General features: G+C 70.0%; 55 protein-coding genes (1 of these 55 cut by a window edge). 19 read left to right on the top strand and 36 right to left on the bottom strand.

Annotation, left to right across the window (positions count from 1 at the left end; genetic code table 11):
- Both ABD250_RS05605 and dmpG read left to right on the top strand, forming a co-directional pair.
- A protein-coding gene (locus ABD250_RS05605; RefSeq protein ID WP_179524536.1) for an acetaldehyde dehydrogenase (acetylating) crosses the window boundary here: on the top strand, positions 1-306 show its final stretch. 642 nt of this gene lie to the left of the window's left edge; 306 of the gene's 948 nt are visible here — the last part of the coding sequence; the start codon falls outside the window, past its left edge; it ends in the stop codon at positions 304-306.
- A gap of 5 nt (positions 307-311) precedes the next feature.
- A complete protein-coding gene (dmpG, locus tag ABD250_RS05600) occupies positions 312-1376 on the top strand; it encodes a 4-hydroxy-2-oxovalerate aldolase (RefSeq protein WP_182611030.1) in 1065 nt (354 codons plus the stop codon).
- 41 nt (positions 1377-1417) lie between these two features.
- Here dmpG and ABD250_RS05595 read toward each other — a convergent pair whose 3' ends face one another.
- The 4 genes from ABD250_RS05595 to ABD250_RS05580 all read right to left on the bottom strand — a co-directional run bounded on the left by ABD250_RS05595 (position 1418) and on the right by ABD250_RS05580 (position 4703).
- On the bottom strand, positions 1418-1939 hold the full coding sequence (locus tag ABD250_RS05595; protein ID WP_182659549.1) for a flavodoxin domain-containing protein: 522 nt from the start codon (positions 1937-1939) through the stop codon (positions 1418-1420).
- A gap of 13 nt (positions 1940-1952) precedes the next feature.
- Positions 1953-3014, bottom strand: a complete 1062-nt coding sequence (locus ABD250_RS05590) for a ferredoxin--NADP reductase (RefSeq protein ID WP_182641501.1) — start codon at positions 3012-3014, stop codon at positions 1953-1955.
- Positions 3015-3084: 70 nt separating this feature from the next.
- Positions 3085-3480 (bottom strand): hypothetical protein, encoded by a 396-nt coding sequence (locus tag ABD250_RS05585; protein ID WP_182611033.1) that lies wholly within the window; start codon positions 3478-3480, stop codon positions 3085-3087.
- On the bottom strand, positions 3480-4703 hold the full coding sequence (locus ABD250_RS05580) for a 3-ketosteroid-9-alpha-monooxygenase, oxygenase component (RefSeq protein ID WP_182641502.1): 1224 nt from the start codon (positions 4701-4703) through the stop codon (positions 3480-3482). The genes ABD250_RS05585 and ABD250_RS05580 overlap by 1 nt, the downstream gene beginning before the upstream one ends.
- Before the next feature lie 188 nt (positions 4704-4891).
- On the opposite strand from ABD250_RS05580, the gene hsaA reads away from it, so the two are divergent.
- From hsaA to ABD250_RS05555, 5 genes are all read left to right on the top strand, one after another.
- Positions 4892-6067, top strand: coding sequence for a 3-hydroxy-9,10-secoandrosta-1,3,5(10)-triene-9,17-dione monooxygenase oxygenase subunit (gene hsaA, locus ABD250_RS05575; protein WP_182611035.1), 1176 nt, complete (start codon positions 4892-4894; stop codon positions 6065-6067).
- Between the two features lie 33 nt (positions 6068-6100).
- Positions 6101-7000, top strand: a complete 900-nt coding sequence (gene hsaC, locus ABD250_RS05570) for an iron-dependent extradiol dioxygenase HsaC (protein ID WP_179524543.1) — start codon at positions 6101-6103, stop codon at positions 6998-7000.
- A 102-nt stretch (positions 7001-7102) separates the two neighbouring features.
- Positions 7103-7687: a 3-hydroxy-9,10-secoandrosta-1,3,5(10)-triene-9,17-dione monooxygenase reductase subunit gene (gene hsaB, locus ABD250_RS05565; protein ID WP_241730852.1), complete on the top strand. Its 585-nt coding sequence runs from the start codon at positions 7103-7105 to the stop codon at positions 7685-7687.
- Between the two features lie 68 nt (positions 7688-7755).
- Complete coding sequence (locus ABD250_RS05560) at positions 7756-8946, top strand: hypothetical protein (protein WP_182615291.1); 1191 nt, start codon at positions 7756-7758, stop codon at positions 8944-8946.
- The gene (locus ABD250_RS05555; protein ID WP_182659550.1) at positions 8943-10139 is read left to right on the top strand and encodes a sulfotransferase family protein; all 1197 of its coding nucleotides are present in this window, start codon (positions 8943-8945) and stop codon (positions 10137-10139) included. The genes ABD250_RS05560 and ABD250_RS05555 overlap by 4 nt, the downstream gene beginning before the upstream one ends.
- Positions 10140-10164: 25 nt before the next feature.
- On the opposite strand, the gene ABD250_RS05550 is transcribed toward ABD250_RS05555, so the two are convergent.
- The 8 genes from ABD250_RS05550 to ABD250_RS05515 form a co-directional block, all read right to left on the bottom strand.
- Positions 10165-10986, bottom strand: a complete 822-nt coding sequence (locus ABD250_RS05550; RefSeq protein WP_182659551.1) for an inositol monophosphatase family protein — start codon at positions 10984-10986, stop codon at positions 10165-10167.
- Positions 10987-10996: 10 nt separating this feature from the next.
- Positions 10997-12178 carry an acyl-CoA dehydrogenase family protein gene (locus ABD250_RS05545; protein ID WP_344391143.1) on the bottom strand — a complete coding sequence of 394 codons (1182 nt, stop codon included), beginning with the start codon at positions 12176-12178 and terminating at the stop codon, positions 10997-10999.
- Complete coding sequence (locus tag ABD250_RS05540) at positions 12175-13161, bottom strand: acyl-CoA dehydrogenase family protein (protein ID WP_179524547.1); 987 nt, start codon at positions 13159-13161, stop codon at positions 12175-12177. Before ABD250_RS05540 ends, ABD250_RS05545 begins: the two co-directional genes overlap by 4 nt.
- A gap of 16 nt (positions 13162-13177) precedes the next feature.
- On the bottom strand, positions 13178-14347 hold the full coding sequence (locus ABD250_RS05535) for an acyl-CoA dehydrogenase family protein (RefSeq protein ID WP_182659262.1): 1170 nt from the start codon (positions 14345-14347) through the stop codon (positions 13178-13180).
- A 4-nt stretch (positions 14348-14351) separates the two neighbouring features.
- Entirely contained in the window at positions 14352-15299 is a 948-nt protein-coding gene (locus ABD250_RS05530) for an enoyl-CoA hydratase (RefSeq protein ID WP_182659263.1), read from the bottom strand.
- A 115-nt stretch (positions 15300-15414) separates the two neighbouring features.
- Positions 15415-16245: an SDR family NAD(P)-dependent oxidoreductase gene (locus ABD250_RS05525; RefSeq protein ID WP_344391139.1), complete on the bottom strand. Its 831-nt coding sequence runs from the start codon at positions 16243-16245 to the stop codon at positions 15415-15417.
- On the bottom strand, positions 16242-17852 hold the full coding sequence (locus ABD250_RS05520; RefSeq protein WP_344391137.1) for a FadD3 family acyl-CoA ligase: 1611 nt from the start codon (positions 17850-17852) through the stop codon (positions 16242-16244). Before ABD250_RS05520 ends, ABD250_RS05525 begins: the two co-directional genes overlap by 4 nt.
- Before the next feature lie 71 nt (positions 17853-17923).
- Positions 17924-18778: a mycofactocin-coupled SDR family oxidoreductase gene (locus tag ABD250_RS05515; protein WP_146166370.1), complete on the bottom strand. Its 855-nt coding sequence runs from the start codon at positions 18776-18778 to the stop codon at positions 17924-17926.
- 78 nt (positions 18779-18856) lie between these two features.
- On the opposite strand from ABD250_RS05515, the gene ABD250_RS05510 reads away from it, so the two are divergent.
- On the top strand, positions 18857-20089 hold the full coding sequence (locus tag ABD250_RS05510) for an acyl-CoA dehydrogenase family protein (RefSeq protein WP_182610490.1): 1233 nt from the start codon (positions 18857-18859) through the stop codon (positions 20087-20089).
- Entirely contained in the window at positions 20086-20907 is an 822-nt protein-coding gene (locus tag ABD250_RS05505; RefSeq protein WP_182617006.1) for an SDR family oxidoreductase, read from the top strand. The genes ABD250_RS05510 and ABD250_RS05505 overlap by 4 nt, the downstream gene beginning before the upstream one ends.
- A 24-nt stretch (positions 20908-20931) precedes the next feature.
- Here the strand turns inward: ABD250_RS05505 and ABD250_RS05500 are convergent, their stop codons facing one another.
- Complete coding sequence (locus ABD250_RS05500; RefSeq protein ID WP_179524555.1) at positions 20932-21720, bottom strand: hypothetical protein; 789 nt, start codon at positions 21718-21720, stop codon at positions 20932-20934.
- Between the two features lie 112 nt (positions 21721-21832).
- On the opposite strand from ABD250_RS05500, the gene ABD250_RS05495 reads away from it, so the two are divergent.
- Together ABD250_RS05495 and ABD250_RS05490 are read left to right on the top strand one after the other, a co-directional pair.
- On the top strand, positions 21833-22414 hold the full coding sequence (locus ABD250_RS05495; RefSeq protein ID WP_182659238.1) for a TetR/AcrR family transcriptional regulator: 582 nt from the start codon (positions 21833-21835) through the stop codon (positions 22412-22414).
- Positions 22415-22458: 44 nt separating this feature from the next.
- On the top strand, positions 22459-23628 hold the full coding sequence (locus ABD250_RS05490) for an acetyl-CoA C-acetyltransferase (protein WP_344391126.1): 1170 nt from the start codon (positions 22459-22461) through the stop codon (positions 23626-23628).
- Positions 23629-23713: 85 nt separating this feature from the next.
- On the opposite strand, the gene ABD250_RS05485 is transcribed toward ABD250_RS05490, so the two are convergent.
- The 6 genes from ABD250_RS05485 to ABD250_RS05460 all read right to left on the bottom strand — a co-directional run bounded on the left by ABD250_RS05485 (position 23714) and on the right by ABD250_RS05460 (position 28710).
- Positions 23714-24199 carry a hypothetical protein gene (locus ABD250_RS05485; protein WP_182659236.1) on the bottom strand — a complete coding sequence of 162 codons (486 nt, stop codon included), beginning with the start codon at positions 24197-24199 and terminating at the stop codon, positions 23714-23716.
- 152 nt (positions 24200-24351) lie between these two features.
- Positions 24352-24963 (bottom strand): hypothetical protein, encoded by a 612-nt coding sequence (locus tag ABD250_RS05480; protein ID WP_182659235.1) that lies wholly within the window; start codon positions 24961-24963, stop codon positions 24352-24354.
- A gap of 168 nt (positions 24964-25131) precedes the next feature.
- Positions 25132-26214 carry a nitronate monooxygenase gene (locus tag ABD250_RS05475; protein ID WP_182659233.1) on the bottom strand — a complete coding sequence of 361 codons (1083 nt, stop codon included), beginning with the start codon at positions 26212-26214 and terminating at the stop codon, positions 25132-25134.
- Positions 26211-26981, bottom strand: coding sequence for a CoA-transferase subunit beta (locus ABD250_RS05470; protein ID WP_182659232.1), 771 nt, complete (start codon positions 26979-26981; stop codon positions 26211-26213). The genes ABD250_RS05475 and ABD250_RS05470 overlap by 4 nt, the downstream gene beginning before the upstream one ends.
- A complete protein-coding gene (locus ABD250_RS05465; protein ID WP_182659231.1) occupies positions 26981-27919 on the bottom strand; it encodes a CoA transferase subunit A in 939 nt (312 codons plus the stop codon). Before ABD250_RS05465 ends, ABD250_RS05470 begins: the two co-directional genes overlap by 1 nt.
- Complete coding sequence (locus ABD250_RS05460) at positions 27916-28710, bottom strand: enoyl-CoA hydratase family protein (protein WP_182659230.1); 795 nt, start codon at positions 28708-28710, stop codon at positions 27916-27918. Before ABD250_RS05460 ends, ABD250_RS05465 begins: the two co-directional genes overlap by 4 nt.
- Before the next feature lie 78 nt (positions 28711-28788).
- Between ABD250_RS05460 and ABD250_RS05455 the strand changes: the two genes are divergently transcribed.
- Together ABD250_RS05455 and ABD250_RS05450 are read left to right on the top strand one after the other, a co-directional pair.
- A complete protein-coding gene (locus ABD250_RS05455) occupies positions 28789-29562 on the top strand; it encodes an SDR family oxidoreductase (protein WP_182659229.1) in 774 nt (257 codons plus the stop codon).
- A gap of 29 nt (positions 29563-29591) precedes the next feature.
- A complete protein-coding gene (locus ABD250_RS05450; RefSeq protein ID WP_182659228.1) occupies positions 29592-30509 on the top strand; it encodes an SDR family oxidoreductase in 918 nt (305 codons plus the stop codon).
- Between the two features lie 109 nt (positions 30510-30618).
- Here ABD250_RS05450 and ABD250_RS05445 read toward each other — a convergent pair whose 3' ends face one another.
- The 4 genes from ABD250_RS05445 to ABD250_RS05430 form a co-directional block, all read right to left on the bottom strand.
- Entirely contained in the window at positions 30619-32238 is a 1620-nt protein-coding gene (locus tag ABD250_RS05445) for a hypothetical protein (protein WP_344391119.1), read from the bottom strand.
- A gap of 225 nt (positions 32239-32463) precedes the next feature.
- Positions 32464-32883, bottom strand: a complete 420-nt coding sequence (locus tag ABD250_RS05440) for a nitroreductase family deazaflavin-dependent oxidoreductase (protein WP_182635238.1) — start codon at positions 32881-32883, stop codon at positions 32464-32466.
- A gap of 80 nt (positions 32884-32963) precedes the next feature.
- Positions 32964-33548 (bottom strand): GNAT family N-acetyltransferase, encoded by a 585-nt coding sequence (locus tag ABD250_RS05435; RefSeq protein WP_182659226.1) that lies wholly within the window; start codon positions 33546-33548, stop codon positions 32964-32966.
- Position 33549: 1 nt separating this feature from the next.
- Positions 33550-34716 carry a steroid 3-ketoacyl-CoA thiolase gene (locus ABD250_RS05430; RefSeq protein ID WP_182659225.1) on the bottom strand — a complete coding sequence of 389 codons (1167 nt, stop codon included), beginning with the start codon at positions 34714-34716 and terminating at the stop codon, positions 33550-33552.
- A gap of 171 nt (positions 34717-34887) precedes the next feature.
- On the opposite strand from ABD250_RS05430, the gene ABD250_RS05425 reads away from it, so the two are divergent.
- Positions 34888-36132, top strand: a complete 1245-nt coding sequence (locus tag ABD250_RS05425; protein WP_182641185.1) for a cytochrome P450 — start codon at positions 34888-34890, stop codon at positions 36130-36132.
- 169 nt (positions 36133-36301) lie between these two features.
- Complete coding sequence (locus tag ABD250_RS05420) at positions 36302-37327, top strand: alpha/beta hydrolase (protein ID WP_182659234.1); 1026 nt, start codon at positions 36302-36304, stop codon at positions 37325-37327.
- A gap of 285 nt (positions 37328-37612) precedes the next feature.
- Here the strand turns inward: ABD250_RS05420 and ABD250_RS05415 are convergent, their stop codons facing one another.
- From ABD250_RS05415 to ABD250_RS05390, 6 genes are all read right to left on the bottom strand, one after another.
- Positions 37613-38452, bottom strand: a complete 840-nt coding sequence (locus ABD250_RS05415) for a type IV toxin-antitoxin system AbiEi family antitoxin (RefSeq protein ID WP_179524567.1) — start codon at positions 38450-38452, stop codon at positions 37613-37615.
- A gap of 485 nt (positions 38453-38937) precedes the next feature.
- Positions 38938-39843, bottom strand: a complete 906-nt coding sequence (locus tag ABD250_RS05410) for a TIGR03619 family F420-dependent LLM class oxidoreductase (RefSeq protein ID WP_182659224.1) — start codon at positions 39841-39843, stop codon at positions 38938-38940.
- A 2-nt stretch (positions 39844-39845) separates the two neighbouring features.
- Entirely contained in the window at positions 39846-40364 is a 519-nt protein-coding gene (locus ABD250_RS05405; RefSeq protein WP_182640034.1) for a nuclear transport factor 2 family protein, read from the bottom strand.
- Positions 40361-41554: a thiolase domain-containing protein gene (locus ABD250_RS05400; protein ID WP_182653773.1), complete on the bottom strand. Its 1194-nt coding sequence runs from the start codon at positions 41552-41554 to the stop codon at positions 40361-40363. The genes ABD250_RS05405 and ABD250_RS05400 overlap by 4 nt, the downstream gene beginning before the upstream one ends.
- Positions 41551-42612 (bottom strand): thiolase domain-containing protein, encoded by a 1062-nt coding sequence (locus ABD250_RS05395; protein WP_344391111.1) that lies wholly within the window; start codon positions 42610-42612, stop codon positions 41551-41553. Before ABD250_RS05395 ends, ABD250_RS05400 begins: the two co-directional genes overlap by 4 nt.
- 12 nt (positions 42613-42624) lie before the next feature.
- On the bottom strand, positions 42625-43644 hold the full coding sequence (locus tag ABD250_RS05390; protein WP_338404205.1) for a Zn-ribbon domain-containing OB-fold protein: 1020 nt from the start codon (positions 43642-43644) through the stop codon (positions 42625-42627).
- 90 nt (positions 43645-43734) lie between these two features.
- On the opposite strand from ABD250_RS05390, the gene ABD250_RS05385 reads away from it, so the two are divergent.
- Positions 43735-44769: an LLM class F420-dependent oxidoreductase gene (locus ABD250_RS05385; RefSeq protein ID WP_182658978.1), complete on the top strand. Its 1035-nt coding sequence runs from the start codon at positions 43735-43737 to the stop codon at positions 44767-44769.
- A 19-nt stretch (positions 44770-44788) separates the two neighbouring features.
- On the opposite strand, the gene ABD250_RS05380 is transcribed toward ABD250_RS05385, so the two are convergent.
- Positions 44789-45724 carry a DUF1707 SHOCT-like domain-containing protein gene (locus ABD250_RS05380; RefSeq protein WP_159148068.1) on the bottom strand — a complete coding sequence of 312 codons (936 nt, stop codon included), beginning with the start codon at positions 45722-45724 and terminating at the stop codon, positions 44789-44791.
- Positions 45721-46524 (bottom strand): DUF1707 SHOCT-like domain-containing protein, encoded by an 804-nt coding sequence (locus ABD250_RS05375; protein WP_182658977.1) that lies wholly within the window; start codon positions 46522-46524, stop codon positions 45721-45723. Before ABD250_RS05375 ends, ABD250_RS05380 begins: the two co-directional genes overlap by 4 nt.
- 94 nt (positions 46525-46618) lie before the next feature.
- Here ABD250_RS05375 and ABD250_RS05370 point away from each other — a divergent pair, with 94 nt between their 5' ends.
- Together ABD250_RS05370 and ABD250_RS05365 are read left to right on the top strand one after the other, a co-directional pair.
- Positions 46619-48223, top strand: a complete 1605-nt coding sequence (locus ABD250_RS05370; protein WP_182658976.1) for an acyl-CoA synthetase — start codon at positions 46619-46621, stop codon at positions 48221-48223.
- A 73-nt stretch (positions 48224-48296) separates the two neighbouring features.
- Positions 48297-49757 (top strand): aldehyde dehydrogenase family protein, encoded by a 1461-nt coding sequence (locus ABD250_RS05365; protein WP_182658975.1) that lies wholly within the window; start codon positions 48297-48299, stop codon positions 49755-49757.
- Here ABD250_RS05365 and ABD250_RS05360 read toward each other — a convergent pair.
- From ABD250_RS05360 to ABD250_RS05340, 5 genes are all read right to left on the bottom strand, one after another.
- Positions 49747-51336: an ATP-binding protein gene (locus ABD250_RS05360; RefSeq protein WP_182658974.1), complete on the bottom strand. Its 1590-nt coding sequence runs from the start codon at positions 51334-51336 to the stop codon at positions 49747-49749. The genes ABD250_RS05365 and ABD250_RS05360 overlap by 11 nt on opposite strands.
- A complete protein-coding gene (locus ABD250_RS05355; RefSeq protein WP_154828893.1) occupies positions 51333-52775 on the bottom strand; it encodes a glycosyltransferase family 2 protein in 1443 nt (480 codons plus the stop codon). The genes ABD250_RS05360 and ABD250_RS05355 overlap by 4 nt, the downstream gene beginning before the upstream one ends.
- Positions 52772-54028, bottom strand: a complete 1257-nt coding sequence (locus ABD250_RS05350) for a HEAT repeat domain-containing protein (protein WP_344391104.1) — start codon at positions 54026-54028, stop codon at positions 52772-52774. The genes ABD250_RS05355 and ABD250_RS05350 overlap by 4 nt, the downstream gene beginning before the upstream one ends.
- Before the next feature lie 16 nt (positions 54029-54044).
- Complete coding sequence (locus tag ABD250_RS05345) at positions 54045-54422, bottom strand: response regulator transcription factor (RefSeq protein WP_154828887.1); 378 nt, start codon at positions 54420-54422, stop codon at positions 54045-54047.
- 68 nt (positions 54423-54490) lie between these two features.
- Positions 54491-55297, bottom strand: a complete 807-nt coding sequence (locus ABD250_RS05340) for a crotonase/enoyl-CoA hydratase family protein (RefSeq protein ID WP_120284528.1) — start codon at positions 55295-55297, stop codon at positions 54491-54493.
- Between the two features lie 82 nt (positions 55298-55379).
- Between ABD250_RS05340 and ABD250_RS05335 the strand changes: the two genes are divergently transcribed.
- Positions 55380-56063: AMP-binding protein (locus tag ABD250_RS05335; protein ID WP_344391100.1), on the top strand; the 684-nt coding region annotated here is incomplete at its 3' end.

Below are 56063 nucleotides of genomic sequence, written 5' to 3'. Positions count from 1 at the left end.
GCGATCCCCTCCGGCGCCGACCAGGACCTCATCACCACCGCCATCCGCAAGCGCGAGAAGGAGATCCAGGAGTACGTGCCGGGGTACCGGCTGCTCCAGGAACCACAGTTCGATCCGCCCACCGAGATCACCGGGGGGATGGCGCGTGTCGCCATCTTCGTCGAGGTCGAGGGGGCCGGGGACTTCCTGCCGCCGTATGCCGGGAACCTCGACATCATGACCGCCGCCGCCACCAAGGTCGGCGAGGACATCGCCCGGACCAGGCTCGGCAGGACCGAGCTCACCACCACCACGCTCGGAGTGTGAGGACCATGGACAGGACCAACCCGTACAACGCAGACGCCCGCGCGTACAGCCCTGAACTCGACATCCGCATCACCGATTCGTCGCTGCGTGACGGCTCGCACCACAAGCGGCACCAGTTCTCCGTCGACGACGTCCGCGAGGTCGTCGCGGCGCTCGACGGGGCCGGGGTCCCCGTCATCGAGGTCACCCACGGCGACGGCCTCGGCGGTGCGTCCTTCAACTACGGCTTCGCCAAGTCCTACGACCAGGACCTCATCAAGGTGGCGGCCGAGACCGCCACGCAGGCCAAGATCGCGTTCCTCACCTTGCCGGGACTGGGGATCAAGGACGATATCCTGGCCGCGCGGGACAACGGCGGGTCGATCTGCCGGGTCGCCACCCACTGCACCGAGGCCGACGTCTCGATCCAGCATTTCGGATACGCCCGTGAGCTCGGGTTGGAGACCGTCGGGTTCCTCATGATGAGCCACACCCAACCCCCGGAGGTGCTCGCGAAGCAGGCCCGCATCATGGCCGATGCGGGGTGTCAGTGCGTGTACATCGTCGACTCGGCGGGCGCGCTCGTCATGGACCAGGTGTCAGACCGGGTCGCCGCGCTGGTCGCGGAGCTCGGCGACGACGCGCAGGTCGGCTTCCACGGGCACGAGAACCTCGACGTGGGCGTCGGGAACTCGATCATGGCCATCCGCGCCGGCGCGCAGCAGATCGACGGTTCGACCCGCCGCTTCGGCGCCGGCGCCGGCAACACACCCGTCGAGGCGCTGGTGGGCGTGTGCGACAAGCTCGGCATCACCACCGGCGTGGACTTCTTCAAGATCGCCGACGCGGCCGAGGACGTGGTGCGGCCGCTCATGCCGACCGAGTGCGTGGTCGACCGGTCGGCGTTGATGCTCGGATACGCGGGCTGTTACTCGTCCTTCCTCAAGCACGCCGAGGGGCACGCGAACCGGTACGGCGTGCCGTCATCGGAGATCCTCATCCGCGCGGGCGAGCGCCGCCTGGTGGGCGGACAGGAGGACCAGCTGATCGACATCGCGCTGGAGATCCAGAAGGAGCAGGCGGGCGTCTAGGCCGCATCAGTACAGAACGCGGCAGTTCGTCGACGGTCCCGTCAGGTGCCGGTCGTGGTGTGCCCCTGCGCCCAGTCCACGATCGGTCCGAGGGTGGACTCGTCGACGAACTCCACCCGCTCGCGATTGAGCAGGAGGCGGGCCATCGGTTCGTCCGGTGTCTTGCGCAGTTCCCTGCGCAGCGCGGCCATGAGCACGCGGTCCACCCACCGCAGCCGGTCCGGGTCCAGGTCGCCGCGCAACTGGAAGACGGTGACCTCGCGACCGGAGGCCGCCACGAGTTTCTGTGCGAGGGTGCCGCGACCGGGGTCGTCGGCGGGGGACAGGGCGACGACGACGAGGGCCGCGGGGCCCGGAGCCGAGCGGATCGCCCGGATGATGCGTCGCCGACCGAGGATCGTCGTGACGTATTGAGGTGCGAGGACGATCAACGGGTCGGCGGCGGCCGCGTCCCCGATCGAGGCGAGATCCACGGCGCGCGTCCCGATCTTCTGGGCGAGAGCGTCCGCGTACCTCTGAGTGGAGCCGTATCGGGAGGTGAAGGCGACGACAGGGTGGTTCACACCCTGGAGTCTGTCACTCGGAGTACGAGACCTCGACGCGATCGGTCTTGGGCAGGAGCTGGCAGCTCAGGACGTACCCCTCCTCGACCTCCTCCGGGTCGAGGATCCCGTTGTGGATCATCTCGACCTCGCCGGACTTGAGGATGCAGGCGCAGGCCGAGCACTCGCCCTTGCGGCAGGAGAACGGCGCCTTGATCCCCTTCGACAGCAGGACGTCGAGCAGCGGGGTGTTGCGGGGCCATGAGATCTCGTGGGTCTCGTCGTCGAGCTCCACGATCGCCGTGGCCGGCCCGGCGCCGTCGTCTCCAGGCGAGTCGTCGATCACGATCTCGGCGAACGGATCGCCCTCGATCGAGGAGAACGCCTCGGTGTGGATGAGGTGCATGTCGGCACCCGAGCGGCGGAGCCCGTCCTTGACGGTCTCCATGAACGGCGCCGGGCCGCAGATGTACGACTGGCGCTTGGCCGCCACCGGGTGCAGGAGATTGCCAATCATCTCGGGGGAGGGGATGCCCGACACCGACTCGAGCCAGTGGAGCACGGTGAGCCGATCGGGGTTCTCCCGCTGCAGGGCCTGCAGTTCGTCCTTGAAGATCACCGACTTCTCGTCACGGTTGGCGTACACCATGGCGATGTGACCGGTGCCCTGGGCGAGCGCCGACTTGAGGATCGACATGACCGGGGTGACCCCGGAGCCGGCGGCCAGGAGGATGAAGTCCTGGTCGAGGTTCTTGGGCGTGAAGATGCCCGACGGGGCCAGCACGTGCATGGTCATGCCGACCTCGGCGTTGTCACACAGCCAGTTGGATCCGTACCCGTCGACCGTTCGCTTGACGGTCACCTTGAGTCGGGAGTCCTCGGTGGGGGAGCTCGAGAGCGAGTAACAGCGCGCCACGGACCCGGTCTTGTCGCTGGGGATCCGCAGGGTGAGGAACTGTCCGGGGGTGTACCGGAAGTCCTCCTCGGCACCGGCGGGGATCTCGAAGACGATCGACTTGGCGTCGGCGGTCTCCTCGATCACCTCGGCGATCGAGAGTTCGCGCACGAAAGAGCCGAGTTGTGGGGTGGCGGTCATGGATTGGGAGCCTATCGCTTGAATGCGGCGGGGCGGGAGATCACTCCCGGACGTCTTACTCTGGGACGTCTCACTCCGGGACGTACAGGGGGTTGACCATGTGATCGGCGTCAGCAGGATCCACGCCGTCGGCGAGGGTGATCAGACCCTCCGCGTAGGCGTACCGGATGCTCGCGAGCATCCGGGGGCAGGTGTCCTCGCCCTGCGGCCGCTCGCCGCCGTCCCGCCATTCGGCGAGGACGGGGCACGCGCGGTCACTGCTCGCGGTCCACTGGATGGAGGTGTGCTTCTCGCTGTTCTTCCGGACGGACACACAGGTGCCGCACGCACGGCACTCGACGGGGTGGAAACCCGCTCGGGTGTAGGTCTCGCGGTCCAGATCGGTGTCACCGTGCAGTCGCGCGGCGCGCGCCGGGTCGGTCTCGTCCCAGGTGGGCGCGCGCCGCGAGTCGTGTTGCTTGAACATCACTTCTCCGCGCGGGAGGCGCTCGCTTCCCCGGCGACCTCGGCCATGCCGGTGTACTGGGTCTGCTCGTCCGAGATCTCGGCCTCACCGGCCTCCTGCTTGCGCATGTTCTCGGCGACCTCGCCCTCCCAGTACTGGTTGGCGGCGGTGGTGTCGACCTCGAACTCGAACCGCTCCTGCATCTCGGGCTCGACCTTGTCGCGGTCCACGTAGAACTGCTCGTACCACCGGCGGAGCTGGTAGACGGGACCGTCCTCCTCGCACAGGAGCGGGTTGGCGATCTGCGACTTGCGCTGCCAGATGCGGACGTCCTGGAGGAAGCCCTCGCCGAAGAAGGTGGCGATCTTCGCGGCCATCTTGGCGGCCGTCGCGTCGTCGAAGCCCGCCGGCTTCTTCACCGACAGCCCGTACATCAGCACGAACGAGTTCTGGTCGATCGGGTAGTGGCAGTTGATGAGGATCGCTTCGGTCTCGAAGTCCCCGTACATCTGCTTGAGGGGGTTGATCATGTACGCCGGACCGAAGTAGGACGCCTCGGACTCGAGCAGGGTGTCGCCGTACTTGCCGCCCGTCGGGTCGTGGTCCGGCCGGCCCTTGGTGTTGAGGTACTGGGTGGCGGTCTGACCCTCGAAGACGTTCTTGAAGTACGTGGGGAACGCGAAGTGGATGTAGTAGAAGTGGGCCATGTCGACCACGTTGTCGACGATCTCCATGCAGTTGGAGCCCTCGATCACGAGGCGGTTCCACTCCCAGTCGGTCCATTCGCCGGTGCCGTACTCCGCGATGACCGGGATCGCGTCCTCGTCGAGGGGCGGGTTGCCCTCGTGGTCGTGCCAGACGAAGACCTGGCCGGACTGGATGTTGGTGATCCAGGCGCGGGTCCTGGCGCGCAGCGGGACGCGCTTGGCGTAGGGGATGCCCTTGCACTTGCCGTCACCGCCCCACCGCCAGTCGTGGAACGGGCACGCGATGTTGCCGTCCTTGACCTCGCCGTCGGAGAGGTCGCCGCCGAGGTGCCGGCAGTAGGCGTCGAGGACGTTGATCTCACCCTCGTCGTTCGCCCAGACGACCAGCTTGGTGCCGAAGGCCTGGATGGAGTGGGGGGCGCCGTCGCTGAACTCCTTGACGGTGCCGATGCAGTGCCAGCCGCGCGCGTAACGATCCCGGGTCTCGCCCGTGTCGATCTCGCGGACAGCTCCGGGGGCCGAGCCGTGTGCGGTCATGATGATCCTCCTGAGGGCGTGAGCCGGATGAGAACAGGTTATAGAATCGGGATGCCGGTCACAACCAATCCCTGTCGGCGCTGGCACGGGGTGCCATAGCCTGAGTTCCGGGCGGTTCAGTCTGGTGGAAAACTGTAACGTGTTCTAGTCTAAGGCCAAGCGGCCCACAAAAGCCAGAGAGGGATCACATGAGCGAGCACGCCAACCACGAGGTCATCGACCGGATCAAAGCACTGCTGCCCGGTTTCGCCGAGCGTGCGCAGGAGACCGAGGACCTGCGCAGGGTCCATCCGCAGAACATCGCGGAGCTCGACGAGGCCGGCTTCTTCAAGCTCTGTCAGCCCGCCCAGTGGGGCGGGTACGAGGCGGACATGGAGGCCTTTTACACCGCCGCCATGACCATCGCGACGGCCTGCCCGTCCACCGGGTGGTGCGCCAGCATCCTGGGAATCCACAACTGGCACCTGGCCCTGTTCCCGCAGCAGGCGCAGGAGGACGTGTGGGGCTCGGACACCACCGTCCGCATCTCGTCGTCGTACGCCCCGATGGGCGCGGCCACGAAGACCGACGACGGGTTCCTCCTCAACGGCAAGTGGTCCTGGTCCTCGGGCTGCGACCACGCCGACTGGGTGTTCGTGGGCGGTCCCGTGCTGGACGGCAACGGCAAGATGATCGACTTCTGCACCTTCCTGGTGGAGAAGTCCCAGTACGAGATCCTCGACGTCTGGCACGTCGCCGGACTCAAGGGCACCGGGTCGAACGACATCCTGATCAAGGACGCCCTCATCCCCGCGCACCGCGTGCTGTCCTTCGGTGACATGGCCAACACGACCAGCCCGGGGCTGGAGGTCAACACCAACCCGATCTACCGCATGCCGTGGGGCACCATCCACCCCACCACCATCTCCACCCCGATCGTCGGCATGGCGTTCGGGTGCTACGAGGTGCACCGCGAGCACCAGCGCGCGCGGGTCCGTGCCGCATTCGGCACCAAGGTGAAGGACGACCCGTTCGCGAAGGTCCGGCTCGCCGAGGCCGCGGGTGACATCGACGCGGCGTGGCTGCAGCTCATGCGCAACGTCCGCGAGGAGATGGACCTGATCAAGGCCGGCGACGTCCCGGGTATGGACATCCGCACCCGCGCCCGTCGGGACCAGGTCCGCGCCACCCAGCGCTCGATCGACGCGATCGGGCTGCTGTTCCAGAACTCCGGCGCCCGCGCGCTCGAGGACACCTCGCCGATCCAGCGCTTCTGGCGCGATGCCAACGCCGGTCGGGTGCACGCGGCCAACGAGGCGACCAAGGCGTACATCATGTACGGACAGAACGAGTTCGGCGAAAAGGTCGCGGACTCGATGGTCTGATCCGCCCTAGCGGATCGAGAGGACTGACTTGGCATGGCAATAAGCAACTTCGGATATGTCCGGATCTACGCCACCGACATGGACGCCTGGCGCGAGTACGGCACCAAGGTGCTCGGGTTCGTCGAGGGCAAGGGCGACGACCCGGATGCGCTCTACTTCCGTATGGACGAGAACCCGCACCGGTGGATCATCGTCCCCGGGCCGGAGGACACGCTCGCCGCGGTGGGCTGGGAGTGCGCGAACGAGGCGGAGCTCGACGACGTCAGGCGACGTCTCGACGAGGCCGGGGTGGCCTGGCAGGACGCCCCGGACGAGGTGAAGCGGGACCGGAAGGTGCGGGGGCTGATCACCTGTCAGGACCCGGCCGGGTTCACGCTGGAGATCTACCACACCATCGCTCTGCAGCACCGCCGCATCCCGACCCCCTACGGGCACGAGTTCGTCACCGGCGACCAGGGGGCGGGCCACATCGTGCTCTCCACCCCGGACGAGGCGGCGGCGCTGGAGTTCTACCGGGACGTCCTCGGGTTCGCCCTCCGTGACTCGATGAGCCTGCCGCCGGAGATCGTCGGTCGACCGGCCGACGGGGAGCCCGCGTGGCTGCGTTTCCTCGGCTGCAACCCCCGCCATCACTCGCTGGCGTTCACCCCGTTCCCCAACCCCACGGGGATCATCCACCTGATGGTCGAGGTCGCGTCGGCCGACGACGTGGGACTCGGGCTGGACCGGGCACTGCGCAAGAAGGTCAGGATGTCGGCCTCACTCGGCCGGCACGTCAACGACAAGATGCTGAGCTTCTACATGAAGACGCCCGGTGGATTCGACTGCGAGTACGGCTGCGAGGGCGTGCAGGTCGACGATTCGGACTGGGTGGCACGGGAGTCCACCGCCGTGAGCCTGTGGGGCCACGACTTCTCCGTCGGCTTCAAGTAGACGCCTAGGCTGGTTTCCCGGGCAGCAGGGTTGTCGACCAGCTGAGCCCGGGACGCCCGATGACGCCCGCGCACGACCGAGTCCAGGGAGGACCGACTTCAGATGAGCAGCACCGACCACCCCCCGGAGGGGCAGAGCTTCTCCAACCGGGAACTGCGCGACGCGCTCGGCCAGTTCTGTACCGGGATCACCGTCATCACGGCGGTCAGGGACGACGCGCCGGTCGGGTTCGCCTGCCAGTCCTTCTCCGCGCTCTCCCTCGAGCCGCCCCTGGTCCTGTTCTGCCCGATGAAGACGTCGGGGTCGTGGAAGGGGATCGAGGCGGCCGGCAGGTTCTGCGTCAACATCCTGTCCGAGGAGCAGGAGGACGTGTCCTCCACGTTCGGCCGTCGCGGCGACGACAAGTTCGCCTCGATCGACTGGTCGCCGAGCCCGCTCGGCTCGCCGGTCATCGACGGCGTGATGGCGTGGCTGGACTGCGAGATCGACCAGGTCCTCGACGGCGGCGATCACTGGATCGTCCTGGGGCGGGTCGCCCACCTCGGACCGACTGAGCGGGATGTCCGGCCGCTGTTGTTCTACCGCGGCGCCTATCTGAGTATTGAGGAGGACGTCGTGGATCCGACGCCCGAGCAGGAAGAGCTCGAGAACTTCATCACCTCCGCCGACTCCTACACGTGGCTGTGAGCGGCACGGTGGGGGAGAGCGCTGTGGGGGAGAGCACGGTGGGGGAGAGCACGGTGGAGGAGGACCCGGTGGAGGGGGCCGGGGCGACCGGCCCGCTGGCCCGCGCCCTGGCCGAGGCCGAGGAGATCATCCGGTCGGCGCCGCACGTGCGGACCGAGGCGGACGTCGCGGAGGGGCTCGACTACCTGCTCGGGACGATCCGCGGCGCCATCGAGACCGGCCAACACCGCGGGCGCAGTCACCCGCAGCTGTTCCAGGCCACGGGGCCGTACACCAAGATGGGCCTGGACAACCCGGACACGCTGTACTTCTACGCCAACCTCACCGACGGCGCCGAGTACGTCATCGAGGGCCGGCGCGGCACCACAGCGGACCTGTCGTTCCAGGTGATGGCCGGGACGTATTCGGCCGACGAGCGCGCCGCGTCGCACGCGGCGTTCGACGACCGCGCGCTGGAGATCGACGCCGACGGACGGTATCGCTTCCGACTGGGGCCGGCGAGGTACGACGACGACGAGGGCGACGCCGGATACGTGGTGCTCCACCCGGGGACCTCGATGATCGCCGTCCGCGAGGTCTACTCCGACTGGAGCCGTGAGGTCGCCGGGTCGGCGATCCTGCGCAGGGTCGACACGGTGGGCACCGCGCCGGAGCCGGTGACACTCGCCGGTCAGGAGAAGTTCTACGCCAAACTCGCCGAGGCTCTCGTCGGGCGGCTGCGGACGTGGCTGGCGTTCCCGGAGTGGTTCTTCGGCGACCAGGTCCGCAACACGCTCAACGAACCGCGACAGACCCCCGGTGGGCTCACCACGCAGTTCTCCTCCGCGGGCGTCTTCGAGCTCGGTCCGGACGAGGCCATGGTGATCTCGGTGCCCGTCGCCGGGGCGCCCTACCAGGGCTTCCAGCTGGGCAGCATGTGGTACGCCTCGCTCGAGTACGTGCACCACCAGACCAGCCTCACCGCCGACCAGGCGCACGTCGGCGCGGACGGGATGATCCACCTCGTCGTGGCCGACCGCGATCCCGGTCTGGCCAACTGGATCGAGACCCTGGGCCACCGCGAGGGCATCATGCAGTTCCGCTGGCAGCGGGTGAGCGAGCCCGTCACGCCGGAGCTCGGCCCCTCGGTGAAGGTGGTGCCGTTCGACCGGCTCGCCGACGAGGTACCCGGGTACGACGACCAGCGGGTGACCGCCGAGCAGTGGCGCGAGCGGATCGCCGCGCGGCAGGACGCGTTCGCGCGGAGGGGGCTGTCATGACCGGGTCGGCCGTGAGCGACACGGAGCGGGTGCACGTCGGCACCGTCGAGGACCTGCACGCAAGCGCCTCGCGGGCGATCGGGTTGGAGGACTTCGGCGACGGCGAGGACCGCCACCGCGAGGCGCTGGGCGTGCTGCTGGACTCCCTGCACTCCGACGCGGGCCTCACCCCGGCGGGGAGCAAGTACTGGCGCTCCGTGCTCAAGGGCGCGATGGTGGCGCGGCTCGTCTCACAGGCGGGCTTCTCCGCGGACCCGGCCCAGGCGGACGTCGAGATCGAGCGGCCCGTCGTCGTCACCGGGCTTCCCCGCACCGGGACCACGGCGCTGCACCGGCTCCTCGGAGCCGACCCCGCCAACCAGGGGCTGGAACTGTGGCTCACGGAGGTGCCCAAGCCGCGGCCGCCGAGGGAGCAGTGGGAGGACGACCCCACCTACCGCGGCCTGCGCGACCTGTACGCGGGGTTCATGTCGGAGAACCCCGACTACGGAGGGGTGCACTACATCTCCGCCGACGACCTGGAGGAGTGCTGGCAGCTGCTCCGGCAATCTGCGACGGCCGCCTCGTACGAGTGCCTGGCCAGGCTCGACGGATACTCGCGCTGGCTCGAGGGTGTGGACTGGGTGCCCGCGTACCGGCGGCACAAGCGCAACCTCCAGCTGATCGGGGCGGACGCCCCCGGGCGGCGGTGGGTCCTCAAGAACCCCAGCCACCTGTTCGCGCTCGACGCGCTGCTCGAGGTGTACCCCGACGCCGTGGTGGTGCAGACGCACCGCGATCCGCGGAAGTCGATGGCGTCCATGTTCTCGCTGGCGCACCGGACCGCCGCGGACTGGTCGACCCGGTTCACCCCGGAGTACATCGGGTCCTCGCAGCTCGACCTGTGGGCGCGGGGCGTGTCCGAGTTCGACGCGGTCCGCGCCCGGCACGAGGCCGACCCGGGCTCGCGGGCGACGTTCGTGGACGTCAACCACCGGGAGCTCATCGAGGACCCGGCGGGAGTGGTCGAGCGGGTGTACTCCGCGATCGGTACCGAGCTCGACGAGGGAGTGCGGGAGGCGGTCGAGACGGAGAACGCCAGGAGTCTGTCCGGCGAGCGGGCGCCCGCCCACCGCTACACGCTCGCCGACTACGGGTTGAGCGAGGAGCAGGTCGCCGAGCGGTTCGACGGCTACCGGGGCCTGGAGGGCTAGAGGTACTGGACTAGAGGTACCCAGGTCAGAGGTACGCCCGCGCCGCCTCGATGATGCGGTCGGCGACGTCCTCCTTGCACACGAGCAGGTCGGGGAACTCGTTCTCCTCGACGTTGTAGACCAGCTCGGAGCCGTCGAGTCGGCTGGCGTGCAGTCCGCGCTGGCGTACCACCCCGTACGTGGCGGCGGAATCCCACTGGTGGTGGCCGCTGGTGTGGATGTAGGCGTCGCACTCGTCCTCCACCACGGTGGCGGTCTTGCCCCCGCCCGAGCCGAGGCGGGTGAGGGAGGCGCCGAGGGTCTCGGCGAGTTCTTCCGCGAACGCCGGGGGATCGGCCTCCGAGACGGCGATGCGCAGGCGGTCGTCCTCACGCGGCGGGACCAGCGGGCCGGGGCGCGGCCCGCGGATGATGGAGATCGGCTGATAGGTGGTGGCACCACGGCCGGTGATCACCCGCCCGTACGCGGGCATGGCGATCGCGCAGGCGGTGATCCCGCCGGTGCCGTCGGGGCCGCGTTCCCACAGGGCCACGTGCACCGCCCAGTCGGGGCGGCCCTCGGTGCGGTACGAGCTGACGCCGTCCAGCGGGTCGATCATCCACACGCGGTCCGCCTCGAGGCGGGCCCGGGAGTCCGGGTTCCATTCGCCGAACACGAGGTCGTCGGGGCGGGCCACCGCGAGCCGGTCCAGGATCACGGCGCGGGCCTCCCCCTCGGCGAAGTCGCCGAGTTCCTCCGGAGCGACACGGGAGACCCTCAGGTCGGTGAGCAGCCGTCCGGCCTGTGCGGCCAGGTCCTCGGCGAGTCGTTGGTCGTTGGTCCGTCCGTGCTCGGGGAAGGGGCTCATGCAGGTGATTCTAGAGGCCCGCGGCCACCTCGAGCGCCGCCAGGATCTCGTGGGGTTGGCCGAGCAGTTGAGCGGTGCCGTGGGCCCGCTTGAAGTACAGGTGAACGTCGTACTCCCACGTGATCCCGACCCCGCCGTGGAGCTGGATGGCCTCGCCGGTGATCCACTGCAAAGCCTCGGAGCAGTACACCTTGGCCGCGGCGGCCTCGATCTCGGCGGCGTAGGCGGCGTCGTCGGAGTCGGGCCCGTCACCGGGGGACTGCGCCGCGGCGACCATCGCCGCGGCCGAGTAGGACAGCGACGCCGCGGTCTCGGCCCTGACGTACATGTCGGCCATGCGGTGCTTGAGGGCCTGGAACGAGCCGATGGTCCGGCCGAACTGCCTGCGCTCCTGCGTGTACCGCACCGTCGCGTCGAGGGCGGCGCGCGCGGCGCCGACCTGCTCGGCCGAGATCGCCGCCCACCCGGCTGCGCGGAGTCGGGCCAGGAAGCTGGGGCGGGTGGCGATCGCGGTGGCCACGGCGCCGTCGAACTCCACTCGCGACAGGGTGCGCGTGGGGTCCATGACGGGAACACGGGTCACGGTGACGCCGGGGGTGCCGGCCGGCACCTCGAACAGGCCCACGCCCCCGCCCGAGATGGCGATGACGAGCAACGTGGAGGCGGTGTCGGCGCCCAGGACGTGGTGGGCCGTGCCGCTGAGGGTGGGATCGTCGTCGCCGGACGCCCTGACGCCCGGCGTCGCCCACCCGTCCTCCGATGCCCAGCACAGGGCCGCCTGCTCGCCGGCGGCGATCCCGGGCAGGATCCGGGCGCAGGCCGCGTCGTCGCCGGTGGCCAGCACCGCCTGGGCGGCGAGTACCGCCGAGCCGAGCAGGGGAGAGGGGGTGAGCCGTCGGCCCAGTTCCTCGCAGACCAGGTGGGTCTCCACCCAGGTGGCGCCGGCACCGTCGTACCGCTCGGGGATCGACAGCGCGGCGGCGCCGATCTGCTCGACGAGGGTCGACCACAGGGCGGGGTCGTGACCGTGTTCGGAGGCCATGGCCGCCCGCACGGCCGCCGGGTCGGAGCGCTTGTCCAGGAGCGCGGCGACCGACTGCCGGAGCGCGGCCTGCTCCTCGGTGTCGACGCCGGGTGACGCGGTGGGTGAGGCGGTGGGTGAGGCGGTGGGTGAGGCGGTGGGCTCGGTCATCGCGCGCTCTCCAGGCAGTCCAGGACGCGCCCGCGGTGGTAACCCTGTGTGCCCCACGCCGTCTGCAGCGCACGGGTCTTGGTGAGCAGGAGTCCCAGATCGTGCTCGAGGGTGTAGCCGATCGCCCCGTGGATCTGCAGCGCCGTGCGGGCGGAGAGGTAGGCGGCGTCGGCGACGGCCACGCGGGCGGCGGAGACGTCGCGGACCGCCGCCGCCGGGTCGTCGGGGTTCTCGGAGAGGGCCAGGGCGCCGGCCCACAGCAGGGGTCGGGCCATCTCGAGCGCTATCGCGACCTCGGCGAGCTGGTGCTTGAGCGCCTGGTACTGGCCGATGAGCTTGCCGTACTGCGAGCGCTGCGTGGCGTAGGCGACGCTCATGTCGAGCATCGCCTGCCCGAGGCCCATGAGCTGGGCGGCCGTCCCGAGCGCACCGTGGTTGACCAGGTCGACGGTGCTCGCCGAGCCCACCTGCTCGCCGCGGGTCGGGGTGGTGACGGTGCGCGCGCGGTCGACCGAGCGACGGGCCTCGCCGGCCTCGCCGGTGAACACCGTGTCGTCGTCGGCGACCCACAGGTGCGCGGCGACATGGGCGTCCGGCGCGAACGGGGAGACACCCGGGACGGCGACCGACGCCGGGGCGCCGCCGGCGAGCTCGGCCGCGATGTCCGGCGCTGTCCCGTGGAGCGCCGCCGCGATGCGGGGTGCCACCATCACGGTCTCGACGACCGGCCCGGGGACGGCGTGGCGCCCCAGGACCTCCAGTGCGACGACGGCCTCGACGGCGGTGGCCCCGGCCCCGCCGGCGTCCTCGTCGATGAGCAGGGCCGCGGCGCCGGTCTCGGCGACCCTGCCCCACACGGTGGTGCCGGGGCCGGTGTCGCCCGCGCTCCAGGCGCGGATGACCGACGGCAGGTCGGACCGTGTCAGCAGCGAGTCGATGCTCGCCGCGAAGTCGGTGATCTCGGGGTCGAGTGCGAATCTCATGGTGCTCCGTGTCCCGTCAGCCGCGCGGAAGGCCGAGGAGGCGCTCGGCGATGATGTTCTTCTGTACCTCGTTGGTGCCGGCGTAGATCGGCCCGGCGAGGGCGAACAGGTATCCGTCCATCCACTGCTCCCCGGCGAGCTCGCCGGCCGTGCCGAGCAGGTCGAGGGCGGTCTCGTGGGTGGCGATGTCCCAGTCCGACCAGAAGACCTTGTTGATCGAGGACTCGAAGCCCAGGTTGGCGCCGCCGGTGAGCGTGGTGACCGTCTTCCAGGTGCTCAGCTCGTAGGCGCGCGAGCCGATCCACGCGTCCACCACCTTGTCGGCCAGGGCGCCCCGGCTGCGCTCGTCCAGGTCCGCCCGGCGGGAACCCCACAGCTCGAGCAGTCGGTCGGTGGTGGCGAGGAACCGCCCCGGGGAGCGCAGGGAGAGCCCGCGCTCGTTGTTGGCGGTGGACATCGCCACCTTCCAGCCCTGGTTGACCTCGCCGATCACGCCGGACTCGGCCGGATCCGCCGGGTCGTCGGGCACGAAGACGTCCTCGAGGAACAGCTCCGCGAAGCCGGGCAGGCCGTCGAGCTGGTCGATCGGACGCACGGTGACGCCCTCGGCCCGCAGGTCGAACATGAAGTAGGTCAGGCCCTTGTGGCGGGGCTCGTCCGGGTCGGTGCGGAACAGCCCGAAGCCCTTGTCGGCGAACGAGGCGCGGGTGGACCACACCTTCTGGCCGCTGAGCAGCCAGCCGCCGTCCACACGCGTAGCCGTCGAGCGCAGCGACGCCAGGTCGGACCCCGCCTCCGGCTCGGACCAGGCCTGCGCCCAGATGTCGTCGGCGCGGGCCATGCGCGGCATGATGTGCGCCAACTGCTCGGGGGTCGCGTGATCGAACAGGGTCGGTGCGAGCAGGAAGATGCCGTTCTGGCTCACCCGCAGGGGTGCGCCCGCGCGGAAGTACTCCTCCTCGAAGACCACCCAGTTGACCAGTCCGCAGTCGCGGCCGCCGAACTCCTCGGGCCACGACACGACCGACATGCGGGCGTCGGCCATCTTTCGCTCCCACTCGCGGTGGGCCTCGAAGCCCTCGCGGGTGTCCATGTGTGGGAGCGGCTCGGACGGCACGTTCGCGGCGAGCCAGTCGCGCACCTCGAGGCGGAACTCCCGTGTCGAGGCGTCCAGATCCAGATCCACGGCGTCAGCCCTTCTGCTCGCCGGTCGGGGCGGGGCCGCCGGTCGAGCCCGTGTTGGCGCTGTCGCGCATCGAGCGCGCGTCCATCCCGCCGAGGGAGGCGGAGAACGAGTCGGTGTCGTCGGGCTCCGCGTTGGCCGAGTGGGCGAACATGTGCCAGCCGAACGCCGTGTCCAGCGAGGTCTGCAGGCCCATCTGGTCCTCGTTCGAATTGATGACCTTCTTGGCCAGGGTCAGGCCGAAGGCGGGCATCGCGGCGATCTCACCGGCGATCTCGTCGACCTTCGCCTGCAGCTCCTCGCGCGGCACGACGTGGTTGAGCATGCCCCAGTCCAGCGCCTCGGCCGCACCGAATCTGCGACCGGTGTAGAGGATCTCCTTGGCACGGCGGGGGCCCAGGACGAAGGCGTGGGCGAAGTACTCGACACCGGGGATCCCCATCTTGACCACGGGGTCGGAGAAGAACGCGTCGTCGGAGGCCACGATGAAGTCGCAGATCCACGCCAGCATCAGGCCGCCGGCGATGCACGCGCCGTGCACCTGGGCGATCATCGGCTTGGGGATCTCGCGCCAGCGGCGACACATCTGGACGTAGACCTCGGTCTCGCGGGCCAGCCGCCGGTCGCCGCCGCCGCGGGTGGTGTGGTCCCACCAGATCGAGGCGCGGTTGGGGTACTCCACGTGGTGGTCGCGCTCGGTGGTGCCGATGTCGTGGCCGGCCGAGAAGTGCTTGCCGTTGGCCCGCAGGACGATCACCTTGACCGCGTCGTCCTCCACGGCCCTGATGAAGGCGTTGTCCAGCGAGTACGTCATGACCGAGTTCTGCGCGTTGCGGAAGTCGGGGCGGTTGAGCGTGACGTAGGCGGTGCCGCCCGTGACCTCGTAGGCGACCGGCTGCGTGTCCGGGCCGAGGTCGTCGACACCGAGGACCGGGGGGATGGGTGCGTCGGTCATGAGCTGGGGATCTCCTTACCTAGCAAGTGCTTGGTTGGTACTGTACCGGACCCGCTCGCCGGATCGGATTCAGACGCCGTCACCACCGCCGTTCAGACGCCGTGGCCTCCGCCGTTCAGACGCCGTAACCACCATCGACGTCGAGCTTCTGGCCGGAGATGAAGCCCGCCCGGTCGGAGGCGAGGAACGCCACGGCCTCGGCGACGTCCACCGCGGTCCCGAACCGTCGCAGCGGGATGTTGCGGCGGGTGACCTCGAGGGCGCGGTCGTCGAGGTCGCCGGAGGAGATGAGCCTCTCGGCCATCCCGTCGGTGAGCATCCCCGGGCCCACGCAGTTCACACGGACCCCGAACCGGCCCTCCTCCGCCGCCAGGCCCCGCACCAGCTGCTCGACCGCGCCCTTGGGGACCGCGGACAGGCCGTCCCGGACCGGGTAGCGGGTGGTGGCGGCGGTGGTGACGACGACGACGGTGCCGCCCACCGCGCGCACATGCGGCAGCGCCGGGTGCACGATCGCGAAGAACCCGGCGGCGTCCGCGTCCAGCTGGGCGCGCAGCTCGGCCGGGCTGGTCCGGGACAGGTGGACCATGGGCACGTGCGGGCCGGCGCAGTGGGCGAGGACGGCGATCCCGCCGTACCGGGAGGCGATCTGATCGATCGAGGCCGCCACCTCGTCGTCGTCGGTCCCGTCGCGTCCCGGGGCCAGTCTCACGCACTCCACGCCTCGTCGGGCGGCCTCGGTGTGGTCACCCGGGCCGGTGGCCCCGGAACCTGTGACCCCCGGGCCGGAGAGCTCCGCCGCCAGGTCCACCGGTTCGGTCGAGCGGTACCCCAGCACCAGGGGGTTGGCGGGGAACTCACCGGCCAGGCGCCGGGCCACCGCGCGGCCGATGCCGCCCGAGGCGCCGGTGACCACGACGGCACCCGCCCGGCGGCCCGTGCTCATCGGAGGTCGGTCTTGAGGATCTTGCCCGAGGCGTTGCGCGGGAAGGACTCCACGAACTCCACGGCGCGGGGGCGTTTGAAGTTGGCCAGGTGCTCGCGGCAGAACCCGAGGACGTCCTCCTCGGTGAGCGACGAGCCCTCGCGGCGCACCACGAAGGCCTTGCCGACCTCACCCATCCGGTCGTCCGGGACGCCGATGACAGCGGTCTCGACCACCCCGTCCAGGCGCGCGAGCGTCTGTTCGACCTCGGCGGGGTACACGTTGAACCCGCCCGTGATGTACATGTCCTTGAGCCGGTCGGTGATCCGCAGGTTGCCGTGGGAGTCGATCTCGCCCACGTCGCCGGTGTGGAGCCAGCCGTCGGGGTCGATGGCCTCCGCGGTGTTCTCAGGGTCGTCGAGATACCCCTGCATCACCATCTCGCCGCGGGTGAGGATCTCGCCGGAGTCCCCGATCCGGATCTCCATGCCGGGGTACGCCCGCCCGCACGTGGTGGCGACGGTGACGTCGTCGTCGTCCGCCGTGGTGGTGGTAATGAAGCCCATCGTCTCGGTCTGGCCGTAGGCGGTGAGGACGGTCTCCAGGCCCAGGTCGGACTGCATCCGCTCGACCAGGACCACCGGGACGACCGAGGCGCCGGTCACGGCCAGGCGCAGGGAGGACAGATCGAATCCCGCCCGGTCCGGGGCGTCCAGGATCGTCTGGAAGATCGTGGGGGCACCGGGCAGGACGGTGGCGCCCTCGTCCTGTACGAGCCGCATGGTCTCGGTGGGGGAGTACACGGCCAGCGGGATGACGGTGGAGCCGAAGAGTGTGCAGACCAGGAAGCCGGCCTTGTAGCCGAAGCTGTGGAAGAACGGGTTGACGATGAGGTACCGGTCGCGCTCGGTGAGTCCGCCGTTCGAGCCCCACGCGCGGGCGCCGGCGACCGTCTGGCGGTGCAGCGCCACCACGCCCTTGCTCTTTCCCGTGGTGCCGGAGGTGAACAGGATGTCGGCCACGTCGTCGCCCGTCACCGAGTCGGCGCGGGCGTCGGCCCGCGCGAGCGCGGAGTCGGTGGCCTCCGCCTGGAGGTCGGTGAAGTCGACGACGGCGAGGTCGGCGGTCGCGGCGTCGCCGCCGTCGAGCGGGATCCTCACGAGCGTCCGCAGTCGCGTGGCGCCGGCGAGCGACCCGCCCGCCGCGGAGGACAGGTCGGCGATCCGCTCGGCACCGAGGAAGGCGCCCGCGACGACCGCGGCGGTCGCGTGCGTCCGCTGGACCAATTCGAGGGTCTCACTACCGGTGTAGCGCGTGTTGGCGGGGACCGCCGTCCCGCCGGCGTACTGCACCCCGAGCGCGGCCACGATCCAGTGGCGGGTGTTGGGCGCCCAGATCACCACGCGGTCCCCCCGCTCGACCCCGCGCGCGACCAGGCCCGCGGCGAAGCGGCGGACCTCGTCGAGCAGCTGCGCCCACGTCCACCGGGTGTCCTGACCGGGCTGGACGTCGGCGACCGCCTCGCGATCCGGCCAGAGTGCCGCCGCCCGGCGCAGGGCCGCGGCGGTGGTCTCGACGTCGCGGGTGGTCTCGACGTCGCGGGGGGCGGCGGTGGAGCTGTCGTTCATCGCGGACTCCTCGGGTGCTGCGAGTGTGGCGCCCACCACGGTACCAAGCACCTGCTTGGTCGGCCCCGTGCTCAGTACCTGAGCGCGCCCCGGTCGAACGGGACCTGGACCCCCGAGATCGAGCGGGAACCGTCCCCGGCCAGGAACGACACCACGTCGGCGACCTCCTCGGGGGGCATGAAGTCCGCCAGGGTGCTGACGCCGTCCGCGAGGACGTTCTTGAGGGGCATCGGCGAGAAGCTGTGCAGGTACGACGGGAACCGGCCGAAGATCTCCGCCATGCCGTCGGGGTCGATCATCGGCGTGTCCACCGAGTACGGGTGGATCGAGTTGACCCGGATGCCGAACTCGCCCGCCTCGAGGGCGAGTGAGTTGGTCAGCGCGACCAGGCCGGCCTTGGAGGCCGAGTAGTGCCCGTTGCCCGGCGTGGCCTTGAGGCCCGCCGACGAACTGACGATGATGATCGACCCGCCGTTGCCCGCGGAGATCATCGCCGGCACCGCCGCGCGGATCGTCCGCCACGTGCCGCTGAGGTTGACGCCGATGACCATGTCCCAGTCGTCCTCCGGCAGCTCCCACAGCCGGCCCCAGTTGAGGACGCCGGCGTTGGCGACGACGATGTCCAGCCGGCCGAAGGTGGCGATGGTGCGGGTGACCAGGTCCTGCAGCGCGCCCAGTTCCCGGATGTCGAGGACGGCCGAGAGGGATCTGCCCCCGGCCTCCTCGACCAGGCGAACGGTCTCGGCGAGATCGTCCGGTGTCGGCGCCGGGTAGGAAACGGACTCGGACACCGGGGCGCAGATGTCGGTGACCACGACGTCCGCGCCCTCCGAGGCGAGACGGACGGCGTGGGCCCGGCCCTGTGCCCGGGCGGCGCCGGTGACCAGTGCGACCTTGCCCTCCAGGGGCGTGACGGGTGTGCTCATGTCGACCATCACACCCGACGCGGTCAGTGGGGGCGGCCGGTTCCGGCAAACCAAGCAAGTGCTTGGTAGAGTGGCCCCATGACCCAGAGCACCAGGCCGGCGTCGGAGATGACCGACGACGAGTTCGCCGCGGAGTTCCGCACGTGGCTGGACGACAACCTGACCGGAGACTTCGCCGAGATCAAGGGCACCGGCGGGCCCGGCAGCGAGCACCAGTTCTTCGCCCGACGCCTGGCCTGGGAGCGGCACATGGCCGAGGCCGGGTGGACCTGCGTGGGCTGGCCGGTCGAGTACGGCGGCCGCGGGGCATCCCTGAGCCAGCAGGTCCGCGTGCACGAGGAGTACGCCAAGGCCGACGCCCCGGCGCGGGTGTCGCACCTGGGCGAGACGCTGCTCGGGCCCACCCTCATCGCGCACGGTACGCAGGAGCAGAAGGACCGTTTCCTGCCGCGGATCCTCGACGTCACCGAACTGTGGGCGCAGGGGTACTCCGAGCCCGGCGCTGGATCCGATCTGGCGAACGTGTCCACCACCGCGCGCCTGGGCGAGGACGGCAGATGGCATCTGCACGGGCAGAAGGTGTGGACCTCCCTGGCGCACCTGAGCCAGTGGGTGTTCGTCGTGGCCCGGACCGAGGAGGGGACCAGCCGTCACAAGGGCCTGAGCTTCCTGCTGGTGCCGCTGGACCAGCCGGGCGTCGAGATCAGGCCGATCCAGCAGCTCACCGGGACCTCGGAGTTCAACGAGGTCTTCTTCGACGATGCCGTCACCGACGCCGGGATGATCGTGGGGGAGCGGGGCGAGGGCTGGAAGGTCGCCATGACCCTGCTGGAGTTCGAGCGGGGTGTGTCCACGCTCGGTCAGCAGGTGGGCTTCGCCCGCGAGCTCGACCAGATCGTGGCCATGGCCCGGTCCAACGGCAGCGCGGAGGTCCCCGCGGTGCGCGAACGGATCACGCGCGCCTGGGTCGGGCTCAAGGTGATCCGCGCCCATGCGCTGCGTACCCTCGCCGAGCGCGACGCCTCCGGGGGTAACGCCTCCGCGGCCAAACTCCTGTGGGCCACCTGGCACCGCGATCTGGGCGAGCTGGCGATGACCGTGCAGGGGGCGGAGTCGCTCACCGGGCCCACGCACGACTCCGAGGGCGCGGCCAACGACCTGCACGACCCGGAGCATCTCGAGTTGGCGCGGTGGCAGCGGCTGTTCCTGTTCACCCGCTCCGACACCATCTACGGCGGATCCAACGAGATCCAGCGCAACATCATCTCCGAGCGCGTGCTCGGACTACCCCGAGAGGCCAGGCCGTCATGACCCAGCACAAGTCCCCCCTCGCCGCGTCCCCGCTGTCCACGGTGCCCGAGGAGACCCCGGGACACGGGCTGCTCGCGGGCAAGAAGGTCGTGGTGACGGCGGCCGCCGGCACGGGGATCGGGTTCTCGGCCGCACGTCGCGCCGCGCTCGAGGGTGCCGACGTGCTGGTGTCGGACTTCCACGAGCGCCGCATGAACGAGGCCCGCGACACGCTCGCCGCCGAGTTCCCCGAGCAGCGGTTCGAGGCCATCACCTGCAACGTGCAGTCGACCTCGGACGTCGACGCGCTGATCTCCGGCGCCGCCGAAAAGCTCGGCCGCATCGACGTGCTGGTCAACAACGCCGGCTTCGGAGGCGAGGGTGAGCTGGTCGACATGACCGACGAGGACTGGGACCGGGTCCTCGACATCACGCTCAACGGCACGTTCCGCGCGACCCGCGCGGCGCTGCGGTACTTCCGCGACGTGCCCCACAACGGGGTGATCGTCAACAACGCCTCGGTGCTGGGGTGGCGCGCGCAGCGGGCGCAGGCGCACTACGCGGCGGCCAAGGCCGGCGTCATGGCGCTCACCCGGTGTTCCGCGATCGAGGGCGCCGACTTCGGCGTGCGCATCAACGCGATCGCGCCCTCCATCGCCCGCCACGCGTTCCTGGAGAAGTCGGCCTCCGCCGAGCTCCTCGACGAGCTCGCCGCCAAGGAGGCGTTCGGGCGGGCCGCCGACGTCTGGGAGGTGGCCGCGACCATCGCCATGCTCGCCAGCGACTACACCACCTACCTCACCGGGGAGGTCGTCTCCATCTCGTCCCAGCGGGCCTGACCCTTGGTGGCCCCGGGCCCGGGGCTAGGCGTTCCGGATCTTCTCGACCTGCTTGCCGAAGGCGTCCACAGCCGTGTCCCGTTCCACGTCGGAGACCGGCCCCACACCGTTGGCGACCGTGACGGAGACTCCGATCCCCCGCACGACCCCGGTGATCAGGACGTTCCCCGTGAGCATCTCCTGACCCATCATGTCCATGGTGTTGGTCTGCGAAATGGCGGCGAAGTGCTCCACGCCCTCGGGGGCCTGGAGTTCCAGCAGCGAGTTCTCGGCCCGGGTGGTCACCTCGGTCCCCTCGAGGGGGATCGTGACCGTCATGGTCGGGCAGTCGGCGATGAGCTGCTCACGAGCGGGAAGGCTGTCGGTCACCGTCGTCACGGACACCGCGTACGCGGAGTTCCCGCTCTGGCCCGCCTGGATCGCCATCGCGCCCGGTTCGGCCTGGGCAAGGAAGGCGTCCTGGCTGAAGTCCGCGCAACGCTCGGGGTCGACACGGATCCCCGCGGCGATGTCCTCCAGCGCGCCGACCCCTCCCGCGATGTCCTCGGACGAGACGGGGGACAGGCCCAGTTCGGGGGCGTCGTCGGCGTTCAGCACCAACTGGTCGACGCCTGCGTCCGGCGCGCCCGGTGCGCTCGTCGGCTGGTCCCGGGGCGCCTCGGCCACCGCGGTGGTGGTGCCCGCGGGGGTGTCGTCGTCGCCGGTCTCGCCGATCGTGCAGGCGGTGAGGCTCAGGGCGAGGCCGAACGCCGCCGAGGCCGCGAGGACACGGCGACCGGCTCGGCGCGGTGGGGACGAGATCGTGGGGCGCATGGTGGGGAGTCTAGGCAGTCGGCCGCGCCGGCGGGCGGACCGACGCGGCCGCCGCAGGCCTCGGGTCGCGGTGTCCTGTACCTAGCAAGTGCTTGGTTGGTAGGGTGGCCGAATGACCAGCACGACCAGACGTGAGGAGCTCCTGGCGATCGCCGCCGGGCTCTTCGCCGAGCGCGGCCTCCGCGCCACCACCGTGCGAGACATCGCCGACGCGGCCGGCATCCTCTCGGGCAGCCTGTACCACCACTTCACGTCCAAGGAGGCGATCGTAGACGAGATCCTCCGCGGATTCCTCGACTCGCTCTTCGGTGACTACCAGCGGATCGTCGACGCGGGGTCGTCGCCCCGGGAGACCCTCGAGGGGCTGGTGCGCGTCTCGTTCGAGGCCATCCACCGCCACCGCGACGAGGTGGCCATCTACCAGGACGAGCTCAAGCATCTCCGGGGCAATCCGAGGTTCGACTACCTCCGCGAGCGCAACACCGAGTTCCGCGAGATGTGGACCGACGTGCTGAGTCGGGGAATGGAGTCCGGGGAGTTCCGTCCCGACCTCGACATCCGGCTCACCTACCGGTTCCTCCGGGACACCGTCTGGGTGGCAGTGCGCTGGTACCGGCCGGAGGACGCCGACGACCACGCCGCGATCGCGGACCAGTACCTGCGCATCGTGCTCGACGGCCTGGCCGTCGACTGATCAGCACCACCCCATCCTGATCTCATACCCCCACGAGGAGACACATGACCAGCGTGACCGGCCGCGAGGCCTACGTGATCGACGCAGTCCGGACGCCCGCGGGCAAGCGCGGCGGCAGCCTGTCCGGCCAGCACCCGGCGGACCTGGCCGCGCACGTCATCCGCGCCGTCGTCGAGCGCACGGGAATCGACCCGGAGGTCGTCGACGACGTGATCTTCGGTTGCGTGGACGCCATCGGCCCCCAGGCGGGCAACATCGCGCGCTCCGCGTGGCTCGCGGCGGGGATGCCCCTCGGCGTGCCCGGCACGACCGTCGACCGCCAGTGCGGATCCAGCCAGCAGGCCATCCACTTCGGGGCCCAGGGGATCATGTCCGCGACCCAGGACGTGGTGCTGTTCGGTGGAGTCCAGAACATGAGCGCCCTGCCCATCTCGTCGGCCATGCTGGCGGGTCGCGAGTACGGGTTCGACGACCCGTTCACCGGCTCCACCGGGTGGGTCGAGCGCTTCGGCGCCCAGGAGATCTCGCAGTTCAACGGCGCGCAGATGATGGCCGACAGGTGGGACATCTCCCGCGAGGAGATGGAGCAGTGGGCGCTGCAGTCGCACTCCCGCGCCCGCGCCGCGATCGCCGAGGGCCGGTTCGCTGGTGAGTACGTTCCGCTGGCCGGACTCGAGTCGGACGAGACCACCCGTGAGACCACACTCGAGAAGATGGCCTCACTGCCGGTGCTCGCCGAGGGAGGGTCCCTGACCGCCGCGGTGGCGTCACAGATCTCCGACGGGGCGTCCGCGGGGCTGCTCGCGTCCGCGGAGGCGGTGGAGAAGTACGGCCTGACGCCGCGGGCCCGGATCCACCACCTCACCGTGCGCGGCGACGATCCGGTGATGATGCTCTCCGCGCCGATCCCCGCCACCCGGTGGGCCCTGGAGAAGACCGGACTGACGATCGACGACATCGACGTGGTGGAGATCAACGAGGCGTTCGCCCCCGTCGTGTTGGCCTGGATCAAGGAGATCGGCGCCGACCCGGCCCGGGTGAACCCCAACGGCGGCGGCATCGCCCTCGGTCACCCGCTCGGTGCCACCGGCGCGAAACTGTTCGCCACGCTCCTGAACGAACTCGAGCGCACCGGCGGCCGCTACGGCCTGCAGACGATGTGCGAGGGCGGCGGCACCGCCAACGTGACGATCATCGAGCGCCTGGACACCTGACGGCTCAGCCGCGGCTCCATAACGGGACGGGCCCCGCACCGACTGGTGCGGGGCCCGTTTCGCTCCCGTCGGCATCGGCCGCCGTTCAGGAACCGGTGCTGCCCTCGACGCTTCCGATGATCGGGTCGAGCCCTGGGCCGACCACTGCCGGGAACAGGTGCGGTTCGACGGGACCGTCGCTGCGCATACAGAACACGGTCACCGCGTAGATGTTTGGCGGGACGTTCTCGGCGGAGAGGGTGCCCGGCAGACCAGGAAGGGTCACGGGGAGGCGGATGGGGCCCGGAGTCCGCATGGCGATGACGTCGTCACGCGCACCCAGGGCCCGGACGACCTCCATGAGGTCTCCGCTGGCAGCCGGGGCGATCAAGTGGATCGCGACATAGGGAGGGACGAGCATTCCGAGGCACGTCTGGCCCGGCAGCGGCTCGGTGATGTTCACCTGCACGGTGGTTCCCTGGACTGCGGGGGTGACGACCGCGGCGCTGGCGGCGCCCGATCCGGCGATCGTGAGACCTGCGGCGGTGGCGGCGACGGCGACTCCGGCGACGGTTCTTCTCAGGATGGACATGAGACGCTCCTCTGTGTGTCCGACAGGAATGTGATCTCGGTCACTTCATCGCTGAGGAGTTTCGAGCCGTTACCTGGGCCCGTGAGTTGACGATGCCCGGCCGGTGGACTCGGCCGGGCATCGTGCAGACGTGCGCGCTGAGGCGCGAGAGGTCAGTTTTCGGTGCCTCCGGCCGCCGAGAGGGTGTCGAGGCCGAGCCCCCCGCCCTCGCCGCCTCCGCCGAGCATTGCCGAGGCGGTGCCGAGCAGGTCACCCTCGCTGCCGGACGAGACGCTGCCCATGATCGCCTCGAGCGGGTTGCCGACGATCAGGAACGGGTTGACCTTGGGTGCGTCATCGGAGGCGCAGTAGGTGACCAGCGCGTAGACGTTGGAGTCGACGGTGGCGGAGACGGTGGCCGATGCCAGTCCGATGTCAGCGAAGGTCCCAAGCAGGACGACCGGAGAGTTGAGCGTCGAGGACTTCAGCAGCTCCACACCGGGGGCATCGCTGATCGCCTGCAGTGTGGCCAGGAGATTCGAATCGGTGGCGCTCGCGAGCTGTCCGGCGAGCGTGGTGGCCGTCGAGGTCGGCGCGAGGAGCGCTCCGCAGGCGTCTCCGTCGGCGAGGCCGCCTCCGTCTAGCGTAAAGGTCACGGAGACTGTGTTGCCCTCGGTGGCGGTGTCGGCCGTGGTGGCCATGGCGGCGCCGGCTCCGGCGATTGTGAGGGCGGTGGCCGCGCCGAATACGGCGGCGGCCCGGACGGCGGTGCGGGGGGCAGTCATGGGAGCTCCTGGGGGCAAGCGGGAAGTGAGGCCCGCGAAACGCGGACTCGGCGTTCAGGGTAAACCAAGAAAGACCTGAGGAAGTGCTGAATGAGTCGACGAGTCGCGCCCGCCCCCGGAGCGGGTGGCGGGCGCGACTCGGCGACTCGTGGACCGGCGGTTGGCGCGTCAGCCCAGCCTGCGGAGTGCCTCCATGCGCTCGTGCGCCTGGGTCATGATCCGTTGGATCAGCTCGTCGCAGCTGGGCAGGTCGTCGATCATGCCGACGACCTGCCCCGAGGCCAGGACACCGGCCTCGGTGTTGCCCTCGACCAGGCCGGCCTTGAGCAGCATCGGGGTGTTGGCGGCCATGACGATCTGCTGCCACGTGCGGTCGGACGCCTTCTTCATGTTGAGGCCGTCCCTGGCGAGTGCCTGCCACCTCATGCCCGTCATGGACTTGAACTTGTTGGCGTTCTGGACGGCCGCCAACATCCCCTTGACGGGGCTGCCCGACTCCAGGGCGTTGACCAGGCCGGTACGCAGGACGCGGTGCGGCATGCCGTCGACACGGGTGGAGACGACGGTGTCCTGCAGCCCCTTCTCCAGGTACCGCTGCTTGACCGCGTCCGGGACGCGGGAATCGCTGGTGAGCAGGAACCGCGTGCCCATCGCGACGCCGGCGGCCCCGTAGGCGAGCGCGGCCACCAGGCCACGTCCGTCGAAGAACCCTCCACCCGCGATCACGGGGATGGAGGTGTTCCCGGCCCCACCGAGGGCGTCGATGACACTCGGGAGCAGCAGCGTCGTGGCGACCGGGCCGGTGTGACCGCCGCCCTCGCCGCCCTGGACGATCACCGCGTCGGCGCCCCAGGAGGCCACCTTGACGGCGTGTTTCGCCGCGCCGATGGAGGGGATGACGACGAGGCCGTTCTCCTTCAATCTGGCGATCAACTCCGGCTTGGGAGCGAGGGCGAACGACGCGACCCTCACCCCGTGGCGGATCATGAGCTCACACCGCTCGGCGGCGTCCTCGGCGTCGGCGCGGAGGTTGACCCCGAAGGGCTTGCTGGTCAGCTCCTTGGTGCGCACGATGGCGTTCTCGAGTTCCGCGTACGTCATGGTGGCCGAGGCGATGATCCCCAGCCCCCCGGCGTTGGCGGTGGCCGCGGTGAGCTCCGGACCGGACACCCACCCCATGCCCGTCTGGACGATCGGGTACTCGACGCCGACGAGCTCGGTGAAGGCCGTGGTGATGGTGGGGGCGTTCACGCGGCCGGCACCTCGCGATCGCGGAATCCGCGTGGGTCGAGGACTTCGCGGATGATGCGGAGCTCCTCGGCGGACGGGTCACGGGTGACGCCGGCCTCGGCCAGCCCCTCGATCTCGAACCCGGTGTTATCCGCGACCTCGTCCGCGGTGACGCCCGGGTGGAGGCTCACCGCCCGCATGCCGCGATCGGATCCGCCGAAGTCGAAGACGCCCAGGTTGGAGACGACGCGGTGAAGGTGGTGGTACCGGAACGCGGGGTCGCCCTCGCTGTAGCGGTTGTAGCCCACGCCGCAGATGATGTCGACCTTCTCGGTGAAGACGCGGGTGGAGTGCTTGCCCACCCAGTAGCTGGTCGCGTGGTTGATCGAGTTACCCGGGGCCCCTCGCAGGCCGAACATCTGGCGGGCGGGCTTCTGGACGTCGTCACCGAAGGCCGACAGGTTCTGGTTGCCGAACCGGTCGATCTGGTTGGCTCCCATCACCACGTGGCGGGTGCCGGCCTGGAGGACGTCGAACACGCGGGGGAACGGGATGTACCCCTCGAAGTCGATGACCTTGCCCAACGGCGGGGTCTGGCCGAGGAAGCGGTACTCGCCGTCGGTGATGAGCAGGTCCGGCTCGGTGGTGAGACGCGCGAGGCGCGCGCCGATGGTGGCCATCGGCGTCATGGGGGAGGCGAAGATCTCACCGGCACCGGCGAAGATCTCCGCGCACGCCACAGCGCAGTACTCGGCCCGGCTGACGGACTGGGTGGTGGTGTCGGTCATCACTTGGCTCCCTTGTCTGCGGCGGCAGCGGCCTTCTCGGCGGCGGCCTTATCCGCGAACGCGGTGACCGCCTTCTGGTAGTCCTCCTCGGACCCGGACAGGAACTCGGAGACGAAGGCCTCCCACGACGCGTCGTCCTTGGCCGAGGAGGCGTAGTGCCTCTGGAACGCCTCGTCACGGCCGTAGCCGCCGGCGAACGTGAAGTGCGCGCCGTTCGGCGCCTCGGAGACGGTGTCGACGAACATCCGGCTGAGCAGCATGCGCTGCGGGCCCACCTCGTTCATCAGCGCATCCGCCGACTCCACGACCTCGTCGACCTCGAGGAGGACAGTGTCCGCGGACATCGCGTAGAGGTCATCGAAGTAGCCGTCGACGCCCGTGAACGCGGCGTTGCCGTGCCTGTCGGCCTTGTCCAGGTGGATCAGGGCGGCGTCCAGACGCAGGGCCGGCATCGCCACCAGGGTCTCCGTCTGGCCGTCGACGAGGTAGGGGGAGTCGACGGTCTTGAGCTCGTCGCCCCAGAACCGGAAGACGTCCGAGCCGAGACCGGCGCGCGTGGGCAGGAACGGCAGGCGGTGCGCCGCGGCGGTGAGGCCGGCGCGGACCATGCCCTCGTCCATCTCGCGGGAGACGATCGCCCCCTCGGTGCGTCGGCGGGCGAACCAGGGGTCGTAGAACGGCGCGGAGTCCAGTGAGACGAAGCCGTAGTAGGCCTTGGAGACCTTCCCGGCCGAGCACAGCAGCCCCAGGTCCGGGCCGCCGAAGGTGACGACGGTGAGGTCGGTCAGGTCCTCGCGGCGCAGGATCGCGCGGACGAGCGCCATCGGCTTGCGCCGTGAGCCCCACCCGCCGATGCCGATGGTCATGCCGCTGGAGAGGCGTCCCACGGCCTCGTCGAGACTGGTGCGCTTGTCGCGCGGGGTGGGGGTCGTCGTCACTTGTTCTCGCCCGTCCTCTCGGCTCTGTTGTCTCGTCTGTCCAGGTTGCGGCCCGTCTTGACGAACTCATCCCGGTGCTCGTCGGCCACGCCGGCGAGGTTGAGTTCGAAGGTGAAGCCCTGCTCCATGCGGTACGAGGTCTTCACGTCGACCGGGTCGATGTGGTTGATGGCTTCCTTGGCCGCGCGGATCACCCGGGTGTCCTTGGCGGCGATCGTCTCCGCGAGGTCACGCGCCGCCGCGTCCAGTCGGTCACGGGGCACCACCTCGTACACCGTCCCCCAGCTGTGCAGCTGCTGGGCGGTGACGTTGCGGGAGGTGAAGTACAGCGTGCGCATCATGTGCGTCGGGACCATGCGCGCGAGGTGGGTCGCGGCGCCGAGCGCTCCCCGGTCCACCTCGGGCAGCCCGAACACCGCGTCGTCGGAGGCGACGATGCAGTCGGCGTTCCCCACGAGCCCGATGCCGCCGCCGACGCAGAACCCGTTCACCGCGGCGATCACGGGGACCGCGCATTCGTAGACGGCGTTGAACGCCACATAGCAGCCACGGTTGGCGGCCAGGAGGTGGTCGTGGCCCTCGAAGTTCTGCATCTCCTTGATGTCGACGCCCGCGTTGAATCCCCGGCCCTCGGCTCGGAGGATCACGACGTGGACCTCCGGGTCGCGCCCGGCGGCGAGGATCTGCTCGCCGAGTTCGAACCACCCCGCGGACGGGATGGCGTTGACGGGGGGAAAGTCGACGGTGACGGTCGCGATGCCGTCCGATCCCTTGTCGACACTGATGCCCATGGTGCTCCCTTCGCACGCCGCCGCTGTGCTTCAGCGGTCGGGTGACTAACCAAACGCTTGCTTGGTAGGCTAGCACGCATGTCGAACATCGATCTGGGTCTGGCGGGCAGGGTCGTCCTCGTCACGGGCGGCGTCCGTGGCGTCGGCGCGGGGATCAGCAGGGTCTTCCGCGAAGCCGGGGCCGTCGTCGTCACCTGCGCGCGTCGCCCCGCCGACGAGGGGTCCGACGTCTCGGATCTCGAGTTCCACTCCGTCGACCTCCGGGACCCCGACGCGGTGCGGGCGATGGTCGACCGGATCGTGGAACGACACGGTCGGCTGGACGTGGTGGTCAACAACGCCGGCGGCGCCCCGTTCGCCCTGGCTGCCGACGCCAGCGCCAACTTCCACTCCAAGATCATCGCGCTGAACCTGCTGTCCGCGCTCACGGTGGCCCAGGAGGCGAACCGGGTCATGCAGCCGACCGGCGGGGCGATCGTCAACATCTCCTCGGTCTCCGGCCACCGGCCCTCGCCCGGGACCGCCTCGTACGGGGCCGCCAAGGCGGGCATCGACTCGCTCACGCAGTCCCTGGCCGTCGAGTGGGCGCCCGCGGTGCGGATCAACTCCGTGGTGGTGGGCCCGGTCAAGACCGAGCTCGCCGAGTTGCACTACGGGGACTCCGACGGTGTGGCCGCGGTGGACGCCACGATCCCGATGGGCCGGATGGCGGACCCGCGGGACGTGGGCCAGGCGGCCGCGTTCCTGGCCTCGCCGTTGGCGGCCTACATCACGGGCGCCGAACTCCTGGTCCACGGGGGCGGCGAGAAGCCGGCGTTCCTCTCGGCGGCCAACGCCAACACCAGTCCCTGACATCACCGAACAACTATCCAAGGAGAACCATGGGAATCTGCGACGGACGCGTCGTCATCGTCACCGGCGCCGGCCGCGGGATCGGCCGGGAGCACGCACTGGCCTTCGCGGCCGAGGGGGCCAGGGTCGTGGTCAACGACCTCGGCGCCGGGCTCGACGGATCGGACGTGGGGGAGTCCCCGGCCGAGCAGGTGGTGGAGGAGATCCGGGCAGCCGGCGGTGAGGCCGTGGTCAACGGCAACGACATCTCCTCGTGGGAAGGTGCACGCGAGCTCGTCCAGCAGGCGATCGACCACTTCGGGGGACTCGACGTGCTGGTCAACAATGCCGGCTTCCTCCGCGACAAGATGCTTGTCGGGATGGGGGAGCAGGACTGGGACAACGTGATCACCGTCCACCTCAAGGGCCACTTCGCGCCGCTGCGTCACGCCGCCGAGTACTGGCGCGCCGAGTCGAAGGCCGGCCGCCCCCGCCAGGCCAGGGTCATCAATACCTCGTCGGGAGCCGGGCTGTTCGGCTCGGTGGGACAGGGCAACTACGCGACCGCGAAGGCGGGCATCGCGCTGCTGACCATCCAGACCGCCGCGGAGATGAAGGGGTACGGCGTGACCGCCAACGCCATCGCCCCCGCTGCGCGTACCCGTATGACCACCTCCGCAGGGGAGGGTATGGCCTCTCAGATGGCCGCGCCCGAGGACGGGTCCTTCGACGCCATGGACCCGGCCAACGTCTCGCCGCTCGTCGTGTGGCTTGGGTCGGCGGAGTCGGCCGAGGTCACCGGCCGCGTGTTCGAGGTCGAGGGAGGAAAGGTCACCGTGTGCGACGGATGGCAGCGCGCCGCGTCCGAGGACAAGGGTGCCAAGTGGGACCCGGCAGAGCTCGGATCGGTGGTGCCGCGACTGCTCTCCGGGTCGCCGGCGCCGGTGCCCGTGTACGGCGCTCGCTGAGCCGCCCGGCCTGACCTGCGCCCGGCCTGAACTGCGAGAAGGAGCCCCGCACCATCACGGTGCGGGGCTCCTTCTCTGGTCCCGGGCTCAGCGCCCGGCATCAGGTGACTCAGTTCTCGGGATCCGGGCAGTCCTGCGCGTGAACCGATCCCGCGTTCGCGAGCTGGTCGACCTGCTCCTGCGGCAGGTCGCAGATCGTGGGCAGCGGCGGCAGGCCGGGCATCGGGGGCAGGGCGGGGAGCGCCACGCCACCATTGATCGCGGCGCCCGCGAGGACGAGCGTCCCGCCCAGGGACAGGACCGGCAGCAGGGCGATTCCCGAACCGCTCTCGCCGCCCAGGCTGGCCGCGGCCTCCAGGGAGCTGAGTGCGCCCATCTCGGACCCGAGGTTCGTCGATCCGACGCCCTGGAGAGAACCGTTCTCCAGCGAACCGGTCAGCGCGGTGAGCGAGCCGTTGACCGCGGTGAGTTCACCGAAGGAGCCGGTCAGCACGTCGGCGCTGCCACCGGTGGATCCGGTGATCAGGTCCGAACTCTGGCCCGTGGAGCCGCTGTTGCCCGAGAGGGATCCGGAGACCTCCTCGATGGAACCGGACAGTGCGGGCAGGATCCCACCATCGGCGATAGAGCCGATGATCGGGTCGGCGGAATTGCTCTCCACCGAACCGGCGAGTTGGTTGGCGGAGCCGTTGGTCAACGACCCGGCGATCCCCTCACCGACGAGCTCGGCGGAGCCGCCGATGCCCTCTGTCGACCCGTCCGGGAAGTTGGCGGACAGCGGCGGGAGTTCCGCTGACCCGCCGAGGAGGTTGAGCTCGGTGGACAGTGGCTCCATACCCAGCGAGCTGACGATCGGTGCCATCCCGATCGATCCGAGCGGCGCCGGCGTTGCCGAGCCGCCGAGGAGGTTGGTCGAGAGCGGGGCCATGTCCGTGGATCCCATTCCGGTGGAGCCGGTGAGGGGGCTGTTCAGGGACCCGACAAGGGACACCGGCAGATCCGAGGACCCCTCGAGAAGGTTGAGTTCGGTGGAGAACGGCGAGGTCCCGAGCGATCCCCAGAGCTCGTCAGGCAGATCGGAGGAGGTGAAGCCGCCCGAGCCGGTGATGAGTTCGGTGGACAGCGGCTCCATGCCTGAGGAACCGATAAGGGCGGCGGGCAGAGCCGCGGAACCGCCGAGTGGCAGAGGGGGCAGAGCCGCTGATCCATCGAAGAGGTTGAGTTCGGTGGAGAACGGCGAGGTGCCGAGGGATCCCCAGAGGGCGTCAGGCAGATCGGAGGAGGTGAAGGCCTGGGAGCCACCGAGGGGCTGGTCGGCGCTGAGGGGCGCCAACTGGGTCGAACCACCGAGAGGCTGGTCGGCGCTGAGGGGCGCCAACTGGGTCGAACCGCCGAGGGGCTGGTCGGCGCTGAGGGGCGCCAACTGGGACGAGCCGGAGAGGGGCTGCGTGCTCAGCGGAGGTAGAGCCGTCGATCCACCGAGTGGATCCAGAACGGCGGATCCGCCGGCGAGATCGCCACCGGAACCGGCGGCGTCACCGGCAGACCCCGTGACCGCCCCGATCAGGGGGCCGAGAAGGGTGCCACCGAGCCAGTCTTCGATGGAGCCCTGTGTCACCCCGACGGGCAGCGAACTGTCGCCGCTCTGTGCATTGGCCGTGCCGGCGGTCGCGGACATCGCGAGAGCCGCGCTAGCGGCGACCGCGACGGCCTTGCTGGACTTCCTCATCAGAGTACCTTTCTTCGAAGCGGCCCACTCGAACTCGAACCGCATGTGAACCCGTGGGTCCAGGCGATAAACTTAGACTCACATGAGAATCCTCTAAGCAGGTTCCGCTGTCAATGCCTTACTCGCGATTTGCAACTCGTGTGACTAATGGTGTTCGTGGTGCGAAATGCACGCGGCCGGGACCTCTCGGGAGGAGAGGCCCCGGCCGGGGCAGGAACGCCGACGTCAGCCGAGCGGTTCGCAGATCACCACCGGGATGACCCTGCTCGTGTTGGCCTGGTACGAGGCGAAGTCCGAGTAGCGCTCGACGAGGCGGGGCCAGAGTTCGGCGCGCTCCTCTGCGGTCGCCTCCCTCGCCGTCATCGCCCGGGTCCTCCGCCCGACCTGGATGGTGACCTCGGGGTTCACCAGGACGTTCCTGTACCACTGTGGGTGCTTGGGCAGTCCGCCCTGTGAGGCGACCAGGAGGACCCGGTCACCGTCGGGGAGATGGAGCAGCGGCACCGTGCGCGGTTCGCCGGACTTGCGCCCCGTCGTGGTCACCAGGCAGACCGGAACCGGTGCCTTCAACGCCGATCCCACCCGCCAGTTGCCTCCGATACGGCCGCCGGAGACGCGGTACGTCCAGGTGTTGACGCGGGACATCACCTTGATGATGCCGAGGACCCACGGCTTGGACCGCCGGGGATCGTCCACGCCGGTCTCCACCCCGGGATGCCTCTCGCTCACTTCGACCCCGGCAGCGGCGCGCGGACGATCACGTGCTTGCCCGGGAAGAACGCCGCCAGCTCGCGTCGGCTCTCCTTCAGTGCGGCCAGGCCGAAGCCCTTCTTGCGCTCCTCGGGGTGGATCCAGATGGCCACGTCGACATCGCCGTCGTCGATCTGCTCACCGAACACCAGGCCCACCGGCTGGTCGCGAGAGGTATCCACCGCGACGAACCACATGGCCGACTCGGCCTCGACGCGCCGCAGTCCCTCGCGCAGTTCGGCCTCGGTCTTCTGTTCGTCCCACGCGCCGCCGGTCGCGGAGGTCTCGTCCGAGGACCGGGAGTGGAAGAGGGACTTGTGGTGCTCCGAGTCGCGGAACGGGTGCAGGGTGAACCCGCCCGGTCCCGTCGGAGCGGATGCGTCGCCCGGCTGGCCCAGAAGGTTCTCCAGCGGCGCCCGGAGTACGTCTTCGGCCTCTTCGGAGGAGATGGAGAGGAGGTCGGCCAGTGCCGCTGCGGCGTCCTGCCTGGTCTCCACTGACGCGAGGGCCAAGACCTCGCTCCTGCGGGCCGCGGCTGTCTCGATGGCGTTGCTGCTCATGTCAGATCCTCTCGATGATGCTCGCCGAGGCCTGGGCGCCGCCCGCGCACATCGTGATGAGGGCGCGGTCGCCGTCCGTGCGCTCGAGCTCGTGCAGGGCGGTCGTGATTAGCCTAGCGCCGGTGCTACCGACGGGATGTCCGATCGCGATGGCGCCGCCGTTGACGTTGACCTTGTCCATGTCCGGCCCGTGAACCTGCGCCCAGCTGAGCAGGACCGAGGCGAAGGCCTCGTTGCACTCGAAGAGGTCGAAGTCGGAGATGGACATCCCCGACCGGTCGAGTACGCGCTGGGTGGCCTGGACGGGGCCGTCGAGGTGGTACTCGGGCTCGCCGCCGACCAGTGCCTGGTGGACGATCCGCGCGCGGGGTCGGAGTCCGTGTGCCTTGGCGACGTCCTCGTCCATGAGCAGGACCGCGGCCGAACCGTCGGACATCTGGCTGGACGTGCCCGCGGTGTGCAGGCCACCCTCGAGCACCGGTGTGAGGCCGGCGAGCGCCTCCGCAGTGGTCTCGCGCAGGCCCTGGTCGCGGGTGACGGACACCGTCTCGCCGGTGTACGTGCCGTCCTTGAGGCGCTCGGGGGCGTCGACCGCGAAGGTCTCACGGTCGAAGCGTCCCTCGTCCCACGCCCGCTTGGCGTTGGCCTGGGACCGGACGCCGAGCTCCTCGAGCTGCTCACGGGTGATCCCGCGCCGGTTAGCGATCCGGTCGGCCGCGGTGAACTGATCCGGCAGGTCCACCGTCCAGTCGTCGGGGCGGGGCATGCCGTTGGAACCGTCACCCACGGCGGCGCGCAGGGCGATCCAGCTCATCGACTCCACTCCGCAGGCGATCCCGACATCCATCGCGCCGGCGTGGATGAGGTTGGCGATGAAGTGGTTGGCCTGCTGAGCGGACGAGCACTGGCAGTCGATCGTCGTGCACGCGGTCTGCCACGGCAGTCCGGAGGCGAGCCACGCGCCGCGGGTGACGTTGTTGCCCTGCGCACCGGCCTGGGTGACACAGCCGCCCACGACCTGCTCGACCAGCGACGCGTCGATCCCGGCGCGCCGGATGACCTCCTTCTGGGAGGCGCCCAGCAGGTGTGCGGGGTGCAGGCCCGACAGTGCGCCGCGAGCCTTGCCGATCGGGGAGCGAACGGCCTCGACGATGACGGGATTGCCCATGGTGGTCCTTCCGGGTGACCGGGCCCGATGAAAACAGGGACCCAGGGGGAACGTGTTCTAGTATGGTGGGTGGAACGTGTTCTAGATTACCGCTCGGGTCCCGGGTTCGCAGTATCCCGGGGTCGTCGGTCGACGAGCACGAGACGCATCCGACGCGGTCAAGGAGTACCAGTGCAGGCAGTCACCATCCCCGAGGGTTTCGACTTCACGGACCCGGAGCTCTACGAGAAGCGGCTCCCGCATCCGGAGTGGGCTCACCTCCGTCGCACCGAACCGATCCGGTGGTGCGCCAACGAGCCCGGGGCCGACGGCTTCGACGACCACGGGTACTGGGTGGTCACCAAGCACGAGGACGTCAAGGAGATCTCCCGGCGCACCAACGAGGTGTTCTCCACCTTCGAGAACACCGCGATCCCGCGCTTCGCACCGGGCACCGAGCGCGAGATCGTCGAGCTGACCCGCCTGCTGTTCATCAACCAGGACGGTGAAGAGCACAAGAAGTACCGGCGCACCATCTCCAAGGGCTTCACCCCGCGCAACATCGAGAAGCTCCGGGACCACCTCGCCGAGAAGGCGCGGGTCATCGTCGAGACCGCGGCCGCCAAGGGCAGCGGCGACTTCATCACCGAGGTGGCCTCCGAGCTGCCTCTGCAGGCGATCGCCGAGCTCATCGGCATCCCCCTCGAGGACCGGCATCAGATCTTCGAGTGGTCCAACCAGATGACCAGTTACGACGTACCCGGCAAGGTCGAAGAGTCGCAGATGGCCAACGCCATGGTCCTGTCCTATGCGCAGGACCTCGCTGCCAAGCGCGAGATCGATCCCCGTGACGACCTGGTCACCAAGCTCATCCAGGCCGACATCGACGGCGAGAGGCTCACCGCCGACGAGTTCGGTTGGTTCGTGGTGCTGTTGGCCGTGGCCGGCAACGAGACCACCCGCAACGCCACCACACACGGGATGGTCGCCTTCCTCGACAACCCCGACCAGTGGGAGCTGTTCAAGGCCGAGCGCCCCGCGACCGCGTACGACGAGATCCTCCGCTGGGCCTCGCCGATCACGTCGTTCCAGCGCACCGCCACCGAGGACGTCGAGATCGGGGGCGTGACCATGAAGAAGGGCGACCGCGCCGCCATCATGTACGGCTCGGCGAACTTCGACGAGGACGTTTTCGAGGACCCCTTCTCGTTCAACATCCTGCGCGATCCCAACCCGCACCTGAGTTTCGGCGGGAACGGCCCGCACTACTGCATCGGGGCGAACCTGGCCAGGCTGCAGATCGAACTGATCTTCAACGCCATCGCCGATCACCTCCCCAACCTGGAGGCCCTCGGGGAGCCCTCCCGCATCCGCTCGGGGTGGCTCAACGGCATCACCGAGTGGTCGGTCGACTACAAGTGCCCGGTCATGCGCTGACCCGAGCCCCCACACACGGCCCGGCCCACGGCCCCGACCCCGCCTTCTCGCCAGGCCGGGTCGGGGCCGCGGTTCTCTCCGGGCGGGCCTCGTCGTCATCCCTCGGAGAGGCTCCATCGATTAGGCCGAACCCCGTCGGGCGGAGGCCGGAGGAGGCAGTGTGAAAGACATGCTCGACCACCGCTACGTCGACCGCGACGGCGTCCGTCTCCACTACGTCGTCGCCGAACCGGACACGGCATCCGCGGACGGCCACCCTGGTTCCGCGGACGGCCCCCCGGGCACCGTGGTCCTCCTCCACGGTTTCCCGCACTTCTGGTTCACCTGGCACCGCATGATCCCCGTCCTCGCCGCAGCCGGGTGGCGGGTCATCGCGCCCGACCTGCGCGGCATGGGTGGTTCGGATGCGCCGGCCGACGTCCAGGCCTACTCGCCGGGCGAGGTGGTCGACGACGTCCTGGCGGTGTGCGACGCCGAGGGTGCGGCGCGCGTGGTGGTGGTGGGCTTCGATTTCGGCGCGGGCGTCGCGTACGACACCTGCCATCTGGAACCGGGGCGGGTGCGCGCGGTGATCGGGATGGAGAACCCGTTCATGGGTACCGCTGGGTCGGTGCCGCCGCTGGAGGGTTCGGCGATGATGGCCGAGAAGCACTTCCTGCACCTGAACTACTTCACGCAGCCGGGAGTGGCGGAGGCCGATCTCGCCGGTCGCGAGCGGGAGTTCCTCACCCGGGTCTTCTACGCCCTGTCCGCGGAGTACCACTACCTCGACGTCTGGCAGCACCCCCCGGGGTCGACCTATCTCGAGGCACTGCCCGAGGCGCCGCCGCTGCCGTGGCCGTGGTTGTCCGTCGAGGAGATGGACGTCTACGAGGCCGAGTACGCCCGGACCGGGTTCGCCGGCCCGCTGCAGTGGTACCGGGCGATGGACGTGTCGTGGTTCGCGCGCAAAGAGTTCGAGCGGCAGACCAACCCCGTCCCGTTCTACTTCCTCTACTCCGAGCACGACCCGGACCTCGAGGGCTTCCACGGCCGGGATCCGCTCTCCAAGCTGGGGCGTCATCACGACGATGTGCGGATGGTCCGGGCGATCTCCTCACCGGCGGGGCATCTCATGCACCTGGAGGCCACGGAGGACACCCACCGGGAGATCCTCGCCTGCCTGGCGGACATCGCGGCCGCCGTTCCTGCCTGAGGCACTCGGCTGGCGCATGTCACCCCGCCCCCGCCCGAGCTCGCACCCGACTACCTCTCCAGCACGCCCCTCGACTGCTCCGAGCCTGGTTGGCGGACACGAGCTTCCGGTTGGCGGACAGGGGCTTCGGGCTGGCGGACAGGGGCTCCGGGTTGGCGGACATTTTTCGCGTTTCAGGCCCGGTTTTCGCATATCGGGTCCGCCAGCTGCGAGGGGTGTCCGCCCGGCGAGGACATGGCCGCCAAGCGGGGTGGGGTGCCCGCCAGCTGCCACGCGAGGGCTCGTTCAGGATGAAGTCAGGTGCTGGAGGTCTCGTCGGGCGCGGGTCAGGGCACTCGCGATATGGCCGATGACCTCTTCCGGGCGCATTCCCTTTGTCACACGGACGACCTGCCAGCCAAGGTCCGCCAACCGAGCGGTGATCCGGAGGTCCCGGCGCCACTGTTCCGGATCTCCGTGATGTCTGCCGTCGTAGAAGATCGCGACCTTCTCGCGGGCGTACGCGAGGTCGGCAATTGTGAGGAGATGTCCCGACGGTTCACATATCTCGAACTGCGAGACAGGCTGAGGCAGTGAGGAGCGCTCGATTCTGAGCCGGAGGAGGCTCTCCTGCGGAGAGTGCGCGTCCGCGTCGCAGGCGTCGAGCAGTCGAACCACCCTCGAGACCCCGTGTTGGCCGGGCATCCGGGTTGCAGCGTCGGCAACCGCGCGCACGCTGGTGTTGGTGGCGAAGCACACGGAGTCCACGATGCAGATCCTCCGATCAGCGCCAGTGGACCACCTTGCCACGTCGACCGCGGTTCGGGCTGGTGCGGTAATTCGTACTCCGCCGATCTCGCACGCGTCCGCGGCCGGGATGGGTTGCCGCAGCCGGCGCTCCCGAACCCCGGTCGGCACGCGGGGCTCGGCTGAGGTGAAGACATCGACGACGCCGTTGCCCCGCTCTGTCGAGTACCAGTGTTCCCCATGGAGGTACGCGGCGGACCACCCTCCGATCACCGCGTCTGCAGGCGCCCAGATGTCGACCGCACGAATGAAGTCCCACCTGCTCAGCCGTGCCCCCTTCGCGGCGTACACACCGGGGACGATCATTCTGAACGCCGATCGGAGCGCGTATCTCGTCACCAGTCCGGTCTCGAGAGCCTGGCTCGCCGCGAATGGCTGCCCGCCTGCAACCGCATCCGCCAACGAGGCGGGGAGCGGGGTGGGAGGCCGGGTGTCTCGGAATCGCCGGTCGCGTCTCATGGCGCCAATCCTGACCGGTCATCACGTGTCGACCGGCGGGTGACGACGTCCATGTGGACAGGGATGACGACGATTCACAGGAACTACGACGAGTTCAGTCCGCCTGGCTCACGTGGCGGTCCGGCAGACCGGGCGGACCCGCTCCCCGAGTTGGCGGACATGCTTCCTCAGCTGGCGGGCAGGAGGTGCCAAAATGGGCCCGGAATCGCACGAGAAGTCCGCCAACCGCGGAGGCAAGTCCGCCAACCGCGGGGCATGTCCGCCAACCGCGGGGGGAAGTCCGCCAACCGCGGGGGCATGTCCGCCAACCGCGGGGGCATGTCCGCCAGGCAGGCTGGCCGGGGGCTGACGAGACCTGGGCAGGGCTAGGAACCGAGACCGTACTTCTCGCCGAAGGCGGCGATGGACTCGAGCTTCTGTTCGGTGGAGCAGTCGAACCCGTGGCCGTCGACCATCCAGGGCATCACGATGATGTCGGTGACCCCGGCCTCGGCCAGCTCCGTGAAGCCCCGGGTGCCGAAGCGGTCCAGGCACACCACCTGGATGGCGAAGGGTTTGCCGTCGCCGCGGTCGGCCAGTGAGCGCCCGTCGGCCTCGAGGAGCTCGCCCAGGCGCGTCACGGTGGCCACGATCTCGTCGTAACCCATCATGGCGCTGGTCCAGCCCTGGCCCACGCGCGCGGCCCGCTTGAGCGCGATCTCGGTGTGTCCGCCCACGTAGAACGGCACCTGCTCGCTGGGCGCGGGGGTGAAGATCAGCTCGTCGAAGTCGAAGTGCTGGCCGTGGAACTCCATCCACTCACCCCGCAGGGCCTGGCGCATGATCGCCAGCGACTCGTCCGTGCGCTTGCCGCGGCCCTTGAACGGCGCGCCGCACCACTCGAACTCGTTGGGGTCCCAGCCGATGCCCACGCCCAGGTCCAAGCGGTTCCCGGTGAGCAACGCCACTGAGGCCACCTGCCTGGTGAGCAACAGCGGATTGCGCGGGCCGACCTTGAGCACCTGCGGGCAGAAGCGGATGGTCGAGGTGGCCCCGCCCATGGCCGCGGAGGCGATGAGCGGCTCTACCCACTGCGTGTCCTCGTTCCACATGCGCGAGCCGTCGGGGGTGTACGGGTAGTCCTCGTCCTGGCGTCGCGGGTGGAACAGCGAGTCGGGCAGGACGATCCGGTCGAAGCCGGCGGCCTCGGCACCGCGGGCGATATCGATGATCTGATCGACGGGGGAGAAGGAGATGGGGACGGAGAACTCGGCGTCCACTACGCGGCCCATGGTCACTGGCCCTTTCCGGCGGCGCCGGCGATGGCGGCCCTGTCGTCGTCGGTGAGCGGCCGCAGTCCCGAGGCCATGGCCACGTCCTGCTCCCAGAAGGCGCGAAGGGAGACCAGACGACCGTCGGCGTCGACGCGGTAGTCCACGGCGATGTCGATCTCCATGATGCTGGAGCCCATGTGGGTGCGCATGGTGCCGACGCAGAGCAGTTCGTCGCCCGCGGCGATCCCCCGATCGAAGCGGAACTCGATGTGGTCCGGGGTGGCCACGGCTTTCTCCCAGAACTCCAGGAGTCGCGTCGTGCCGGTGTGGCCGATTCCCTCGGCGTCGAACATCGACGGACCCACGGGATCCTCGATGGTGCCCTCGGGAGACCATCCGGCGATCCAGGCGTCGCGGTCGCCGGCGTTGGTCGCGGCCCACGAGCGGCGCGCGGCGGCGAAGGCGGGACTGGCCAGGGCGGCGTCGCTCATCTCCAGAGGCCGATACTGGCCGGTCTCATCGAGGTACGGATTGCTCATGAGTGACGCTCCGGACGGTCGGTCCCCACGACCCACATGGAGAAGTACTGGGACCCGCCGCCGTAGGCGTGACCGAGGGCCTTGCGTGCCCCCGGGACCTGGTGCTCGTCGGCGCGGCCCATGACCTGCCGGGCGGCCTCGGCGAAGCGCAGCATGCCGGACGCGCCGATCGGGTTGGAGCACAGCACGCCGCCGGACGGGTTGACGGGCAGGGACCCGTCGCGCGCGGTGGCACCGGACTCGGTCATGCGCCAGCCCTCGCCCTCCTCGCAGAACCCGAGGTTCTCCAGCCACATGGGCTCGAACCAGGAGAAGGGGACGTAGATCTCGGCCGCATCGATCTCCTCGGCCGGGTTGGTGATCCCGGCCTCGGCCCAGAGCGCGGCGGCGGCGTCGCGGCCGGCCTGCGGATTGCGGTAGTTGCGGAACGCGTAGGTGCCGGGCTCGGTGCGCAGCGCGGTGGCGTGCACCCAGGCGACGTTCCGGCCGGTGGACTCGACCGCCTCGGCCGCCTCGGCGTCGCCGAGGACGATCGCGCAGGCGCCGTCGGAGGACGGGCAGGTCTCGTCGAACCGGATGGGGTCCCACAGCATCTGCCCCTGCAGCACCTTGTCCACCGTGAGGTCGGGCTGCTTGAGGTGGGCGTGGGGGTTGATGGACCCGTTGAGCCGATCCTTGACCGCCACCATCGCGCCGACGTGCTCAGGGGCCCCGGTGGTGCGGATGTAGGAGCGCACGTGCGGGGCGAAGTACCCGCCGGCACCGGCACCGACGGGGGCCGTGAACGGCACGGGCAGGCTGAGCGCCCACATGGCGTTGGACTCGGACTGCTTCTCCCACGCCACGGCCAGCACGCGACGGTAGCGGCCGGACTGGATGTGCGAGGCGGCCACCACGGCGGTGGAGCCGCCGACCGAGCCGGCGGTGTGGACGCGCAGGAGCGGCTTGCCGACCGCGCCGAGCGCATCGGCCATCATGAGCTCGGGCATCATCACGCCCTCGAACAGGTCGGGGGCCTTGCCCACGATCACCGCGTCGATGTCGTCCCATCCCACGCCGGCGTCGGCCATGGCGGCGTCGATCGCCTCGCGGCAGAGGCCGGCCATGGAGACGTCGGTGCGCCGGGCGACGTGGTGGGTCTGTCCGGTGCCGAGAACGGCCGCTGGGAGACCGGTGCTGTGGGCGCTCATGCGGGGCGTCCTTCCAGGAGGCAGATGAGGTTCTGCTGGAGCAGATGTCCGCTGGTGGCGTGGGCGAGGGCGCGTTCGGTGCGGCCCTCCATGACGTCGTTGGCGGCGTAGCCGACGCGCTCGAGCCCGGCGGAGAACAGCGGGTCCGCGAGCAACGATCCGCCGGACGGGGTCACGGCCACGTGATCGCCGATGCCCAGCGCGGCACGCAGGAGCAGTTCCTGGTGCGTGTACTGGGTGTGCAGCTCGGCGACGGTCACGCCCCCGAGGTCGGGCCGCTCGCCCGTGGACCGGGTGGCGCGCACGGCGGCGGCGCGGGCCGAGGGCGAGTCGGTGAGGTCGCGGGCGCCGAACTCGGCGGAGTCGGCGATGTGCTCGATCCCGGTGACGTAGGCCGGGGTGTCGACCAGCTCGCGGGCCCGGTCGCCGGAGGCGAGGATGATCGCGCCGGCGCCGTCGGTGACCGGCGGGCAGTCGTGCCGGCGCAGCGGGTCGGCCACATACGGTTCGGCGAGCAGCTCCCGCTCGTCCCGGCCGGTGGCGCGGGCGGCCACCGAGGCCATCTCGCCCTCGGACCACTTGCCCGCGTCGATCCCGGCGCGGGCCTGGAGAGCGGCCATGTGGTGGCGGCCCGGCCACAGCGGGGCCACGGTGTACGGGTCGAGCTGCAGCGCCAGCGCCGAGTCGAGGTCGGTGCTCGCCGAGGCCTTGCCGAACCCGTAGACCAGCGCGGTGTCGGCCTGGCCTGAGGCGATCTTGAGGTAGGCCTCGAAGAACGCCCAGGCGGCGTCCATCTCGACGTGCGACTCGGAGATCGGCGGGACCGCGCCGATCGAGTCGACCGCGGAGATGAACGAGAAGGCGCGGCCGGCGAGGTAGTCCGAGGATCCGGAGCACCAGAACTCGATGTCGGTGCGATCCAGTCCGGTCTGCCGGTAGCACTCGGCGAAAACGGGGGCCAGCATCTCGACACCGTTGGTGGTGCCGAAGGTGGACTCGGTGTGGCGGGCGTGGGCGAATCCGACGACGGCCACGTCCCGGGGTGCGTTGGGGGTCACGGGTGGTGTCCTCTACAGGTGATCGGCGTAGGTGTCGGGGTCGGCGTCGGGATCGCCGGTGGGCTCGAAGTGGGCGATGGCCTTCATCGAGGCGGGCCGTTCGGACTCGGGCGTCCACACGGCGCGCACGCGCATCCCCATCCGCACCTCGGACGCCTCGCAGCCCAGCACCAGGTGCTGGATGGGGACGTCGGAGCCGTCGAGCAGGATGTAAGCGGTGACGTACGGGGGCTTGATCTGCTGACCGGCGAACGGCACGTTGACGATGCCGAACGTGGTCACCGTGCCGATGTCGGACACCTCCACGTACTCGCCCATCGCCACGCCGTCGGACGGGCAGTAGTCACGCGGGGGCACGTAGACCTCGGGGCCGTTGGAGCGGCGCCGCCCCAGCACCTTGCCCTGCACGATCGCACGCAGGTACTCGCTCTCGGCGGGTCCGGCCGTGTGGGTGACCGACAGGCCGATCGGCGTCACCACGGTGGTGACCGGGTCGTCGGTCTGCTGTGGGACCTCGTCGTCGTCGACACCGGCGTCGACCGGGGCGTCGGCGGGCACCACGCACGCGATGTCGTGGATGGTCCCGGTGCGCTCGGCGGCCCACCGCAGGCGAACACGCATCCCGGTGCTCACCGCGTCGGGGCCGTCGACGGCCAGCGGAAGGAGCATGGCGGTGTCCGCGCCGTCGAACCGCACGAGCGCCCACGCGAACGGGGAGTCCAGGGGGTTGACCTCGGTGGGATCGGGGACCCAGGTCCATGCGACGACGAGGCCCTCGATCCCGGAACCGGAACCCACCTCCACGGTCTCCGTGAGGGCCCGGCGTGTGTGGGGGTCGAACTCGACCGGCGGCAGGTGCACGGTGCCGGCCGAATCGCGGTTACCGACCAGGCGTCGATCGCGGAGGCCGGTGAAGAACGCTCCCAGCACCGGGCCGGTCGACCGTGTGTAGTCGAACGACGGGGCCAGGGACGCCGACAGTACGGGCTCGTCCGGTGGGGTGATATCGACAACGATCTCTCTGGATGTCACGCCCTCGAGTAGAACACGTTCCACCGCGGGTTGTGTGGGTTTCCCCGGGCGGGACACCACGGGCCAGCGGCGTGGGTCACACTGATGCGCATGAAATTCGCGCTGCAACTCGGATACTGGGGCGCCCAGCCGCCCACCGATCACGCCGACCTCGTGGTGGCGGCGGACAGGGCGGGCTTCGACACCGTCTTCACCGCCGAGGCCTGGGGTTCGGACGCCTTCACACCGCTGGCCTGGTACGGCTCGCTCACCGAGCGCATCCGGCTGTCGACGGCCGTCGTGCAGCTCTCGGCCCGTACGCCCACGGCCACCGCCATGAGCACCATGACGCTCGATCACCTGTCGGGCGGACGCTTCGCGCTGGGGCTGGGTGTGTCCGGGCCGCAGGTGGTGGAGGGGTGGTACGGCCAGCCGTTCGCCAAGCCGCTGGCGCGGACCCGCGAGTACATCGACATCATCCGCCAGGTCCTGCGCCGCGAAGCGCCCGTCACCTCAGACGGCCCCGCGTACGCCCTGCCCTATCAGGGCGACGACGCCTCCGGATTCGGCAAGCCGCTCAAGCCGATCCTGCATCCACTGCGCGAGGACGTGCCGATCTGGCTGGGCGCGGAGGGGCCCAAGAACGTGGCCCTGGCCGCAGAGATCGCCGACGGCTGGCTGGGCTTCCTGGCCTCGCCGCGCACCGCCCACGAGTTCAACGGGTGGCTCGACGAGGGGTTCGCCCGACCCGGGGCGCGCCGCACCCGCGAGGACTTCGAGGTGGCCTTCCTGTGCCAGCTCCACGTGACGGACGACCGCCGCGGCGTCCTCGACGCGTACAAGCCGTTCACCGCCCTGTACGCGGGCGGCATGGGCGCCGAGGAGAAGAACTTCCACGCCGAGGCGTTCCGTCGCATGGGCTTCGGCGACGACGTGGACCGCATCACCGAACTGTTCCGCTCCGGCCGCAAGGACGAGGCCGCCGCCGCGGTGCCGGACGAGATGGTCGAGGCCACCGCGATCATCGGGGATGCCGACTCGGTGAGGTCGCAGATCGCCGAGTGGGAGGCCGCGGGCATCACCATGCTCGTGGTGACCGCCCGGTCGGTCGAGGAGATCGAGACGCTCGCGCAGTTCATCGACTGACGTGGGCCGGGCCCGGGGGTCAACCGCCGTCGCCGACCTCCAGGATCTCGCGACCGGGGCCGACCGTGACCCAGCCGGGTCGGTCCGTGAGCGAGACCCTGACCGCGTAGACGGGCGGGGGCCCGGAGTCGGAGGGGGGTGAACCCGGAGAGATCACCACCCTGTCCGGAACGGCCCCGGGCGCTCCCAACAGGGCGGGCGTCGCCTCGATCGCGAACATCACGGTCTCCGCGTCCACCGCGGCCACAGGAAAACCGGTCGACGCGGGCAGCCGACTGGTGATCCCGTCCCGCCATCGACCGTGGAAGGTGTGTCGCAGCGTCGTCTCCGCGCCGTCAGGATCGGCGCGGCTCAGGTGCGCGGTCTCGCCTTCGATAACGAGCCGCTCCGCGGTGGGGTCGTCGAGCTGGTCGCGTGCGGCATCGATGACGCGGGTCACCCCTTCGGCGGTGAGCAATGGTCCCGGTGCCGTGCGGATCACCTCGACGGAGGCCGGGCGGTCCACCGTGCCGCCGGTCGGGGAGGGTGCGTTCCCGGCGAGGTGGTCCAGACCGGCGATGAGGCCGACGGTCAATGCGCTGGCCAGGACCGCGCGCAGCAGCCCGCTCGCCAGGCGCCTGCGCCCCGCCGGCCCCCGCGTCGAAGGCCCGGGCGGTCGCTTCGCGACGATCCGCTCGCGCGCGTTGGTCCGCCGTACCGAGAGCGGGGTGTCGGCTGACAGGCCCCGGCTGCGTACCTCCAGTTCGAACAAGCGCCTGTTGAGGTCGGCCACCAGTGAGTCGAGGTCGTCGCGGGTGGTCGACAGGGCGGCGTCGCGGCTGCGCTCGCCATGTTCGAGGGGGCCGATCCGGCCGTCCGTGTAGGCGTTGTCCAGGATCTGCCACACGGCTCGCCTGCGGTCCTCGGTGGCCGGCTCCGGGGCGGGCCCACCGGGGGGCGGGGGCGGTGCGCTCATCGGGGGACGCCGACTTCTCTCACGATCCTGTCGTGCCCCACCACTATGTGCCCGCAGTCACCCTCACGACTCACGGTGATCTCGTATGTGGGCTGGGCGAGCGCGTCCGGGCCCACGTCGATCCCCACGAGATCTGCGTCCGAGAGCCCGTTCTCCGCCGCGGAGGCCCGAGCCGCCTCCAGGGCGGCCGGTACATCGATGGACTCCATTGCAACGGAGAGGTCGTCAACGGGGCGGAAAGCCTCCCCTTCGGCGGCCCACTCGCCCAGGTCGTCGCGTCGCCACGAGTCGACCGCCCCGGGGTTTGTCGGATCCTCGATGAGGAGGAGGGCGTAGTCGCCCCTGATGTCGAGCGAGGCCACACGAGCGTCGCCGAACCTCGCACGCGCAGACGAGATGACCTCATCGACGCTGCTCGAGGTGATCGTGTCCTCGGTGCCGCCGACGAGGCCGGTGAACGCACCGTCTCGCAGCGCGAGGACCCCGCCGGCGACAAGGGCGAGCCCCGCCACGGTCGAGGCGCCGACCAACTTGGCGGTGTCGAGCGGGTCGCGTGGCGCGCGGCGGGACCGGGCGACCGGAGTGGAGCGGGTGCCCGCCACCTCGGAAGGCGACCGGGCCGGGGCCGGCAGGTCCGCGAGGATCGCCCGGAGTTCATCGACGTATCCGCTCGACCGCACCTGCCACCCGAGGTGAAGGTGATCCAGGGGGTCGAGGCGCCCATCTGCAGCGGCGGCGTCGAGCTGCTCCCACGCCGCGACGCGCTGGGGGTCGCTCGCGCGGATCCGATGCTGCGCCATGGGCAGGAGGGTAACCACCGGCGGCTCGCCGTGGTCTGGTCACGGTCGCCGGGAAAGCCCGCCATCGCGATAGAACACGTTCTACTATGGGGTCATGAGTGCACCCACGCCTTCCGTCCCCGCCGACGCCGGAATCCTGGATCCGCGGACCGGCGAGCACGTGACCAGCGTCTACCGGATCGCCGAGGCGGATCCGGACCGCATCGCCGTAATCGAGGCGGGCGGTCGGCAGGTCACCTTCGGCCAGCTCGCCGACGCCGCCCACGGCTACGCCCGGGGTCTGCGCGAGCTCGGACTGGAGACCGGTGACTGCATCGTCCTGCTGGCGCCGAACAGCATTGAATTCCTCGAGGTCTACTACGCGGCCATGGAGATCGGGCTCTACGTGGCCCCGGCGAACTGGCACCTGACCGGCCCCGAGGTGGCGTACATCCTCGAGAATTCGGGATCGACGGTGTTCATCGCGGACACCCGGTTCGCCGACGTCGCGACCGTAGCCGCCGGGGAGGCCGGGTTCGACCCCGCCCGCTGCTACGCCATCGGTGAGGTTCCCGGATTCCGTCCGCTGCCCGAGCTCACGGTCCCAGCCGCGGGGGAGGACCCCTTGCCGTCGTCGCGGACCCTCGGCGGCCCCATGCTGTACACCTCCGGCACCACCGGCCGCCCCAAGGGCGTGCGGCGCCCCCTCACCGGCGCCTCGCCGGATCAAGTGACGGTCCCCAACTACTACTTCTTCGCCGGCTTCGACATCCAGGCGCCGGACAACGTCCACATCTGTGGCTCGCCGCTCTACCACACGGCCGTGCTCAACTTCGTCACCATCTCGCTCAATCTGGGCCAGGCCGTGGTGCTCATGGACAAGTGGACGCCCGAGGAGATGCTGCGACTCATCGACGCCCACGGCGTCACCCAGTCGCACATGGTGCCGACGCAGTTCTCGCGGCTGCTGGAGCTGCCGGAGGATGTGCGCGCGAAGTACGACGTGTCCAGCCTGCGCACGATCGTCCACGGCGCCGCGCCGTGCCCCAAGCACGTCAAGCAGGCCATGCTCGACTGGTGGGGCCCGGTCCTGACCGAGTACTACGCCGGGACCGAGGGCGGTGGGTGCACCATCACGGGCGAGGAATGGCTGCGCAAGCCCGGCAGCGTGGGGCGGCCGTGGAAGACCACCACCCTGAAGATCCTCGACGACGACGGCAACGAGCTGCCCACCGGCGAGATCGGCAATGTGTACCTGCAGATGCACGGGTCGAAGTTCGAGTACCACCAGGACAAGGAGAAGACCGCGAAGACCTACGTCGGCGAGCTCTTCACCATGGGCGACATCGGCTACGTGGACGAAGACGGCTACCTGTTCCTGTGCGACCGCAAGAACGACATGATCATCTCCGGCGGCGTGAACATCTACCCGGCAGAGATCGAGTCGGAGATGACCCGCCACGAGGCGGTCCGCGACGCCGCCGTGTTCGGTATCCCGCACAAGGACTGGGGTGAGGAGGTCAAGGCCGTCATCGAACTGGCCGAGGGCTACCCCGAGTCCGACGAGCTCAAGGCACACATCCTCGAGGACCTGTCCGGTCGGCTGGCGAAGTTCAAGATGCCGCGGTCGATCGATGTGGTGGACGAGCTGCCCCGCCAGGCCAACGGGAAACTGATGAAGCGCACGCTGAAGGATCCGTACTGGGCGGACGCGAAGTAGGTCTGGGCAGGGGCGGGCCCTCGTCGTCGTCGGATCCCCGACGCGGGGCGAGAACGCGTTCTACCCTGGACGCATGACCAGGACTCCCACCGCGCGCGACCTCACACTCGACCAGATCCTCGAACGCCAGCGTCAGGCCTTCCTCGCCGACCCCCAGCCGGGCGCGAAGATCCGGCGCGACCGGATCCTGCGCCTCAAACGCCTCGTCCTGGACAACGCCGCGGACCTCACGGAGGCGATGCGCGAGGACTACGGCTCCCGGCCGGAAACGTTCTCCACCCTCACCGACATCGCCTCGTCCATCCCGGACCTGGACCACCAGCGCGGCCACATCAAGAAGTGGATGCGCCCCACGCGCGTGTCCCGAGCCCTGGAGGCGGTGGGCTTCACCCAACAGGTCCGGCACGACCCCAAGGGGGTCGTGGGCATCATCGGACCGTGGAACTTCCCGCTGTACCTCACGATCGTGCCCGCCGGTTCCGCCCTCGGCGCCGGCAACCGGGTGATGATCCGGCCGTCCTCGGTCACCGCGCACACCACCGAGGCCCTGTGCCGGCTGGCACCGGAATATTTCGCCGTCGACGAACTCGCGATCGCCGGACCCGAACACGGCCGTGGTTCGGACTTCTCGGTCCTGCCCTTCGACCACCTGTTCTTCACCGGCTCGCCCGGGGTCGGCAAGTCCGTCGCCAAGGACGCGGCGGAGAATCTCACCCCCGTCACCCTCGAACTGGGCGGCAAGAACCCTGTCATCGTCGACACCAGCGCCGACATCGACCGCGCAGCCCGCAGTATCGCCTCGTCCCGCCTGGTCAACGGCGGTCAGGTGTGCATGTGCCCGGACTACGTGTTCGTCCCCGAGGACCGACTGGACGCGTTCTGCGACACCGTGCTCGACCAGTGGCGCACCAGCCTGCCCGCGATCGTCGGAAACACCGAGTACACGGCGACCGTCAACACCTCGAACTACGAGCGGATCGTCGGGCTGATCGACGACGCCGTGAAGAAAGGCGCAGGCAAGCGCGACGCCGTGCCGGCCGGCGAACGGCTGCCCGACCCGGTCAGCCGCAAGATCGCGCCCACACTGCTCACCGGCGTGACCCCGGACAGGGAGATCGACTCCGAGGAGGTGTTCGGCCCCGTCCTCACGGTATTCGGCTACAAGGGTCTCGACGAGGCGATCCGTTACGTCAACGACCGGCCCAGCCCGCTCGTCCTGTACTGGTACGGGGACAGGAACGACCGCTTCGAGACCGTCGCCGACCGCACCCGCTCCGGCAACATCTACGGCAACGACTTCGGGATCGGCATGGCGTCGTCCGCCATCCCGTTCGGCGGCGTCGGCAACTCGGGGATGGGCGGGTACCACGGCCACTACGGCTTCCGGACGTTCACCCACGAGCGGGCGGTGGCGCACCACTCGTTCTCCTACAACGTCTCGGAGATGATGGTGCCGCCGTTCACCAAGGACAAACAGCGGATGGCCTCGGGCTATCTGGGGGCGATGCAGGTGCGGACACGGCTCAAGCTGTAGTCGGGCCGCGGCCCCCGGGGGCGCTGTCCTCGGGGGTGCGGACGTGGTGCAGCGGCACGGTCAGCCGGAAGGTGGTGCCCTCGCCCTCCGTCGAGTCGAAATTCAGGCCGCCGTCGTGCCCCTCGGCGATCGCCTGGACGATGCTCAGCCCCAACCCGGTCCCGGGGATGGACCCACGCTGGGCGGTGCTCGACCGGAAGAACCGCGTACCCAGGTGCTCGTGCTCGGCCTCGGGGATACCGATGCCGGTGTCGGACACGGTGACGGTCGCCATGTCGTCGTCCGCGGTGACGGTCACGGTGACCGACCCACCCTCCGGGGTGAACTTGATGGCGTTGCTCACCAGGTTGGTCACCGCCCGCTCGAGCTGCAGTGAGTCGCCCGTGACCTCGGCCGGTTCGACCCGCTCGGCGAGCGTGAGGCCGGCGCGGGCGGCCACGGGCCGGAGAGACTCGAGGACGTGACCCACCACGGCGTCGAGGTGGAGCCGGTCGTGGTCGATGTCGAGGCCCCTGGCCTCGATCCGGCTGAGCGTGAGCAAATCCTCGATGAGCCCCCGCAGCCGGTCCGCGTTGCGCTGGACCACCGAGACCAGACGATGCTGGGCGGGGGTGAGGTCGCCGCCGTCGCCGTCGCACAGCATCTCGGTGTAGCCGATGATCGAGGCCAGCGGCGTGCGGAGTTCGTGGCTGACCGTGGAGACGAAGTCGTCCTTCTGCCGGTCCAGTTCCTCGAGCCTGCGGACGTGTTCCTCCCGGCCCGCCTCGTAGTCATCTCTGGCGTCCAACAGCACGTTGAACGCCGCGGCGAGCGCGCGGACCTCCGTCGGGCCCTCGTCGGTGCGGGCGCGGGTACCTCGTCCGCCCTCGGTGTCGTTCCGGGCCACCTCGGCGAGTTCCTCGATGGGATCGACGATCGTCCGGGCGGTCCGGCGGGTGTCACGGATGATCGCGGTGGAGGCCAGGAAGATGATCACGAAGGTCAGCGCGGACCCGCTCCACAGCGTGACCGTCCGCCAGTTGCGCATCTCGACGCGCTTGTCCATGGCGACGGAGAGCAGCGTGTCGGCGGCGGTGACCATCGTCGTGAAGTCCATGACGGCGTCGATGTTCTCCTGCTGGCTGAGGGGGGACTCCCCGGCGGCGAGCTCGGGCGTCGTCCCGACGACCGCCTCGGCGTAGCGCCACCACGATTCGGACGCCGCGGTGAGCTTGCCGAGGGCGGGGGAGAACGCGTCGTCGTCCCCGGCCAGACGCTGCAGCTCGGAAAGGGCCTCCCGCGACTCCGTCTCGCGAACCCTTAGCCTGTCCTCCGCGCCGGGCAGGCCGTACGCACGGTCCATCCGCAGATCGGACTGGGCCCACCGCATCGCGATCACCAACCGGCTGGTGGTGTCGACGACGGGGGTATAGATGGAGCTGGTGCGCTGGGAGAAGTAGAACTGGACCAGCAGGAGGGTGGGCCCCAGCAGTGCGATCACCACCACGAGGACGAGCATGCTGCGGCTCTTGCGGCGCAGGACCTCGGAGACCTTCTCGGCGGGCCGTCCGGAATCCGGGGTCGTCGCTGCCTCCGTCACGACGCCCCCTCCGTGGTGAAGCCGCGGCGCGTCATGACGCCCCACTGCTGCTCGCTCCCGCGCAGCGCCTGCCACCAGCCCCGGAGGCGCCAGATGACGTGGAGCTGGCGGTAGCCGATGTTCTCCAGGACCGACGAGGCGATGAGGGAGAGCATGCTCCCGAACCTGTGGTAACGAGAGAAGTACACCTCGTCTACGGCGGCTGCGGTGAGTGCGACGACGATCGCATACCCGTAGGCCACGGCGAGGAACAACCAGAAAGTGGTGGGATTGACCAGGCCCAGGACGAACCCCAGGACCATGAGCACCAGGCCGACCGCCTCGATGAGGGGCGCGAACAGTTCGAAAGCCCAGTAGTAGGGGACGGCGAGCGTGCCGGCCCGTCCGTATCGCGGATTGCCGAACATCACGCGGTGTTTGACCAACGTCTCCCAGAGCCCGCGGTGCCATCGCGCGCGTTGCTTGCCGAGAACCTTCAGGGTCTCCGGCACCTCTGTCCAGCACACAGGCTCGGGGACGAACGTCACCTGGTAGTCCTCGTCGCGCTCGCGGAGTAGACGGTGGAGGCGCATGACGAGTTCGAAGTCCTCGCCGATGGAGTCGGGGTCGAGTCCACCGACCTCCACGAGCAGGTCGCGTCGGAAGCAGCCGAAGGCGCCGGAGATGAGGATCAGCGCCCGCAGCTTGGACCACCCGGAGCGGCCCAGGAAGAACGACCGTAGATATTCGAGCGCCTGGATCTGGGCGAGGAGGTTGCGTGGCATCCGGACGTCGACGATCTGCCCGGACCGGATGGTGCACCCGTTGGCGACTCGCACGACACCGCCGGTGGCAGCGGTGCGGAGCGGGTCGTCCGCGAACGGCTCGGTGACGATGAGCAGCGCGTCGGGGTCCAACAGTGAATCGCCGTCGACGCAGATGATGAGGTCCTCCACCGCGGTGTTGATGCCGACGTTGACGGAGTCCGAGCGCCCTGAGTTGGCTTTGTCGATGACGGTGAGCCGGGTGTATCCGTCGCGCGGGACGTAGAGACCGCGGGGCACCTGCCGGGTCGGGATGTCGTGGGGTACCTCGCGGTCTGCCCGGACCAGGTCGAACGCCTCGACGAGGACGCGGAGGGTCTCGTCGGAGGACCCGTCGTTGACGACGATCACCTCGTGGCGGTGGTAGCGCAGTCCGAGGAGTGACCGGGCGGCCTCGACGACGCCGGCTGCCTCGTTGTAGGCGGGGACGACCACCGAGACCCCCGGCGCCGTGTGGCTGCCGAGACGTTCGACGCGACCGGAATGACGACGACGACGACGCGTGCTCCGGAAGTCCACGGCCGCGGCGATCACGAGCACCAGGTACGAGGAGTTGATGAGCACGAAGTAGAGCAGGATGGGCCAGGCGATCAGGTCCAGCAGCGTCGCGATCACCACGCGGAGTGTCTCGATCACGGGGCCGGCTCCTCGTCCCGGTGGGCATCCTGATGGGTGGGCTCGCCGGCCCGCCGGGCGCTCGTGGCGAGATCGTACAGGTCGGGCTTGCGTTCGCGGATGCCGATGGCCGTCACGGCGCCCAGTGAGGCGAGGGCCGCCAGGTCGTCGTCCGAGACGGTCGAGGTGTCCCGGACGGAGATCTCCGGCGGGATGGTGCCGCGTTCCAGGGCGTCGACGAGGACGGCCTCACCCCTCCGGCCGAGGGAGGCGAGCGCAGCGGCGGCCACCTCGGCCAGTCGCCGGTCGGCGTCCGTCAGGACCGAACGCAGGGGCGGGATCGCGGCCGGGGCGCCCAGTTCCCCGAGGGCGGTGGCGGCGGCCAGGCGTACGGTCGCCGGTTCGTGGGCCCCGAGGGCCCGCCCGAGGTCGTCGATGACCCGACCGTCGCCGATCATCCCGAGCGTGCGCGCGGCGGCCGCGCGGACCCGCTCGTCGCGGTCGGTGCGGAAGAGTTGCAGGAGCCGGGGCAGCAGGGAGGCCATGCCACCGCGCGCCGCGACCGTGGCGGCGACGTACCGTACGCCGGGATCCGGGTCGTCGAGGCCCCGTCGCACCGCCTCGCGGACGTCGTCGCCCATGGCCAAGAGGGCATCCGCGGCGACGTAGGCGGGCACCCCGGAGATGCCGTCGACCTCGCGGACAGCGCGCAGCACCGAGTCGGAGAACGTGGCGTCGCCGATGACCCCCAGGGCGCGCACGGCGGTCGCGCGGACCGCGCGGTCCCGGTCGGAGAGCAGGCCCGCCAGTGTGGACGCGTGCTCACGGCGCCGTGTCGCCCCGAGTACCTGGGCTGACCGGGCCCGGGTGGTGGACGACCACGAGCGGGTGCCACGGACCGCGCCGTCGACGGTGCCGTGACGATCGAGGATGTCGACCAGCGCGGTGACGGCTCCGCCGCGGACCTTGCCGAGCAGGTCGAGAACGGCCCTGTCGACCACGCGCGCCCGGTACCCGCTCAGCCTGCCGGTGGGCTCGTCGGTCGGCTCCTCGTCCGCGGCGAGCGCGAGCAGCCGGGGCCGGATCGGCCGCAGGATGCGCTCGACACGACGACCACGGCTGATCCGCGCCGCGTGGGCCCACAGCATCACGATGATCAGCACGGCGATGGAGGCGACCAGGATCCACAGCGATGTGGTGAGCACGCTGGACGCGACCTCGGGCGCGACGTCGTCGAGCAGGGAGGGGGAGGGGTCGTCGTACGAGGGGAGCACCGGGCGGTCCGCGGTTCTACCGGCCGAGCAGCGCGTCGACCCGGCGGAGGAGCTCCCGGGGGCTGAAGGGTTTGATGACGTAGTCGTCGGCGCCCGCCGCGAACCCCGCGTCGACCTCGGCATCCCGGGCTCGGGCGGTGAGCAGCAGGACGCGGCAGTCCTCCGGGCCCTCTCCGTCCCGCAGGCGACGGAGGACGTCGAGACCGGACAGGCCGGGCATCATGATGTCGAGGATGGCCAGTGACGGGGCGAAGCTCGTGATCGCCTCGAGGGCCTCCACCCCGTCGCGGGCGGTGCGGATCTCGTATCCCGCGTTGTCGAGCTTGAAGGCGACGAGCTCACGGATGTCGTCGTCGTCGTCGGCGATCACGACCCGCGGCCCTGGTCCTGTCACTGGTTCGCCCCGCCCCTCTGTTCTCTGGTTGTCGTGCCGACTTTATCGACAGACCCGACGGGGCGAGGTCATTCCCCCCGGAACTCGGGCGTGCGCTTCTCGGCGAACGCCCGCGGGCCCTCCTTCGCGTCGGCGGAGGCGAAGACCCGCCCGCCCACCTCGGCGTCGACGCGGAAGGCCTCCTCCTCGTGCATGCCCTCGGTGCGACGGATGGTCTCGATCATCCCCCGGACCGCCAGCGGACCGTTCGCGGCGATGAGGTCGGCGATCTCCAGGGCCTTGTCGAGGGCCGATCCGTCGTCGACCACGTGGCCGATGAGCCCGAAACGCTCGGCCTCCTCCGCGGTGAGGTGGCGGCCCGTCATGAGGACCTCCATCGCGACGGTGTACGGGATCTGGCGCACGAGCCGGACCGCCGAACCGCCGAGCGGGTACAGGCCCCACCGCGCCTCGGAGACACCGAACTTCGCGGACCGTCCGGCGACGCGGATGTCGGTGCCCTGCAGGATCTCGGTCCCGCCCGCGATGGCCGGCCCCTCGACCGCGGCGATGAGCGGCTTGCTCAGTCGACGGCCCTTGAGCAGGGCCGGGAGCGTCGTGAGATCCCAGCCGCCGCCGGCGAACTTGTCCCCCGGGGCGTCGGAGTTCATGGCCTTGAGGTCGGCGCCCGCGCAGAAGAACCCGCCCGCGCCGGTGAGGATGCACGCCCGGATGTCGGGGTCGGAGTCCACCAGGTCCCAGGCGGCCTCCATGCCCCGCATCATCGGCCCGGACAGGGCGTTCCGGGCTTCGGGGCGGTTCATGGTGACGATCAGGACGTGCCCCCGCCGCTCGGTGAGCAGGTGCTGGTCCTCGGGGGTTGCGGCGCTGGTCATCTTCGGCCTCCTGGAGGATTTCTTTATGCCGGGTTCGATGTAACCCACACCACGGGAAGGTAACACGTTCTAGTTTGGGGGCATGGCGTACACCATCGGAGATCTCGTAGAACACAGCGTGGACCGTGTCCCCGACCGGCTCGTGCTCGTCCAGGGTGATCGCGAGCTCAGCTTCCGGGAGTTCGAGGACCGTGCCAACCGACTCGCCCACCACCTGCAGTCGGTGGGGGTGGGGCCCGATGACAAGGTCGCGGTGTACAGCCGCAACACCATCGAGGCCGTCGAGGCCATGGTGGCGATCTTCAAGATCCGCGCGGTCATGGTCAACGTGAATTTCCGCTACGTCCCGGCCGAGCTCGAGTACCTGCTGGACAACTCCGATGCCGTCGCGGTGATCCACGAGCGGCGGTACTCGCAGACCCTGGCCGAGGCCCTGCCCAGGACCCCGGGGGTCCGGCACTGCCTGGTGTTCGAGGACGGGACCGACGGACCGGACCCGGTGGTCCCCGAGAGCGTCTCCGTGGCGCACTACGAGGACGCCCTGGCGGCGCAGTCCCCCGAGCGGGACTTCGGCGAGCGCTCGAACGACGACATCTACATGCTGTACACGGGTGGCACCACGGGCTCGCCCAAGGGCGTCATGTGGCGCCAGGAGGACGTGTTCATGGTCCTGGGCGGTGGCATCGACTTCCTCACGGGGGAGCGGGTCGCCGACGAGTGGGAGTTGGCGAACAAGGCCGTCGACGGCGGGGTGCTGGTCAGGGCC

The organism is Dietzia cercidiphylli (genome assembly GCF_039531545.1).
Lineage (GTDB): Bacteria > Actinomycetota > Actinomycetes > Mycobacteriales > Mycobacteriaceae > Dietzia > Dietzia natronolimnaea.
Note: the sequence above shows the minus strand (reverse complement) of the source record. Positions and strands in the feature narration are given on the sequence as shown.

Coding starts and splice junctions, on each gene's coding strand:
- dmpG (WP_182611030.1), top strand. CDS start 312: ATGGACAGGACCAACCCGTACAACGCAGACGCCCGCGCGTACAGCCCT.
- ABD250_RS05590 (WP_182641501.1), bottom strand. CDS start 3,014: ATGACCGCCACCCCACAACTCGGCTCTTTCGTGCGCGAACTCTCGATC.
- ABD250_RS05585 (WP_182611033.1), bottom strand. CDS start 3,480: ATGTTCAAGCAACACGACTCGCGGCGCGCGCCCACCTGGGACGAGACC.
- ABD250_RS05580 (WP_182641502.1), bottom strand. CDS start 4,703: ATGACCGCACACGGCTCGGCCCCCGGAGCTGTCCGCGAGATCGACACG.
- hsaA (WP_182611035.1), top strand. CDS start 4,892: ATGAGCGAGCACGCCAACCACGAGGTCATCGACCGGATCAAAGCACTG.
- hsaC (WP_179524543.1), top strand. CDS start 6,101: ATGGCAATAAGCAACTTCGGATATGTCCGGATCTACGCCACCGACATG.
- hsaB (WP_241730852.1), top strand. CDS start 7,103: ATGAGCAGCACCGACCACCCCCCGGAGGGGCAGAGCTTCTCCAACCGG.
- ABD250_RS05555 (WP_182659550.1), top strand. CDS start 8,943: ATGACCGGGTCGGCCGTGAGCGACACGGAGCGGGTGCACGTCGGCACC.
- ABD250_RS05550 (WP_182659551.1), bottom strand. CDS start 10,986: ATGAGCCCCTTCCCCGAGCACGGACGGACCAACGACCAACGACTCGCC.
- ABD250_RS05545 (WP_344391143.1), bottom strand. CDS start 12,178: ATGACCGAGCCCACCGCCTCACCCACCGCCTCACCCACCGCCTCACCC.
- ABD250_RS05540 (WP_179524547.1), bottom strand. CDS start 13,161: ATGAGATTCGCACTCGACCCCGAGATCACCGACTTCGCGGCGAGCATC.
- ABD250_RS05530 (WP_182659263.1), bottom strand. CDS start 15,299: ATGACCGACGCACCCATCCCCCCGGTCCTCGGTGTCGACGACCTCGGC.
- ABD250_RS05525 (WP_344391139.1), bottom strand. CDS start 16,245: ATGAGCACGGGCCGCCGGGCGGGTGCCGTCGTGGTCACCGGCGCCTCG.
- ABD250_RS05520 (WP_344391137.1), bottom strand. CDS start 17,852: ATGAACGACAGCTCCACCGCCGCCCCCCGCGACGTCGAGACCACCCGC.
- ABD250_RS05515 (WP_146166370.1), bottom strand. CDS start 18,778: ATGAGCACACCCGTCACGCCCCTGGAGGGCAAGGTCGCACTGGTCACC.
- ABD250_RS05510 (WP_182610490.1), top strand. CDS start 18,857: ATGACCCAGAGCACCAGGCCGGCGTCGGAGATGACCGACGACGAGTTC.
- ABD250_RS05505 (WP_182617006.1), top strand. CDS start 20,086: ATGACCCAGCACAAGTCCCCCCTCGCCGCGTCCCCGCTGTCCACGGTG.
- ABD250_RS05500 (WP_179524555.1), bottom strand. CDS start 21,720: ATGCGCCCCACGATCTCGTCCCCACCGCGCCGAGCCGGTCGCCGTGTC.
- ABD250_RS05495 (WP_182659238.1), top strand. CDS start 21,833: ATGACCAGCACGACCAGACGTGAGGAGCTCCTGGCGATCGCCGCCGGG.
- ABD250_RS05490 (WP_344391126.1), top strand. CDS start 22,459: ATGACCAGCGTGACCGGCCGCGAGGCCTACGTGATCGACGCAGTCCGG.
- ABD250_RS05485 (WP_182659236.1), bottom strand. CDS start 24,199: ATGTCCATCCTGAGAAGAACCGTCGCCGGAGTCGCCGTCGCCGCCACC.
- ABD250_RS05480 (WP_182659235.1), bottom strand. CDS start 24,963: ATGACTGCCCCCCGCACCGCCGTCCGGGCCGCCGCCGTATTCGGCGCG.
- ABD250_RS05470 (WP_182659232.1), bottom strand. CDS start 26,981: ATGACCGACACCACCACCCAGTCCGTCAGCCGGGCCGAGTACTGCGCT.
- ABD250_RS05460 (WP_182659230.1), bottom strand. CDS start 28,710: ATGGGCATCAGTGTCGACAAGGGATCGGACGGCATCGCGACCGTCACC.
- ABD250_RS05455 (WP_182659229.1), top strand. CDS start 28,789: ATGTCGAACATCGATCTGGGTCTGGCGGGCAGGGTCGTCCTCGTCACG.
- ABD250_RS05450 (WP_182659228.1), top strand. CDS start 29,592: ATGGGAATCTGCGACGGACGCGTCGTCATCGTCACCGGCGCCGGCCGC.
- ABD250_RS05445 (WP_344391119.1), bottom strand. CDS start 32,238: ATGAGGAAGTCCAGCAAGGCCGTCGCGGTCGCCGCTAGCGCGGCTCTC.
- ABD250_RS05440 (WP_182635238.1), bottom strand. CDS start 32,883: ATGTCCCGCGTCAACACCTGGACGTACCGCGTCTCCGGCGGCCGTATC.
- ABD250_RS05435 (WP_182659226.1), bottom strand. CDS start 33,548: ATGAGCAGCAACGCCATCGAGACAGCCGCGGCCCGCAGGAGCGAGGTC.
- ABD250_RS05430 (WP_182659225.1), bottom strand. CDS start 34,716: ATGGGCAATCCCGTCATCGTCGAGGCCGTTCGCTCCCCGATCGGCAAG.
- ABD250_RS05420 (WP_182659234.1), top strand. CDS start 36,302: ATGCTCGACCACCGCTACGTCGACCGCGACGGCGTCCGTCTCCACTAC.
- ABD250_RS05410 (WP_182659224.1), bottom strand. CDS start 39,843: ATGGGCCGCGTAGTGGACGCCGAGTTCTCCGTCCCCATCTCCTTCTCC.
- ABD250_RS05405 (WP_182640034.1), bottom strand. CDS start 40,364: ATGAGCAATCCGTACCTCGATGAGACCGGCCAGTATCGGCCTCTGGAG.
- ABD250_RS05400 (WP_182653773.1), bottom strand. CDS start 41,554: ATGAGCGCCCACAGCACCGGTCTCCCAGCGGCCGTTCTCGGCACCGGA.
- ABD250_RS05385 (WP_182658978.1), top strand. CDS start 43,735: ATGAAATTCGCGCTGCAACTCGGATACTGGGGCGCCCAGCCGCCCACC.
- ABD250_RS05380 (WP_159148068.1), bottom strand. CDS start 45,724: ATGAGCGCACCGCCCCCGCCCCCCGGTGGGCCCGCCCCGGAGCCGGCC.
- ABD250_RS05375 (WP_182658977.1), bottom strand. CDS start 46,524: ATGGCGCAGCATCGGATCCGCGCGAGCGACCCCCAGCGCGTCGCGGCG.
- ABD250_RS05370 (WP_182658976.1), top strand. CDS start 46,619: ATGAGTGCACCCACGCCTTCCGTCCCCGCCGACGCCGGAATCCTGGAT.
- ABD250_RS05365 (WP_182658975.1), top strand. CDS start 48,297: ATGACCAGGACTCCCACCGCGCGCGACCTCACACTCGACCAGATCCTC.
- ABD250_RS05340 (WP_120284528.1), bottom strand. CDS start 55,297: ATGACCAGCGCCGCAACCCCCGAGGACCAGCACCTGCTCACCGAGCGG.